The following is a 57,116-nucleotide window of genomic DNA, read 5'->3' as shown; positions in this document are numbered from 1 at the left end:
GAAGTTCCTCGACTTAACGACCGAACTCGGCGTCGGCGTGTCGATGTCGCCGGGCTACGCCTATGAGCGCGCGCCGGACCAGGAGCACTTCCTCAACCGGACGAAGACCAAGAACCTGTTCCGCGACGTGTTTGCGCGCGGCAAGGGCAAGAAGTGGAATTTCATGCACTCCGGCCTGTTCCTCGACTTCCTGGCCGGCAACCAGAGCTACGAGTGCACCCCGTGGGGCATGCCCGCCCGCAACATCTTCGGTTGGCAGAAGCCCTGCTACCTGCTTGGTGAAGGCTATGCCAAGACCTTCAAGGAGTTGATGGACACGACGGATTGGGACAGCTACGGCACCGGCAAGTATGAGAAGTGCGCCAACTGCATGGCGCACTGCGGCTATGAGCCGACCGCGGCGAACGACGCGTTCAAGAACCCGTTGAAGGCGCTCAAGGTAGCGCTTGGCGGCGTCCGTACCACGGGGCCGATGGCGCCCGAAATCGATCTCAGCAAGCAGCGCCCGGCGCAGTACATCTTCTCGGAACAGGTCCAGAAGAAGCTGTCAGAGATCCGCCGTGACGAGGCCCTCGCTGCCCAGCAGAAAGCCTCGACAGCCGCGTAAGGAGCGCAGCGCGCGGTTGAAATCGATCCCGGTCGTGACCAGGTCACGCAGCGTCCGCGGGTTTCGCGCGACGCTGCGCAGCACCTTGCGCAGGTCGATATCTCCGTTCGGCTTGATGGCGCCCATGGCGAGCGGCGGCAGAGCCCGATGCGCCGGATCGCTGACGACGCGCAGGGCGGCGAATGGCAACCCAGCATTGGTCGCATATTCCGCGGCAATGTGGCTTTCCATGTCGACTGCAGCAGCCCCTGTCTCAAGGTGCAACGCCTCCTTGAGATGACGCTCGGCAACCAGTTCCTCAGTCCCTGCCAGACGCCCCCTGACGACTCGGCGGCGCCCGAGACCGAAGCCGGCGATCAGATGGTCTTTCAGCGCCAGGTCGGCCAGCCAGCGGGTGTCGCCAGCCAGCACTTCCGTCGCCACCACGATGTCGCCGGATTTCAAGGTAGGATCTAGGCCGCCGGCCACGCCGAAGCTGATCACGCCGCGGATCGTGGTGGGATCGAATACCGTCAGAAGCGAGCGCAATTGCTGCGGATCGCTACTGCTACAGATAACGGTCATTCCAGGGCCGGATGCGATCCGGGCCTCCTGCACAAGTCCAGTCACGATAAGCACCGGCCGCGGGTCCACCTTGCCCACGGACGCGCCAACCCCTGCCCCCAATCTCACATTCCGACCCCTACCACCCTGCTGTTGGTCTTTCGCAAATTCCGATACCGCGCCAATGCCCAGAGCGGAAAGAATTTCGAATAACCATGATAACGCAGATAAAATACCCGAGGAAAGCCCGTCGCCGTATAGCGTTGCTCATCCCACAAGCCCTTTTGGGTCTGTGTGGTCATGAGGTACGCCACCCCACGGGCAACGGCCGGATTTTCGACCTCGCCCGCCGCCATGAGGCCAAGCAAAGCCCATGCCGTTTGCGAGGCCGTTGATGGGCAGCCGTCAAACCCCTTCTTGAACTCCTTATAGTCGAGTCGGTAGCTGGTCGCATGCTCTCCCCAGCCGCCATCGGCGTTCTGCACCGATACCAGCCACCGCACGGCCTTCTGCACCATGGGGTCTTGATGATCAACCCCGGCAGCGTTGAGGGCGCAGAGCACCGACCAGGTACCGTAAATGTAGTTCAGGCCCCAGCGGCCATACCATGATCCTTCCGCGAGCTGGGTGCTCCGCAGGTAGGCCACCCCTGCTGCCACCGCGGAGCTCGTCTCGGCGTTTTCGCCGAGCTGGGCCAGCATGGAAATGCAGCGGGCCGTGACGTCCTCGGTCGGGGGGTCCAGCAAGGCGCCGTGATCGGAGAACGGGATGTTGTTGAGGTAATATTCGAGATTGTTGACGTCGAAAGCGCCCCAGCCGCCGTTCTTGCTCTGCATCCCCTCGATCCACTCGCGGCCGCGGGCAATCGCCGCGTCATAGGCCGGGTTCGGCATGCCCCGTCGCGCTCGGTCCATGGCCATCACGACGACGGCGGTGTCGTCGAGATCCGGATAGTGGGCATTGTTGTACTGAAAGGCCCAGCCGCCCGGCCTGGTCTGCGGAGCGCGGACGGCCCAGTCGCCTTTTACGTCGAGAACCTGTTTGGGCAGCAGCCAATCGAGCCCCTGCTTGGCCGGTGCCAGCGCATCCTCGCTTCCGGCTTCGAGCAAGGCGTGGCAGGTAAGCGCGGTGTCCCACACGGGCGAGACGCAGGGCTGGCAGTACGCTTCCTCCTCGCCGACCACCAGGAGCTTGGCGAGGCCGTTCCGCTGCGTGACGCGCGGCGGATAGTTCGCGTCCTTGCCGAGAGCGTCATACATCATGACGGCGTTGGCCATCGGCGGGAAAATCGCACCGACGCCGTCTTCGCCGTTGAGCCGCTCCTCGATAAAGGCGACCGCCGCATCGATCGCGCGGGCGCGCAGCTTTTTCGGAAACAGCGGTTCGATGAACCGCAGCATTTTGTCCAGTGCGCTGAACAAAAGATACCAGCCCCAGCTCTGGTGCGGCGCCTTCGACACCATCCCGATAGAGCGCGGGTCCTCCAGGAACAACTCGTCGATGCCTACGCCCTTGGGATTTTTAGCCCGCGGCTTCAGCGCACCAAGCACCAGAAGCGGCACCAGCGTGGTTCGGGCCCAATAGGAAATCTTGTTGAGATGAAACGGGAACCACAGCGGCAACAGGGTGATTTCAACCGGCAGGACCGGCACCGCACGCCACGTCGTAATGCCGAACAACGCGAACATGAAACGCGTGAAAACGTTGCTCTTGGCCGCACCTCCACGCGCATGGATCGCCTCTCGCGCGCGCACCATGTGCGGCGCGTCGATCGGATCGCCAACCATCTTCAGAGCGAAGTAGGCCTTGACGCTCGCGCTCATGTCGAAGTCGCCGGCATGGACCAGCGGCCAGCCGCCATGGTCGCCCTGGATGCGTCTCAGGTATCTGGCAATCTTGGCCTCGAGCGCCGTATCGGGCGACTCGCCGAGATAATGAGCGAGCAGCACATATTCGGCAGGGATCGTGCAATCCGCCTCAAGTTCGAACACCCAATGGCCGTCCGACTGCCGGTGCCCCAGCAGCGCCTGTGTCGCCGAACGGATGCTCGTCTCAATGTCGTTTGCCGCCTCAAGCTTGTTCGTTGCAGCCTGCATCAGATTCGAAATCTCCTGCTTTGCCCGCCCGCTTAGGAGGGATGCAAATGTTAGGAACCGGACTACTAGCCCTCAGAGAGGACAAGATCGGCCGCGCGGTCGCCCGACCGCACCGAACCTTCGATGGTTGCCGGCAACCCCGTATCAGTCCAATCGCCGGCAAGAAACAGGTTTTTGAAGGCTGTCACGGCGCCCGGCCGCAACGCATTCTGTTCCGGTGTCGCCGCAAATGTGGCACGGCGCTCGCGCACAATCTGCCAGGCCGGCATTTCAGCCGTAATCCCGCAGGCTCGGCAGATATCCTGCCAAATCGCCTGCGCGAGCTCCTCACGCGGCTTGTCGACCAGCCGGTCGGCACCGCTGATCGTGATCGACAGGCGCTGCGGGAACGCGAAAAGCCATTCCACGAGCCCTCCGATCACCCCCAAAATAGGCGGCTGGCCCTGCGGCGGCTCATAGCGGAAATGGGCGTTCACAATCGCGTGGAATTTGGTGGGCGTTTTCAGGCCGGGCAGCAGCGAAGCTGCGGCGCGGGGCGGCACGGCCAGCACGACAGCATCCGAAGGCGCAAGGGATATCGTCTCGTCGCCAAAGCTTAGCTTGCTGATGCGACCCGCGGCATTGTCGAAGCTGCGAAGCTCTCGCCCGTACTGGATCGCAGTCCCCTTGTCCTGCAACAGCTGGATCGCCGGGTCGACCAGGACCGCGCTCAACCCCTCGCGCGCGATCAACGGCCGGCAGGCCTGACCACCGGCGAGGAGCGTCTCCCGCACGATCGCCCCGGCAAGGCCCGCCGATCCCTCCGGCGGATCGATGTTGAGGGCCGCCAGAAGCAGCGGCTGCACCAGTCGCTGGTACAGCACGCCCTCGCATGGGATGGCATCGCCGACGAGTCTCTGAGGCGACGACCAGATCAACGGCGCGAGGGCCAGATAGTCTCGCAAGCTTGTACCCGGCACGCGCCGCGCGTCATCAAAGACCCACAGCGGCAGGCGGCTGTCGCCCAGATCGAGCTGCCAGCGCTTTCCGGTCTTCAGATCGACGAAAGGAAACTGGGCGCGCTTCGGGCCCACAAGGCCGGCCTCGGAACCGATCGATCTGGCATAAGCCAAGGCGTGGCGATTGCCCGAGAGCAGAAGATGATTGCCGTTATCGATCGTCAGATTGGTTGCCGCGTCGAAATAGGAACGGCAACGCCCGCCCGCCTGTTGCGTGGCCTCGTAAAGGTTGACCTTGTAATTCGCATTGGCGAGCCTGACGGCGGCCGACAAACCGGAAATTCCGGCGCCTATGATGTGGGCAACTTTTTGCATGTGACGGATGAATCGAAAAGCGTGGGCGTCAGAAAAAGCCGTAGCGGAGCAGAATCGAAAGCTTGGCGATCTTGGTCAGACGGACCGGCGCGCGGGGGTTAGCGAACCCGCGCGCAACAAGCAATTGCAGAATCGCGCCGTAGTACTTCGACATGATCCGTGGCGCACGTACCGCGTGGCGGGAATTGCGGGCCATGATGGCCTCGGATTTGGCAAAATGGTCCCTTGCCTGGTCCACCAGCGGGGCGCAGACCTTCGGCAGTGCCGGATCGGCCGCAACGGTACGCGGATCGGTCGAGGTGATCCCCGCCTGCGCCAGGCCTTCCTTGGGCAGATAAAGCCTTCCGAGCGCGGCATCTTCGTCGATGTCGCGCAAGATGTTGGTGAGTTGCAAGGCGCGGCCCAAATGATGCGCGAGCTGGATGCCGTCCTCTCTCGGCATGCCGAACACCCGCACCGAGAGCCGCCCGACGGCGCTTGCGACGCGATCGCAATAAAGGTCAAGCGTCGCCATGTCCGGCGCCCTGATGTCCTGCGGGACATCCATTTCCATGCCGTCGACGATGGCGAGAAAATCGTCGCGTTCCAGTCCAAACCGCTGCACCGAGGGGACGTAATCGCGCAGCCGCGCCGGCGGACGGCCCTGATAGAGGGCGTCGATATCTTCACGCCACTGTTGCAGCGCCGCCAGCCGTCGTTCGCGCGGACCGTCGGAATCGGCGATGTCGTCGACTTGGCGGCAAAAACTGTAGATCTGGAACATCGCCTCCCGCTGCTCCTGCGGAAGAAGGCGCATCGCGGCGTAGAATGAACTACCTGACGCCGTCGTCCCGTAATTCGGATTGGCTGCGGCTGCCTGTCCCGTCATGCGCCGGCCGCCGATTTTGAAACGGGGCGACGTCCGGTGAGGCGGCGGATGGATTCCCCCGCCATACCGCCGAGGCTGAACGCGAGCAGTTCGACCGGATTGAGGTGCACCCGCTCGGATAAGGGGTCCCGCACCTTGAGAAGCCGAACGATCCTGTCTGCAAAAGACTGGATGACGGAAATTTCCAGTCCCAGCCGGAAGTCCCTGACCTGTTCGGGAAGCGTTCTGCCTTGGTCGAGCAGGGCTTCATTACGCGCAGCCAGCGATTGCAGACATTGCAGCAGCGACGGCGCGGCGCGCGGTTCACCCAACTGTTCGACAGAAGCGCCCGCAGCGGCGAGCGCATCGCGCGGCAGGTAGACGCGGTTGAGAGTTCTGAAGTCCTTACCGCAGTCCTGAAGATGGTTGTTGATCTGCAAGCCAGCGCAGATTGCATCCGATGCTGTCCATGTGGATGCGCTTTCGCCATGCACGTCGAGCACGAACCGTCCGACCGGCATCGCCGAGTACCGGCAATAATGGATCACTTCGTCCCACGTCTCGTAACGAAGCTTGGTCACGTCCATGCGGAAGGCGGTCAAGAGGTCGAGCGCATGGCGCGGGGGCATTTCCCGCTCCGCCAGCGCCCGGCGCAGATTGACCGCCTCAGCCTGGCTCTCACCCTTGCCGAGCAGTTCGGCTTCCAGAAGGTCGAGAAGCGCGAGCTTTTCGTCGCCGCTCAAGGTCGCGTGATCGGCAATGTCGTCGGCGGTTCTGACGAAATTATAGAAGGCGAGAATCAGCGCCCGATGTCGCGGATGAATGATCCATGACGCGACCGGAAAATTCTCGTCGCGATGGCCTTTGCCGGATCGCCATTCGCTCGCGTTGGTCATGTTGAAGCTGGCTACGCTGATTCGGGGGTTTGCTGCGCGGGAGATCCCGGCATGCGTGGAACTCAAGCCCCATATAGGGGAATAAGTCCCCAAAACCAATGCCATCCAATGGAGGCCAGGCAAGCCAAAGCCGCCCCCGTCCGGGGGCGGCCTGCTTTCGAACGCAGCTTTTCAGGCCTCTACTGGCCGTGGTCGACCAGAACCCGGTCGCAAGCCTTGGTGAGCTTGGGGCGATTCTGCTGGAGACAGGACAGGACAATCAAATCAGGCTGATCCATCATCGAGCGACAGTATTTCTGGACGTCGTGAGCGCAGGCCTTCTGCTCCTCCGGCGTTCCGCTGTGTTGGTCGGCAATCGCCCCGCCGGAAACCGACAGCGACAGGAGAGCGGCTACCAAGAGAGATTTACGCATTGTGTTCCTTTATCCTTACGGCAGAGATTTCCAGCCCGAATAGCACGAGGCATCAGCGGGGTGCAGACCATCGAAGATTGCGAAGGCTGCCGGCAACCAGAAGCGCTGGCAAATACGGCCAAATTTGCGACGACCATCCTCCTAAATTGCGACCCTCGAACGTCGATTCCAAGGAGTGTGTAACAGACTGGTATGACAGGACATTCCTGCAAATCTGGCGCTGGACAATCGTCGCGCGGCGAGATGTTTACAATAACTGAAGTCCCGTGCGCTTCGCGAGCAAAAAACGCGATTGCCGCAATTTGTCTCAGCCATGCAGGATTTTCCAAGAGGTCACGGCGGGTTCGGCCGGATTTTTGAACCAAATCCCGAGCCGAAGCACCAAACCACATGCACGGCAGTCTGTCGTGTCCAGGAACGTCACGATCAAGGGGGTTCAGCATGAGACGCTTGGGTTCAGGCCTGTTCGCGCAGGCCGCCAAGGCAAGCGCCGCCGCCGCCATATTGATTCTGTCGACATCGGCAGGACACGCACAGGCGCGTCCGTTTGCGGGCTTTGATGGAGCCTGGTCCGGCAGCGGTACGATTGCGCTGTCGGACGGCTCGACCGAACGCCTGCGCTGTCGCGCAGACTACAAGGTCGACAATACCGGCCTCGCGCTGAAGCAAACCCTCCGCTGCGCCAGCGACAGCTACAAGTTCGAGCTCGCAAGCGACGTTACAAGCCAGAGCGGTCGCATTTCCGGCCAGTGGAGCGAGACGAGCCGCAACATTTTCGGCAGCCTGCAGGGAACCGCTGGCGGCGGCAGGATCGACGTGATGGTCGAGGCGCCCGGCTTCAGCGCGAGTCTGACATTGCGGGCCAACGGCAACAGGCAGACCGTGCAGATCAACTCCAAGGGAGACATCCGGGGCGTATCGATCACGATGGTGAAGAGCTAAGACGTTCTCAGCCGTTCCCGCCCGGTTGCTGCGCCGGTCCGTCGGAATGCGTGATTCCGCGGATCCGTTGCGACAGCGTGATCAGGAACATCGCCGTGGGCCGCAGGATGAAGAGGTCGGCGACCAGCGCCGCCACCATAGAAAAGGCGCTGAGCCAACCGAACAGGCGTAGCGACGGCAAAGCTGAAAATACGGTGACGACAAGACCACAGGCCAGCACCACGGTGGTCAGGATCAATGCGGGCCCCATCAGCACGGTCGCGCGCTCCACCGCGACATCAGGCGTGACGCCGGGCTTCGATTCCTGCCTCAGGCGGTTGAGGAAGTGAATGGTGGCGGAAAGCCCCAGTCCAAACGACACCGTGAGTGCGACTACGCTGGCAAATTGCAGCCCCTCGCCCAGCAGCCAGAGCAACGTGCCGGACAACACCACCGGGAAAATTCCCGGCAGGATGCAGGCGAACATCACAACCACCGAACGGAAAGCGAGCCCGATGAAGATGGCGACGAGCGCGAATTCAATGGTCAGACCGTGGTTGAGCTTTTCGATCATGTTGGCCGAATTGCGTGCGGCGATCGCCGAGAGGCCGGTGACGGCTATCTCGTAGCCCGGGTGCGCCTTGCGCACGGCGTCCAGGCTATGATCGAGCTTCTCGACTACGGGAAGGATCCGGCTGGAATCAAGATCTGGCACCCTGCCCGACACCACCACCGCGTCCTGATTGGCGTCGATAAAGCGCTGCACCAGATATTTCGGAATGACATCGACATATTGCTTCAAGGTAGCGACGTCGGACTTGCCGGTCTTCTCCGCGAGCCAGCGCCGCAGCGTTTCCAGCGACCAGACATTGCCGACACCGGCCTGTTTCTCGACAGCAGAATGAACCTCGGCGATCGTTTGCAGCGTCTCGGGAGCATAGAGCGAGGCGCCCTTCGGCAATTCGATCAGCACGTCGATCGCATTGGCGCCGGTCAATTTCTTGTCGAGAAGCCCGCTTGCGGCGACAGCCTGCTGCTTGTCCGGCACCTGATCGGCCAATCGATAGCGCGGCTCCAGATTGGCGTAGATGGTCGCCAGGCCGCCGACGAACAATACGGCGATCAGGCTGAACAGGCCGGGGCGACTGACCATCCGCACCGCAATCCAGTAACAGAAATTCCGCAGCATCTGCACGCCGAGGTCGGCACTCCGGAATTTGACGGCGAATATTCTTTCGTTCCGCACAAAAAGTACGCCGAACACCGGCACCAGCGACAACACCGCGACAAGTGCGATGATCGTCGCTGCAAGTCCGGCCTCGCCGAACTTGCGGATCAGGTCCGAATTCGAGAATTGCAGGGCAATGAACGAAATGCCGGCGGTGGCATGCGTCAACACGCAGGCGGGTCCAACGACCAGCACGGCGTTGCGGAACGCCGTGAACTTGTCCTGCCCCGCAATCAGGCGATCGCGAGCGGCAAAGGTCAGCTGCATTGAATCGGAAAAGCTGATCACCATGATGAGCGGCGTCATCACGTTGAGAAACATGTTGAGGCTGAAACCGGCCCACCCGAGACCGCCCAGCGCAAGCAGGATCGCGATGATCGGCGGAAACGCGGCCACCACCATGAACGATATCTTGCGGAAGAAGATGATGGCGATGACGCAGCCGGCCAGAATGCCAAGAATGTTGTAAGTGAGACCGTCTCGCTCGACCGCATTGCGGATTTCCAGCTGCATCACCGGAACGCCGGATAACTCGACTTTGAGGCCCGTATCGCCGAGATCGTCCGCCATGAGCTTCCGGATGTCGCCGACCGTCGGGCCAAGCTTGTTGCTTTGGACAACATCGGGCTCGAGCGACAGCACGATCAGCGCCAGCGTGCCGTCTTCGGACAGCAGTTTGCCGCGGATGAGTTCGTTCGACTTGACCGTCTCGATGAACCTGTCATAGGCGGCGCCTTCCGGCAGCTGGGCGGGAAACAATGCAGCCGGGAATTTGCCCGGCGCCGGCGCCTGGCGAGCAGAGAACAGCGAGATCAGACCGCGCGTGCCCTCGACCAGTTGCAGATCGGTGACGAAGTCGCGCAGTTTTTCCAGATTTTCACGCGCGAGCAGGTTCTTGCCTTCGACGACGACAAGCACGTCGAATTCGGTCGCCGGGAAGCGTTTGATTTCCGATTCATATTGCCGGTATTCCCTCGAATCCGACCGGAAGAGCTGGCTCAGGGAATCGTCGATCTTGATACGCTGGATTCCGAAAATCGCGCCGACGACGAGCGCGAACAGAATGATGCAGGATACGATCGGGGCTTTGACCGCAATGAGCCCTATCCGCTCCAGCCCGAAGGCGATGCTGGACGTCGGCCACTGTTCGATTTGCTCGACGTGAACTTCGCTGTCGCTGTTCTTTTCGAGCATGCCCTGTCCAGTTCTCACCTCCGCTCAAATAGCCGCAAGCCGGGTGACTAACAAGCTCCTGATAAGGGATGGAGCGCCGCAATGGTTGTTGAAAACATGCGGCGATTTCTCAGGCTCGGTTTAGCAGTTCTCGAAGGTTCCCGGCAAGGAGCGCCCCCGCGGCCAGCGCGGCCACCACCTACTCCTCCACGAAATTTTCACCTTCGCGTGAATCGGGGAAGGCGAAGCCCGTCTGAACACCGCTCTCGTCCTTCAGCGAGATACCCGTGAGGCCCCGAGCCAGGCCTTCGCGAATCAACCAGGCGATCTTTGCAGCCGCTTCATCGTAGCCGAGCCCTGCGCCGTGAATGTTGGAAACGCAGTTGCGCCTTTCATCCGTCGTCCCGACGCCCGGGGCAAAAGTCAGATAGACCCCGAGGCTGTCCGCCGCCGAAAGACCCGGCCGCTCCCCGATCAGCATGACGGTCATGCGCGAACCAAGCATCTCGCCGATCTCATCACCCAACGCCACGCGTGCGCCTGTTGCAACGACGGCGCGGGCGACGCCGATACCATCCACCGCTACTTGGGGGAGCAGCTTGCGCAAGAGGGCCATCGCGTGCGTATTGACTGCGCCCGGCGAAAGGCCGTCGCCGATGACGATCACGAGCCCACCGGGCCGACCGGGATGGCTTGTGAGCCTGGCTTTGGAATCGTCATCCAGCCTGCGTCCGAGGTCCGGGCGAGCGAGATAGTCCTTGCGTCCGGGCGCCCGGCTCGAAACACGTATAGGATTCAGACCGAGACCGGCGAGCCCCTCAATGAGGCCATCGGCGTTAAAGGCCGCATGGACCGCGTCCCGTGCCCTGGCATGGTCGAGGGCAAATTCAAGCAGCGCCTTGGTCGGCAAGCTCGCGCCGGCGAGGCCAAGCGCCACGCGCGCAGGCGTCAGGTGGCGCAAGCTCCCAAGGGACGGCAATTGCGGTGCCTCGGCCTTCATGAGACCCTACTCCGCAGGGACGGAAGCCTCGCGCAACCGCATCGAATAGTTCGACGCATTCTGCTGACCGCCGGAAGCTGCGCGCGCGAACATGATGAGGTGGTGACCGACTGTCAGCGCCTCGATCAGATGCTCGATCTCGCCGCGGGCGAGACGCCGCAAGGCGAACTTCCAGAATTCAAGCTTGTAGTCGCCGAGAACGCCAACTCTCCAGAAGATGTTTCGCAGCATGATGAGACCAAGCCTGATGTTAGGCCATGTCGATCGTTTGTCCGCCGGCGGCTTGATCCGTTTGCTATAGGTTTGGCGGATTTGAAATTCATAGCGCTGCAGCAGCTTGGCGGGTTCATAGGCTGCGCCCATGCACCTGCGCCAGGTGCCGACGACTTCGTCATACGGCATGCGGAAATCGACGTTGGACTCCCGTCCCTCATCGTCGATCAAACGATTTTCCCTGGCCAGGCGATCCCAGAGCGGAGTCTTCGGCAGTGCCTGGAGCAGGTTGATGGTGAGGAGCGGGATTTGCGACGCCTCGATGAACTGCATCAGGTGGTCTTCGGTCTCCGGCTTATCGGTATCAAGCCCGAGAATGATTCCCGAGACGACTTCCATGCCGTAGCTGTTGATGGTTCGGATGCCCTCCATGATGGGGACCATCATGTTGTGATCCTTGTGCATCGCTTTCAGCGCCGCCGGATCCGGCGTCTCGATGCCGCAGAAAATCGTGCAGAAATAAGCCTCGCGCATTCCAGCCAGGATTTCCGGCCGCTTGGCGATGTTCAATGTCGCTTCACAGGAAAAGCGCAGGACGAACCCGGTCTTCTTCTGCCATTCGATCAGGTGCGGCAGCAGCTCAAGCGTCGCCTTGCGGTTGCCGATGAAATTGTCGTCGACGAAATAGACCGACCCACGGATGCCGCATTCAAGGAGCTTGTCGAGTTCGGCCGTGATCTGCTCAGGCGTTTTCAGGCGCGGGTTGCGGCCATAGAGCCCGGGGATATCGCAAAACTCGCACTGATACGGACATCCGCTCGAAAACTGAATGCTGCCAAGAAAATAGTGCTTGAGATCGGCAAGCTCATACGCGGGGAGCGGAAAACTGGCCATGTCGAGACGGTCGGCGGTCTTGAGCACGACCTGTTGTGCGGGGCGCGAGCAATCGCGCGCAAGACGGGCGATCAGCTCATCGGTTGCATCACCCAGTTCCCCGACATGCAGATAGTCGAATGAGGGGTAGTAATCGGGACAGGCGCTGACCGACGGTCCGCCGATCGCGGTCGGCAGATCGAACGCATGCGCGCGCTGACAAATGTCGTTCATCTGGCGCCGCTGAATATGCATACCGCTGACAAAAACGGCTTCCGCCCACGCGAAGTCCTCGTCGGTCGCGCGACGCATGTTTTCGTCGATGAACCGGACCTGCCAGTTCTCAGGCAGATAGGCTGCTATCAGCAGCAGTCCCTGGGGCGGCATGAAGGCCCGCACACCATCGGTCAACGGGTAGGCGTGTTCAAACGAGCCAAAGGATGGCGTGTAACGCGGAAAGACACACAAGATACGGCGCACCGTGTCGACATTTGCAGCTCTCATCGCTCCCCTCTGCGCCGTTACTTTCACCTAAGTTAATCACGCAACCCGCAGGCTGAACCACCAATTTTTCAGGATTGTGGCTGCAGTCTAACCCAGCATCGAGGAGAGAGTTGCAAACGTCGCAGATAGGCTTGCGACAGTTCTCAGGCAATCATCCGGCGGGCAAATTCGGGCAACAAATCACTGTTACCGACCAGCCGATGATTCATATCCACAAGCCCCGTGCGGAACAGCCAGTCGTCGAATTCCGGTGCACGCTTCAGCTTGAACAGATCCCGGACATAGAGAGCATCGTGGAACGACGTCGATTGATAATTCAACATCACATCGTCGGCGCCCGGCACTCCCATGATGAAATTAACGCCGGCAGCCGCCAGCAGGGTCAGCAGGTTGTCCATGTCGTCCTGATCGGCTTCGGCATGATTGGTGTAGCAAACATCCACGCCGAGCGGCACTCCGAGCAGCTTGCCGCAAAAGTGGTCCTCCAGACCGGCGCGGATGATCTGCTTGCCATCGTAGAGGTATTCCGGGCCGATAAACCCTACGACACTGTTAACCAGCAGCGGGTCGAACGCACGCGCGACGGCATAAGCGCGTGCCTCACACGTCTGCTGATCGAGGCCATGATGGGCATTGGCGGACAGCGCCGATCCCTGCCCTGTTTCGAAATACATCACGTTGTTGCCGACTGTGCCGCGACCAAGCGAGCGGCCGGCATCGTGAGCTTCGCGCAGCAATGCGAGGTCGACGCCAAAGCTTCGATTGGCCGCTTCCGTGCCTGCGATCGACTGAAAGATGAGATCGACCGGTACCCGCTTGGCGATCAGCCGAAGCGTCGTCGTGATATGGGACAGCACGCAAGCCTGGGTAGGCATTTGCAGCCGGCCGATGATCTCGTCGAGCAGATGCAACAGCCTGCCGATGACGGCGGGATCATCGCTTGCCGGGTTGATGCCGATGCAGGCATCGCCCGCCCCCAGCAGGATGCCGTCCATTACAGACGCGGTGATTCCCTTTGCGTCATCGAAGGGGTGGTTGGGCTGCAGCCGAACGCTCATCCGCCCGCTCAAGCCGATCGTATCGCGAAAGGCGGTCACGACCTCGCATTTCTTGGCGGCCAGAATCAAATCCTGATTGCGCATCAGTTTCGAAACGGCCGCCGCCATTTCCGGCGTAATCCCCCGCGCAATGGCCTTGAGCGCATCCGGGCCGGCATTTCCCGAGAGCAGCCAGTCACGAAACGATCCAACCGTCAGCGTGGCGATGGGAGCAAAGGCCTGCGCATCGTGACTGTCGACGATCAGCCGGGTCACCTCGCAGACCTCGTATGGAATGACCGCCTCATTGAGGAATTGCTTGAGCGGAACATCCGCCAGCGCGATCCGGGCAGCGACCATCTGTTCGGCGCTTTCGGCGGCGAGCCCTGCAAGGCGATCGCCGGAGCGGGGTGGGCTCGCTTTAGCCAGGAGATCGCGAAGATCAGCGAAGACGTAGGCCGTGCCGCCGATGACGTGCCGATAGGTCATGCTCGCTCCGGACCGTCAGCGATGCCAGCAAAATCCTTCTACTAGGCTAACATGTTGCGATGCACCTCGCGACTATGACCGGAGCGCTCGGCGCTGCCAATTGCCTAACCTGTTGCTGCCAACCGGCAATTTAACTCATTGGAGTGTCAAGGATTTTTTAGTCCTCGGAATTGGCATGCAAAATGCCAAACTCAGGTTGAAACGGTGTCATGGTGCCTAAAACAGCATGAGATTTACAATTTCTAGAGGAAAATTTCACATAGTTTCGATCACGCCAGCACTTGGTGACTGGCCTCTGCGGGGCGGGGGAGCCCAATATCATGACGTCTATTGCGCCGTCGGGCTCCAAAGCATCGAGCGTTTCGCTCGCTTTCAAGCTTTATTCGGTTTTTGCCCTGTTCGCGGTTCTGACCGCTGCGATCACGGTGCTCTCCGTCTACAATACCCGGCGCGGCGCCGCGCTGACCGAGGCCATTGAAACCGCGAGCCAGGCCGCGCTCAATGTCGAGCGCGTCAACTCGCTGGTCTATGCGGTGGTGATGGAATCCCGCGGCATTTACATGTCGACAGACCTGCCGGTCGTGAAAAAATACGGCGACGGCCTGCACAAGTTCAGTAGCCAGCTGCTTGAGGTCGTCAACAAGTGGCAATCCATCGTCCAGGAAGACGACCGCGAGCAATTCGCCGCCTTCAAGAAGCGCATCGATACTTTTGTCGAATTCCGCAACGAACTCGTCCGCCGCGCCATCGAAGTCAGTCACGAGGCCGGCCGGGAATGGGGCGACAACGAAGCCAATCGAAACGTGCGCAAGGCACTGAACAAGGATCTGGAAGCGCTCTCGAAGGTCTATGCCGAACGCAGCAAGACGATTGCCGAGCAGACCGAGGTCAATCGTCAGCTGGCTTTCCTCCTGACTTGTCTTGGCGGGCTGGAGCTGGTTCTGGTCGCTGTCGGCATCTTCATCATCGCCCGGATGGTGGCGCGGCCGCTTTCGGTAATTACCACCACCATCAAGCAGGTTGCCGAGGGTGCCGAGGGCATTGAGGTCCCGCACACGGAACGGCAGGACGAAATCGGCGCATTGGCCCGGGCGATCGGTATTTTCCAGCAAGCCATGGATCGCAACCGCAATCTCAATTCGCAGGTGATCCTGGATTCCAAGGCGCGTGATGAGCGCACGCGCCAAATTGAAACTTCGGTTGAATCGTTCCGCGACGCCATCGGCAGCGTGCTGGGCGCTGTGAACGACAATGCCTCGGCGATGCGCGATACGGCGCAGTCGATCTCCAGCGTTGCATCCGACGCCAGCGGGCGGGCGACTGCCGCCGCACGAGCGACCGAACAAGCGTCCAGCAATGTCTTTGCCGTTGCGAGCGCCGCCGAGCAGTTGTCGGCTTCGATCGAGGAGATCGGCCGCCAGGTGCGGCAGTCCGCCGAGGTCGTTGAACAGGCCGGCCAGCGCACCGAAAAATCGGTTGCCGAAATTGAGAGCCTGGCCGCTGCGACCCAGCGCATTGATGGCGTGCTCAACCTCATTCAGGCGATCGCCGAGCAGACCAATCTTCTGGCGCTGAACGCCACCATCGAAGCCGCCCGCGCCGGCGAGGCTGGGCGCGGCTTTGCCGTCGTAGCCCATGAGGTCAAGGCGCTGGCCGGCCAGACCGCCAAGGCCACGTCGGAAATCGGCCAGAACATCAGCATGATCCAGGCTTCGACGCGCAATGCGGTCGAAGCGGTGCGCGAGATCGGCACTGCCGTACGAGAGATCAACGACGTCACGAGCAATATTGCCGGGGCGGTCGGACAACAAGACGCTGCCACCCGCGAAATCTCGCAGAACGCCCAGCTCGCGGCGGATGGCAATTCGACGCTCGTCGCCAACATTGGATCGCTCAACGATGCGATCGCGAACACCAACAAGGGCGCCTCGTCGGTGCTCTCTGCCTCGACCGACCTGGCGTCAACCGCCGAACGGCTGTCGCGCGAAGTCGAAAAGTTCTTCCAGGATCTGCGGGCCGCGAGCGGCAATTCCGCGCGGACGATAGCCGGCCACTAACCAAGGCAAGCCAGTCCTCGCTCATCTTATCGGACGGCGCGCCACGCAAGGCCCGTCGATAAGGCGAGGATAACGAATGCGGCAGGCTCGCGCCGGCCGTGGCCCGCACCACCATTCGCTTTCCTACATCGTCGCGCCGAGCACCCAAGGTGCGAATTCGGCGCCGCCAAAATCGAAACTCTCGCTCTTGGTCGGCCGGCCGGAGGCAGTCTTGAGCATCAGGTCGAAAATGCGCTCGCCGCATTGCTGTACCGTCTCCTCGCCGTCGAGGATGGTGCCGCAATTGACGTCCATGTCGTCTTCCATGCGCTTGTACATGGGGGTGTTGGTCGCAAGCTTGATCGACGGCGCCGGCTTGCAGCCGAAAACGCTGCCGCGGCCGGTGGTGAAGCACACGAGATTGGCGCCGCCTGCCACCTGTCCCGTCGCCGCGACCGGGTCGTAGCCGGGCGTATCCATGAAGACAAAGCCCTTCTTGGTGACGGCTTCCGCATAGTTCAGTACGTCGACCAAATTGGTGCTGCCCGCCTTCGCCATCGCGCCGAGCGATTTTTCCAGGATGGTCGTCAGGCCGCCGGCTTTGTTGCCGGGGCTCGGATTGGCGTTCATCTCGGCGCCTTCGCGCGCGGTGTATTCTTCCCACCAGCGCATCAGCTTCACGAGCTTTTCGCCGACCTCGCGGCTGACCGCGCGCCGGGTCAAGAGATGCTCGGCGCCATAGGTCTCCGGCGTCTCCGACAGAATGACCGTGCCGCCGTGGCTAACGAGAAGATCGCTTGCTGCCCCGAGCGCCGGATTGGCCGACACACCGGAGTAGCCGTCAGAGCCGCCGCATTGCAGGGCAACCGTCAATTCGCTCGCCGGGACCGCCTCGCGCTTGACCCTGTTGGCGTCGGCGAGCGCCTCACGCACGAACGCCACGCCGGCCTCGACCGTCTTGCGCGTGCCGCCGATCTGTTGAATTTCCAGTTCACGCAACCGGCCGGCGAGCTTCTGCTCCTGCATCATCCCGCCGATCTGGTTGACCTCGCAGCCAAGACCCAGCACGACGACCGCGGCGAAATTCGCATGCCGCGCATAGCCGCCGAGCGTCCGGCGGAGAAGCGCGAGCGGCTCGTCCTGGGTCATGCCGCAACCGGTCTTGTGGGTGAGCGCGACCACGCCGTCGACATTGGGAAAGTCGGCCAGCGGATCATCCCCGGTGAACGGGTTCTTCCGAAACACATCCGCGACCAGACCGGCGACATGCGCACTGCAATTCACCGATGTGAGGATGCCGATATAATTGCGGGTCGCGACCCGTCCGTCGGGACGGCGGATGCCCTCGAACGTCGCCGGCAGATCGAAATTCGGCACGGGTTTCACATCGACGCCGAATGCGTAATCCTTGGCGAAGTCGCCCATCCCGCAATTCTGCGTATGCACATGCTGGCCCGGCGAAATCGGTGCAGTGGCAAAGCCGATGATCTGTCCATAGCGGCGAACGGGCTCGCCGACCGCGATCGGCTTGACCGCGACTTTATGACCGGCCGGAATGCGTTCGACCGTAGTGACGCCGTCCGCCACCCCAAGGCCGGGCGGCAGGCTCGACCGGGCGATCAAGACGCCATCATCAGGGTGCAGACGAATGACGGGTGACGGGGCCATGATTAATCTCCTCTGCAACGGCGAACGAAGGTGCGAATACGGAGCGACGGATAGCGAACAGCAAGGATCTGTTCGCTAGTCCTTGTTCGTGACTGGCCTTCAGGCTTTGCCTCCCGACTCCTTCCTGGTCTGCGCGGTCTGCATCCGCGCATAGGTCGCCATCAGGCCGACCTCGTTGAACAGCGTTACGAGGCGGAAGCCCATATTGATCGCCCTCAGCGCGCCATCGGCGCCCGAGCAATGGATGCCCGGGTGGAGGCCGCGCTTGCCGCATTCCTTCACGATCTTCTCGTAGATCTTCAGAATTTCCGGCTCCTCGCGATCGAGCTTGGGCACCAGTCCATAGGAGAAGCCGAGGTCGGAGGGCCCGATATAAACGCCGTCGATGCCTTCAACGTCGAGGATTGCCTCCATGTTCTCGATCGCTGTCTTCGTCTCCATCATCGGGAGCACCACGGTGTCCTGATTGGCGGTCTTCTGATAGCTGCCGGCCGTCCCGTAGAGGCCCGCGCGGATCGGGCCGTTCGAACGCGTGCCAAGAGGCGGATATTTGCTGTAGGCAACGAGGCTTCTGGCCTCGTCCGGCGTATTGATCATCGGGCAGATCACGCCATAGGCGCCGCCATCGAGAACCTTGCCAATGATGCCAGGCTCATTCCACGGCACCCGCACCATCGGCGTCACCGGATGGCCGTGCATGGCCTGAAAACACTGGACCATCGACTGATAGTCCTGCACGCCATGCTGCATATCGACGGTGACGCTGTCGAAACCGCATTGCGCGATCACCTCGGCCGAAAAGCCGGAGGGAATCGCAAGCCAGGCGTTCAAAACCACCTTGCCCGACGCCCAGATTTCCTTGACCTTGTTTGCCATTGTTCTTCCCCTGAGTTGCAATTCTGTTTCGGCATCGCGAACGGAAACGCTGAGGCTGAGCGTCCCGGTTACGCGCCAATTCGGTGTCCGCTTGTAGCGTTGAACAAAGCCGCCGGCTCGGCAAATTCACGCATTACTGGTACGGCGAATTTGAAGTTCCTGACGGCGTCCCGGCAAATTCGTCGTAGGACTTCAATTTCAAAGCCGTACCAGGATCGATATATCGGAGAGCTCGTTCGATTTCGGAGTTCACATCATGGGTCGCTGCAATCATTTGCGAACTCCGGAATCGGAGCTCTGGGTTGCCATTTGAATGCTCGCCTCGCCGACGCCGACCTCGCGGGCGGCGTTGACGATTGCAGCCCAGGTGTCATCCGGCAGCGGAATGCCGTTCTGCGTGCGCTCGGCTCGGGTCTTGCGCTCGACGTCACCCGGAATCATGACCGGGTCGCCGCCTGCAATCGGCTTGGTCCCGCGGATGAAATCGACGTAACGGGAAATTTCGCCATCGAAGAAATGCGCGGGGTCGACGACGCTGGGGTCGATGTAGAAGGCGAGCATGCCGTTGGCAAAGCGCCGGTTCGGCGCGGTAGCGCCCGTGCCGGTCAAAGCACCGCCGAGCAGCTCGCACATGAACGCAAGCCCCGAGCCCTTATGCTCGCCGAAAGCGCGAATTGCACCGGTGCCCCTCGTGTGATCGCGCGGGCCATCCGCCGTGTAGGGGCCGTAGAGCACGTGCGGATCCTCGCTCAAGGTACCATCGCCATCGATCAACGCGCCCTTGGGAAGCTTTTTGCCACCGCGGCTTGCGACCAGGCACTTGCCTTCGGCGACGATGGACGTGGCGAAATCCAGCACGATCGGGTCCTGGCCCTGGCGCGGAACGCCGACGCAATAAGGCGCGGTTGACAGCCGCTTCTCGACGCCGCCGAACGGCGCAACCAGAAGCGAGCCCGCCGCATTGACGAAATGCACCGAGACGAGGCCTTCGGCTGCTGCCATCTCGGCCCAATCGCCGACCCGGCCGATATGTCCGGCATTGCGCAAGGCAATCGCGGCTAGCCCCGCCTTCTTGCATTTTTCGATACCGATCTTCACTGCAACCGGCGCCACGGTCTGTCCATAGCCGAACTTTCCGTCCACCACGGCCAGTGACGGCGTATCGACCACGACCTCGGCGCTCTGGTTTGGAACGACCGAGCCCATCTTCTTCCAGCGCAAATAGACCGGGACGCGGATCACCCCGTGGCTGTCATGCCCGGTGAGGTTGGCGGTCGTCAGATAAGTCGCAATGCGCCGCGCCTCTTCCGGAGAGGACTCCGCGTGAGCGAAAATGTCCGCAACAAAATTGATGAGATTTGGAACCTGGATCGTGACCATGGCAGTCGTGGCTCTTTCGGTTTGGCGCTCGTGTTTTCGTGGTGCTTATGCCACCGCCGCGGCGGACCAGCGATAATCCCATGCGCGCGTTTTGCGCGGTGAGCAAGACCATGGCGGTAACAAGGGTATGCCGAAATTGCTCGGCAGCGGTCGTGAGATTTGCGGCTGGAGCATATCCGGTTTTGACTGAAACCAAATTGAGCTCCAGCTTCTCGTTTTGCGCGCTTTCTTCATGCGAACCGGTTTCCACTTCGCTCGAAAACGCTTATCATTTACCTTCTGAAGGTGCGGCATCAGCCAGTTCGAGCGTCCCCAGACCATCTTCCAACGCGACCAGCATGTCCTGGAGCTTAGCCAGCCTTTGGGTGCCGTAGCGCTGTGTAATGGCGGCGTAGATGGCTTCCGAGGTCGGAGCCACGACCTCGATCAGCTTCAAACCTTTCTGGGAAATTGAAACGACGCCGCGGCGCAGGTCGGCCTTCCGCGTTCGGCGCTCGATCAACTGGCGGCCTTCCAGGTCGCGCAGGATCCGCGACAGGCTCGGGCCTAGCAGGAAGGCGACGCGGGCCAATTCCGTCACCTCAATCGCATCGACCGCAGCCAGTGCCCGCAGAATCCGCCACTGCTGCTCGGTCAATCCATGAACACGCAGCGACGGGCGAAACTGCTTCATCACCGCTTCCCGCGCGCGCAACAGCGACATCGGCAGCGATTTCGAGAAGTCGCGCATCGGAATCCGGCGGTCAACCACGTGCAGACCAGCAGTGCCGGTCGATCTCTTAGACGTCATTGCCGCGTCCGTTGATCCAGGATCGTGTGCGCCGCACAAAATCAATGCGATTTGCCGGGCTTAACTTAACATGTTAATCATCTTTCGACATCGGGATTTTGCGTTGTTCTGAGCGGCCGCCACACCGATGATGGTCCCTCTTCTGTGGAACTGCCGCCGCCCGACCGAGCGGACCTCCATGGAGTAACCCCGCCATGCCCCATTTCACGATCGAGTATTCAGCCAATCTCGACAGCCATATCGACATGTCAGAGCTGGTCGAAATCGTTCGCAAGGCCGCGGTAGAGACCGGGATTTTCCCGCTCGGCGGCATCCGTGTCCGCGCGGTGCGGTGCGGGCATTATGCAATCGGCGACGGCAATCCTGATTTTGGTTTCCTCGACATGCTGCTGCGGCTCGGCGAGGGGCGCGACCTCAAAACGCGCAAAGAAGCCGGCGAACGCATTTTTCGCGCCTTGTCGGCGTACCTCGATCCGGTTTTCGCTAAACGCAAATTCGCGCTGTCGTTTGACATGCAGATCAATGACAAGGAAACCAGCTGGAAGCGTAACAACATCCACGAAGCCTTGAAAGCGGAGGCTGCACATGGATAACGGGCTGGAACGTTAGGCCGAAGGACTTGCGATGCCGATCCCGCAACACGTGTTCGATCCGCCATTCAACATCATCAGAAGCAGCCATGTCGTGCTCGACGTGGTGGACTTGGGCGCGAGTTCCGCATTCTACGAAAATGCCGTGGGTCTGCATGTCGAGGAGCGCGGCAACACCGCAGTCTTTCTGCGCGGCAGCGAGGAACATCAGCATCACTCGCTGGTGCTGCGAAAGGCGCCCAAGGCTGGCTGCCGCCGATTGGGCTTCAAGGTCGGCAATGAAGAGGATCTCGATAAGGCCACTGCATTCTTTGCGCAGAACGGCATCGCTCATGCCTTTTCGGAGCAGCCGTTTCAGGGTCGTACGCTGCACTTTACCGATCCCTTCGGTTTTCGGATCGAACTCTACGCGGCGATGGACAAGCGCCCGCACCTGCTCCGCCGCTACGATCTCTACAAGGGCTGCCATCCGCAGCGGCTCGATCACTTCAATGTTTTCGCCGCCGAGGTGCAGGATACGGTCGACTTCTATGCCCGCCTTGGCTTCCGTTTGACCGAGTATGCCGAGGAAGACGGACCCCAGGGGCGGATCGCGGCGGCGTGGTTGCATCGCAAGGGCAACGTTCACGATTTCGCTATCACCAACGGCAGCGGTCCTCGTCTGCACCATTTTGCCTATTGGGTGCCGACGGCGATGAACATTCTGCACCTCTGCGACGTGCTGGCCTCGACCGGATACCTCAAGAATATCGAGCGCGGTCCCGGCCGACATGGTATCTCGAACGCGTTCTTCCTTTACATCCGCGATCCTGATGGCCATCGCCTTGAACTCTACACCAGCGATTACTTCACCGGCGATCACGACCATGAACCGATGCGCTGGTCGCTGAACGATCCGCGCCGGCAGACGCTGTGGGGTGCGCCCGCCCCGCGCTCGTGGTTCGAGCAGGGATCGCCCTTCTCCGAACAGGCCGTGCGCGAGCCGCAATTTGTCGCCGACGTCACCGTGGCCGATTAGCGCGGGGGATCGACGAGCCCGCCGCCATTGCGGACTTCTGAACGGCCACACTAGATTTTTTGATTTGCTCGTGTCCCTTTGGCTCTGACATTCGTAAACGAACCATCCAAAAGGTAATGACACCGGGATGCCAGTAGACGGAGACCTCATGAAAATGTCGCTGATTGTGGCAGCCGCCTCGGTACTCGGCCTGGCGCCGGTTTTGTCGCCGACATCCGGCGCACAAGCCGACGAACTGCGAGTTCTGGCGGGCGGATCGCTGAGAAGTATCTTGACGGAGCTCGGCCCGAAATTCGAACAGGCCTCCGGCCACAAGCTCGCCATCCATTTCGATACGACCCCAAACCTGATCAAGGCGGTGACGGCCGGCGAGCCATTCGACGTCGGTGTCGTTCCAATCGACGTTTTCTATGACCCGGTCGCCAAGACGCATTTCGCGCCGCCGGTCGAATTTGCGCGTGTCGGCTTCGGTGTCGCTGTCAAGGCCGGCGCGCGAAAGCCCGATATCAGCACCCCGGAGGCTTTCAAGGAGACGCTGCTGGCGGCCAAATCCATCACATTCCTGCCGGCCAGCGCCGCCGGCTCCTACATCCTGAGGCTGTTCGAAAGGCTTGGCATCGAAGATGCGATGAGGGCCAAGACCGTCGCACAGGACCAGCCGACCGGCATCGTCCCGGCGGTCGCCAACGGCGAAGCGGAGCTGGCGATCTTCGTCAATAACGTTTTGATCGCGCCGGGTGTCGACATCGTCGGTCCGCTCCCCGCCAAATACCAACAGGAGCTGGTCTTCCCGGCGGCGCTTGCGGTCGATTCCAAGCAAAAGGACGCGGCCAAAGCGTTCGTCGACTTCATCACATCGCCGACGGCCACCGTCGTGGTCAAGGCCAAGGGCATGACACCCGGCAAGAGCTAGAGGATTTACCTGGGACTTGACGAGATTCATTCCAACACCGCCACTTTCGCCGCTGCTGGTTCCACGGCAAGTTTCTACTGATCGGATCGTTCAATGCCCTTAAGTACCGGCGGCGAAGCCATTGTCAGCGGTCTGGTCGCGCACGGCATCACCACCGTGTTTGGCCTGCCCGGCGCACAGATCTACGGCCTGTTCGATGCGTTCCATCAGGCGCAGCTCAGGGTGATCGGCGCTCGGCACGAGCAGGCATGCGGCTACATGGCCTTTGGCTACGCGCGCGCCAGCGGCAAGCCGGGCGTCTTCAGCGTGGTGCCCGGCCCCGGCGTGCTCAATGCAGGCGCCGCGCTATTGACGGCCTTTGGCGCCAATGAACCGGTGCTCTGTCTGACCGGACAGGTGCCATCCGCCTTTCTCGGCAAGGGTCGCGGCCATCTGCACGAAATGCCGGACCAGCTTGCAACCCTCCGCACTTTTGTGAAGTGGGCCGAGCGTATCGAATATCCGGCCAATGCCCCTGCCCTGGTGGCGCGCGCATTCCAGGAGATGCTGTCCGGGCGGCGCGGCCCAGCCTCTCTGGAAATGCCTTGGGACGTTTTTACCCAGAGGGTCGAGGTCGGTGCGGCCGAGGTATTCGAACGCTTTCCATCGCCCGAGGCCGATCCCGACCGGATCAAGTCGGCGGCAAACCTGATCGCGGCAAGCAAGACGCCGATGATCTTTGTCGGCTCAGGCGCGATCGAAGCCGGCGACGAAATCCTTGAACTCGCCGAACTGATCGAGGCGCCGGTGGTCGCTTTTCGCAGCGGCCGCGGCATCGTCTCCAATGCTCACGAGCTCGGGCTGACCATGGCGGCAGCCTATCGCTTGTGGCCGCAAACCGATCTCATGATCGGCATCGGCACGCGGCTGGAATTGCCGACGATGACACGCTGGCCATTCCTCCCGCAAGGCTTGAAATCCATCCGGATCGATATCGATGCTTCGGAAATGCGGCGATACGCGCCGGATGCCGCTGTTGTAGCCGACGCCAAGGCTGGCACGTCTGAGCTATTAGCCGCAGTTCGGAAACTCGGTTACACCAAAACGGCCGGGCGGCGGACTGCGATCCGCGATGCCTCGGCGGCGACGCTGAAGGACATTCAGAAGATCCAGCCGCAGATGGCGTACCTGAACATTTTGCGCGAGGTTCTGCCGCCGAACGCGATCGTCACCGACGAGCTGTCGCAGGTCGGGTTTGCCTCCTGGTACGGCTTTCCGGTCTATGAGCCGCGGACGTTCATCACTTCGGGTTATCAGGGCACGCTCGGTTCAGGCTTTCCCACCGCGCTCGGCGCCAAGGTCGCCCATCCCGACCGGCCGGTCGTGGCGATTACCGGGGACGGCGGTTTCATGTTCGGCATGCAGGAACTCTCAACCGCCGTGCAATTCAAGATTGGCGTAGTCGTGCTGGTGTTCAACAACAACTCCTACGGCAATGTCCGGCGCGACCAGCGCCAGCACTTCGAGGGCCGCGTCGTGGCTTCCGACCTTGTCAACCCGGATTTCGTCAAACTTGCCGAGTCCTTTGGTGTCGGCGCCGCGCGGGTCACCTCGCCCGATCATTTCCGCAACGAGTTGGAGAAGGCGCTGGCGAGTGGCGGTCCTTATTTGATCGACATCGAAGTGCCGCGGGATTCCGAAGTCAGTCCCTGGGCGTTCATTCATCCGGCCAAGCCGTAGCGCCCATTGCCCACGAGCAAGCGTTTATCGGCGGCTCTCGATGGCCGTCATGCGATTGTCGCTTGCGGCTGGTAATCGAATTTACCGAACAAAACGGCCATCTGTTTGCAAATGTCGATCACCTCCGCCTGTCGCGGCGGCAGGGTGCGGCTATGGAAAATCCAACGATGCTGCAATTGCGCGATGTTGCGATGACCTATCCGAGCGGCATGCGGGCCGTCTTGCCGACGACCATCTTCGTACCGAAGGGCCAATTTCTCGTGCTGCTCGGACCATCCGGCGCCGGCAAGTCGACCCTGCTGCGATGCATGAATGGGCTGGTGAGCCCGACGCAGGGCGACATTATCGTCGATGGTCTGGGCTCAATCTTCAGGGATAGCCGCACGCTCCGCGAACACCGGAAGCGAACAGGCATGATCTTTCAGCAGCATCACCTGATTGGTCGGCTGACTGCCCTGCAGAATGTTCTGCTCGGCCGCATCAGCGCACACGAGTTTCCGAGAACGCTGTTTCCGTTGCCGCGCGCAGACCGCCTGCTTGCGCTGCAGGCGCTCGATCGGGTCGGATTGATCGACCGAGCCCTTGATCGCGCGGATCAGCTCTCCGGTGGACAGCAACAACGTATCGGAATCGCCCGGGCCATGGCGCAGCGGCCACAGATCGTTCTGGCTGACGAGCCCATTGCAAGCCTCGATCCGGCGACGGGCGAGAAGGTGCTCGCAGATCTTCATCGCATTTGCCGAGAAGATGGCATCACGGCAATCGTCAGCCTGCACCAGGTCGAACTCGCCCGGCGGTTCGCCGATCGCGTGATCGGACTAGCGGGCGGTCGCGTCGTATTCGAGGGACCAGCATTGCATCTCGGGCAGACAGCCCTCGACCAGATTTACCTCACCGCATCCTCCCGGATGGCCGCAGCGTAACGCCGCCAAAGCAACAAGATTGGAAATGTCATGGAACGCAGAACTTTTCTGTTTGCCTGCACGATCGGAAGCCTGGGTATGGTGCTCGGCAAGGCCGACGCCCAGCAGCCATCCAGTCCAGCCAAGTTGCGCGTGGCGCTCCTTCCGGACGAAAACGCCTCCACGATCATCCAGAACGCGGCACCGCTGAAAGCCTATCTCGAACAGACGCTCGGAAAAGGCGTCGAACTCGTCGTCACCACCGACTACTCCTCGATGATCGAGGCGATGCGCTTTGGCCGGATCGAGGTCGCGTATTTTGGTCCCCTCTCTTATGTGCTGGCGAAGTCAAAGGCTCCGGGCATCGAGGCATTCGCCGTCGGCGTTTCGAAAGGCTCACCTACCTATAAGAGCGTCATTATCGCGCGAGCAGATGGCCCCGTGAAGACACTGGCCGATATCAAGGGAAAGATGGTCGGATTCGGCGACTTCGCCTCGACCTCCAGTCATCTGATACCGCGCGCGCTCCTTGCCCGTAACGGTCTCGTCGGCGATACCGATTACAAGTACGTGCTTCTGGGCGCGCATGATGCGGTCGCGCGTGCCGTCCAATCCGGCCAGGTTCAGGCGGGCGGCCTCAGCCAGGAGATTTTCAGATCGCTCGTTGCCAAGGGCTCGATTGACGGCAGCAAGATCGTCGTGTTGGCGGAGAGCGATCCGATTCCGAACTATCCCCTCACCATGCAGGGATATCTGGCACCCGAGCTCAAGGCCTCGATCAGAAAGGCCTTCCTCAACCTTCACGACAAGGAAATACTGAAGACGTTCCGCGCGGAAGGCTTTGTGGCGACGGACGATCATGCCTACGACATTTTGCGCGAGACAGCGAAGTTGCTCGATCTCGATCTGGCAAAGCTCAAGGGATGAGTATTGCCACTCCCCCAGCCGCATACGAAGCAATCCTCGCCCGCGAGGGAACCCTACGGTTCAGACGCAGCGCCGTGATGCTGATGATTGTCGTTCTGATCGTCATCGCCATGGCGCTGACCGGTCTGCTCGATCCAAAGCGGTTCTCGGAGGCGTGGCCGGCGATCAAGCAGCTTTCCAGCGAAATGTTCCCACCCGATTTCAGGCGTTTTCATGCCTGGATCAGACCGCTGGCGGATACGCTCGCCATGTCGGTGGCGGGAACGGCCCTCGCGGTCACGATTTCGCTGCCGCTGGCTTTGTTTGCAGCGCGCAACACCACGCCCAATCAAATCGTGTACCGCGCATCGCGGGCGTCATTGAACTTGCTGAGGTCGATCCCCGAGCTGATCATGGGAATCATCTTCGTTGCGATGGTGGGATTCGGCGCTCTGCCCGGCGTGCTTGCGGTCGGATTGCACTCCGTCGGAATGGTCGGAAAATTCTTCGCCGAGAGCATCGAGCATGTCGATCCGAAGCCGATCGAAGCCGCGCGGGCCACCGGGGCTTCGCCGCTCCAGGTCGTATTCCATGCGATATTGCCACAAGTCTTGCCGCAACTCGCCGACACCACGATCTATCGCTGGGAGTATAATTTCCGCGCTTCCACCGTGCTCGGCGCGGTCGGGGCTGGCGGCATCGGCTTCGAGTTGATCGCCGCGCTCCGCGTTCTCGAATACGCGCAGGTATCCGCCATTCTGATCTGCATCCTGATTTGCGTGACCATGGTCGATGGGATCGGAGCTGTCCTCCGAAATCACCTCAAATAAGCCGATGACGTTGCCATGCCCGTGAAACCGAAGATCCTCGCCACCAATCCCGTTTTCCCGGAGACACAAGCGCTGCTCGAGGCGTACGCGACTGTCGAGGTTAATCCATCGGTCGAGCCGTGGGATTATCACGAAGTGCGGCGACGCTGCCGGGATGCCGTCGGGCTGCTTGCATTCATGACCGACAGGATCGATGCAGATTTTCTGGCGGCCTGTCCCGATCTTCGCGTCATTGGAGCCGCGCTCAAGGGCTTCGATAACATCGATCTCCACGCCGCGACCGGTGCAGGAGTGTGGGTGACGATCGTGCCCGATCTGTTGACAGTGCCGACCGCCGAACTGGCGATCGGGCTGATGCTCTCTCTCGGGCGAAACATCGTCACCGGCGATCGGAATATCAGGGCGAACGGCTTTCACGGCTGGCGCGCTCAGCTTTACGGCGCGGGCCTTGCGGGAGCTACAGTCGGCATCGTCGGCTTCGGCCTCGTCGGACGTGCGATTGCCGAACGGCTCGCCGGATTTCAATGCCGGCTGCTTGCATGTGACCAGTCGGTGTCCGCGACGACGGCAGAAGCCTGGCCGTATGTCACCATGACGAGTTTTGAAAACGTGATCGCGAGCTCGGATTACGTCGTGCTGGCGCTGCCCTTGATCGCCAGCACCATGCACATCGTCAACGCCGAAACCCTCGCTGCCATGAAGCGGGGTGCGAGGCTGGTGAATCCGGCGCGCGGATCGCTTGTGGACGAAAGCGCGGTGGCGGACGCCATCAGCCGGGGACAACTTGCTGGCTATGCCGCCGACGCGTTCGAATGCGAGGATTGGGCGCTGGAGAACCGGCCATCCGGCATCGACCGGCGTTTGTTGGATTTGTCGGCACCCACGGTATTCACGCCTCATATCGGATCGGCCGTCACCGACGTGAGGCGCGAAATCGAACTGTCGGCGGCGCGGAGCATTCTCGATGTTCTTGCCGGACGCGTTCCATTTGGCGCAGTCAACGATCCTGGCAAGCGAATGGCTCATGCTCAATCTGCTGCACGCTAGAACATTTCTCTCCGTTCTCGGCGAACGAGGCTTTCGTGCGGCGGCGCGCGACCTGAAGCTGTCGCCGTCGACGGTGGTCGAACATATCAAGCAGCTGGAGGAAGATCTTGCTGCGCCACTGCTGGTGCGGCGGCACGGTCTCGTCGAACCGACCTCTCAAGGAGCTGCCTTTGCCCCGCTGGCCCGCGCCATGCTGGACACGGCCGCGCGCAGCCGAGCCGTCATTGCACGGCCGGCCCTGCACATCGCGGCATCCAGCAACATCGGCACCTATTTGTTGCAGTCGATGCTCGTGGCCTTCCAGGCCAGCGACCGGCTTGCGGTCGATCTCTGGATCGGACCCAACCCCGATGTTGCAGAGCGCCTGACGAACGGCCGCGCTGACGTCGCTTTGATGGAATGGTGGAGCGACCGTCCGGGCTTTTGCCATCGTAGCTGGCGCAGGGAGCCGCTCGTCGTCATTGTAGCGCCCGACCATCCCTGGGCAAGCCGCAGCATGATCGACGCAAGCGAGCTTACGGGTCAGACCTTGTTGGGCGGCGAGCCGGGCACCGGCACGAACACGGTCCTGAGACAACAGCTTGGGCCGCTTGCCGACCGGCTGACCGCCGTAAGAGGGCTCGGAAGCACGGAGGCCGTCAAACGCGCCGTCCGCGCCGGTCGAGGCATCTCGCTGGTGATCGAGGCAGCGGTGATCGATGAGGTTCTGGCGGGACAGCTTGTCGTCCTGCCGCTAAACGGTATCGAACTTGCAAAAGAACTGAAGATCATTGCACCGAGCGGGCTGCCCGAAGCGGCGCCTGCCATGCGCTTCATTTCCTATATTCTTGAAGAGGGCCGTCTCCACTCGATCCGCGGTGACGGACAAGCCCTTGACATCATCCTATCTTGCGAAACGTCAGATTAAGACGCTGCGGACCCATCACCGGGTGATCGCCTTCGGCGAGCGGCGCCACACCATGAAAGAACAGCCGCGACGGCCCGCCCCACACCGCGACGTCGCCGTGCTCCAGGCGAAACCGCCGCGGCTTGTCGCTTCGCTTCAGGCCGCCGAACATGAAAATCGCGGATAGCCCAAGCGAGACGGAGACGATCGGCGCGCCAAAATCGAGTTCATCCTTGTCCTGGTGCAGCGACATCTTCGCACCGGGCACGTAGCGGTTGATCAAACAGACATCGGGCGCAAATCCGGGAAAGCCGGCGCGATCGGCCGCGCGCACCGCCACTTCGCAAAGCACCGGCGGCATCGCAGGCCACGGCTTGCCGGTTACGGGATCGGCGGAAGCATAGCGATAACCGGTGCGATCGGTGACCCAGCCGGAGCTGCCGCAATTGGTCATCGCAACCGACATCTGATGACCACCCGGCGTGAACATCCGGCGGAATGGCGCTTGCGCCACAACAGTGCGCAAAGCGGCAATCAGCTCCGTCTCGAAGTCTCTGGCGAATCCGCGCAGCAGCACGGCGCCTTCGGCCATTTCCTCCCGCGAGGCGCGCGCTTGCGGAAAACGGGCAAATAAATCCGTCGTCAACGTGAAACCTTACCTGGCGTCGTGGAAGATGAGGCCCACCGTGTGACGGCGACCGGAACGAAGCCGGCTCACGCCATGGCGCATATTGACACGATAGACGCCGCGCGTCCCCTGCACTGGGCGGACATGCACGGCAAAGGCCACGCCGTCACCTTGGCGAAGCGGCACCACTTCGGCCCGCGACTGCATACGCGGGCGCTGCTCGGTCAGCACGAACTCGCCCCCTTCGAAGTCGCGCGTGGGTTCCGACAGCAGGATCGCGACCTGCAACGGAAAGACATGCTCCCCGTAGATATCCTGATGCAGGCAATTGTAGTCGCCCTGTTCATATTGGAGCAACAGCGGCGTCGGCCGAAGCTGACCCGCCTGATGGCATCGGACCAGAAACGCCTCGTGGTTTTCCGGATAGCGGATATCGATCCCCATCGCTTCGTTCCAACGGTCGGCGATCGGCTGAAGACCTGCATAAAGCAGCGGACGCAACTCGGCGATCGGCCGCGGAAGCGGATAGGAAAAGTATTTGTATTCGCCGCGGCCGAAGCCGTGGCGGCCCATTACGATACGGCTGCGAAAGATCGTCTCTTGCGGGTAGAGCGCAGCCAGTGCGCGGCACTCGTCCGCCGCGAGCAAACCCTTGAGCACGGCGCAACCCTGCGCATCGAGATCACGCGCGGCCCCTCCCCAATCGATCCCCGCCACGCGTGCGGCGATATCGGTTTCGACCGGCGATCGTCTATCCTGTGCGGCTATCGTCATGCCTGCCACCGTCGCAGGTCGGGAAGCCTCTCGCCACCCGGTTTCCGGCTAACCCAGGACCGGTAGTTCGATCACATCATACGCATGGCGGATCGTGCGTTTAAGCACGGGATCCTCAAGCTCGTATTCAAAGCGGCTGGCCGGCCGGATGCCGCCTTTGGCCGCAAACGTTCCGCCGAACATCGCGCAGCCGTCAGGCAGCCTTCCGTCCGCGAAACCGCGCGCAAGCAGTTCGGAGACCGGCAGCATCGCGTCCAGCGTCCCTTCCTGGTACAGCTCACGCCTGCCGCCAATCCAGGCATACGAACGCAGAATCAGCCGATCCCAATGATCAATGACCTCATCGAGTTCCCACAGCGTGGAGGCCATCGGCTTGTCGCACATCTGTTTGGAAACCGTCACGCTGTAGCTCTCGACCTTGCGGTCGGTATGGTCCGAGCCGAGGCCCACAAACGTACGTCCCTCCCAGCCGATCAGCACGAATTCGACCTCGCCGCTGGAACTCTCGCCGCAGACCTCGATGCGGTCTTGTTGGGTCAGCCGCCGTGCCGAGCAGCGGTAGTAAATCGGCGTCGTCGCCGGGCGCGCGATGCCGATCGATTCCAGCTCGGCGATGTGCTTGTCCCGCGCGACCGGGTCGCGGCCGGTCCAGCCCGCGATAACGGCCTGATCGATTGCGAGCGTCAGCGGGGTCGTGCCGCCTTTGGTTTCGACGGTGAAGGTCAGATCAAACATCGAGGGCGGCCTCCACACCCGCGGCCAGTTCGAAAATACGGCGGTCCGAACCGCCCACTGCGCTCAGCATGAAACCAACCGGCGCCTCGCCGGCGCGATGGCAAGGCAATGAAATCGCGCAGCCGTCCATCATGTTGGTGAGGGTGCAATTTCGCAAGGAAAGCAGGTTGGCTTTCGTGAACGCGGCATCGTCGCTGAGATCCGATATCCGTGGCGGCGCGATTGCGGAGGTCGGCATCACCACGGCATCGTACGGCGCGAGCCGGACGGTTGCACGCGCGATGAACGACTTCCTCGCTTCAAGAAGTTCGATATATTCCGCGGCTGTGAGTGATTGCCCGCGCAAAATGCGCGAGGACACGCGCGGGTCATAGACGTCGCCGTGGCTCTCGATCAGATAACGGTGCCAGGCGTAGCTTTCCGCGGCAGCAAATCCGCCCTTGGCATTCATGACGGCCACGTCGAGATACTCCGGCACTTCGATACGCTCGATCGCCGCACCTTTGCGCGAGAGGGTTTCGAGCGTGCGTTCGAACGTTCGCGATACGTCACCGTCAAGGTCGTCAAGTGCGACCGTCGTCGGTACCGCCAGCCGCATTCCCTTGACGGGACGCGGATCCAGCGGCCGAACCGGCTCGTTCGCAAGGATGGAATCCAGAACGGCACAGCACCCAACGGTGCGCGCCAGCGGCCCAAAACTGTCGAGCGTGAAGGATAGCGGCACGCCGCCATCGCGCGGGATGCGCTGCTGCGTCGGCTTGAAGCCGACGATGCCGTTATACGCCGCCGGAATCCGGCACGATCCGCCGGTGTCCGAGCCGAGCGCACCATACGCCATGCCGTCGGCGACCGACACCGCCGCTCCGGATGACGATCCGCCGGGGACGTACCCGACGCGCCGCTGCCAGACGCTCTTCGGCGTGCCGTAATGCGGATTGATGCCGATGCCTGAATAGGCAAACTCGGTCATGTTGGTGCGGCCGATCAGGATGAACCCTGCCCGCCGCAGCCGCGATACGACCGGCGCGTCCGCCTCGGCCGGCGGGGAATCGTCAAGGGCACGCGAGCCGGCGCGGGTGACCTGGCCCTTGATATCGAACAGGTCCTTGATCGAGATCGGAATGCCAGCAAAGGGGGACGGCGCCGCCCTGACCTCACGGAGCCGATCCATGGCTTTCGCCGCCTCGATCGCAGCCTCGACATCCACGTGAACGAATGCGCGAGCTCCCTCGCCCGCTTTGTCGGCGATCTTGTCCAGGCATTCGTCCACGAGTTTGCGCGCATTGGTGCGGCCACTTTCGAGATCGGCTGCCAGGGAAACAAGCGTGGGGGCATTGCTCATGGTTGGTGTCGCCTCACTAGATTGTACGGGGCATGTCTTCGATCTCCAGGTCGAGCAAGGCAGAGCTGAGCGATTTGCCGTGCGCGTCCAGCGCCAGAGATCGCGTGACCCCGCCTCCCAGCGCACGGTCCATCACGAAATTGAGCGCACAGATCCTGGGCAGCTCATAGCGGACCACTTCGCCTTCGACAACGCCCGCGAAATGCGCCTTGACGCGCGCAGGCGTTACCTGAGCCAAAAGGACGGGATAATGCTTCGGGTCATAGGCGATGACTGAGATATTGGAGATATTTCCCTTGTCGCCGGTGCGGGAATGAGCGATCTCGCGCAGCTTCATGACGGTCAGCCTCCGACGAATTGAACGCGCGGCCGTGCCAACTCGCGCGGCAGCAACACGGAAGCGACCGCGACGACATCCCGGGCGGACTTGTAGGCCCCGCCCCCACCCGCCGGACCATTCGTATAGAGCGTTTCGACCTCGTTGCCGATCCGGACAGCCTCGCGCAGATTTTCGGTACGGCCGGTGACGCGCACGCGCGCCTCATAGGGCTCATTGGCATGCGCCGCGAGCTGTGGTCCATGCAGGGAATCGACGCCGATCAGGTCGAACCGCAGTTCACTTGCCGCGACGCCGGTAAGCTTCAGCCGCTCGCGAACAATGTCGAGCGCAAGTCGGCCGCGCGCCAGGGCGCCGGGACCGGCGTAGGAAATCTGGCCCTCGCCGATAAAGCCGTCGACGTAGCCGACCGATACTTTGAGCGTCGGCGGACGTTCGCTGCCGCGACCGCCGTTGATCCGCACGCGATCCTTACCCACTTCCTCGATTTCAACTTGCGAGAAATCGGCAATCACGTCCGGTTGAATGTAACGACTGGGATCATGCACCTCGTAGAGCAGTTGCTCTTTGCAGGTCCGCGCCGTCACGGCGCCGCCGGAGCCTTCCACCTTGGTCATGACGAGGCTGCCATCCTCGCCGACTTCACCGATCGGAAAGCCAAGGCGCGCCAGCCCGGCGATGTCTTTGTACGGCGGATCGGCAAAATAGCCGCCGGTCACCTGGCCGGCGCATTCCAGCAAGTGTCCGGCTATGATGCCCTTGCCAAGGCGGGTCCAGTCATCGAGCGGCCAACCGAAGGCATGGATCAGCGGCGCCAGGAACAGCGCCGGATCCGAGGCGCGACCGGTGATGACAATATCGGCACCGTCAGCCAAGGCCTCCGCCATCGGGGCTGCGCCAAGATAGGCGTTGGCGGAGATCAGGCGATTGCCGAGTTGGCCGATGGTGCCATCGAACTCCATGATTGGCAGATCGCGCTGCTTGCAGGCCTCCAGAACGTCGTCACCAATGACAGCGGCGACCTTCAACCCCGAAAGGCCTATCAACCTGGCAATTTCGGCAGTCTTGCGCGCTGCAGCGAGTGGGTTGGCCGCGCCCATATTGGTGACGATCTTGATTCCCTTCGCGGCACACAGCGGCAGAACGGCGCGCATCCGCTCCTCGATCAGCGGGTCAAAGCCGCTTTCCGGATTCTTCAAGCGCGCCTGCTGGGCCAGCGCCACGGTCCGCTCGCCAAGGCATTCAAACACCAGGTACTCAATGTCGCCCTTTTCAGCGAGTTCCACCGCGGGCTCGATGCGATCGCCCGAGTAGCCCGCGCCCGACCCGATGCGGATGGTTCGCATTACTTCAGTCCGAAATACGCCTGCCGCAGCGCATCATTGTCGGTCATTTCCGCGACCGTTCCGGAAAAGCGGATTCGGCCGCCCTCGAGCACGAATACGCGGCTGGCCACCTCAAGAAAGGCGATATTCTGCTCGGCGATCAGCAAAGCCAAGCCCCTTCCACGCAGGTCACTCAGGATGCGAATGACCTCCTTGACGAACAATGGCGATAGTCCCGCCGAGGGCTCATCCATCACCAGAAGGCGAGGTTCGGCCGCCAACGCCTTGGCAATACCGAGCATTTTTCGCTGGCCGCCGGAGAGGCTCGAGGCGGGCGCGCGGCGCTTTTCGCGGAGCACCGGAAAGATCTCATAAAGATCGTTAAGTTTCGGATTGGGGTGACCCAGCGCCTGGGCGCCAATGCGGATATTTTCCTCGATCGACAGATCGGGAAAAACCGCCAGTTCCGACATGTAGGTCATGCCGAGCCGCATCCGCTCGCTGGAGCGCATCCGCGTCACATCGGCCTCGCCCAACCGGATGCTGCCATGCCGCGCCTCGATCAGCCCCACCAGCGATTTAAGAAAGGTGGTCTTGCCGGCTCCGTTGGTGCCGAGCAGCAGCACGGTCTCACCGGCGCGGACGTCAAGGTCGACCCCCCACAGCACCTGCATGGTGCCATAACCGGCGTTGACCGCTTCGGCCGTCAACAGCGATGTGGCCTCAGGCGGCATGCTCGCCTCCAAGAAACACCTCGATCACCTGCGGAACCTTGACGGCGACCGCAAGCTTGCCCTCAAAAATCTCCTTGCCGGCATTCAGAACGATAACGCGGTCGGTAATGTGTTCGATAAAGCCCATGAGGTGTTCGACGACAATGATCGCCATCCCGCTTTGAGCGAGCGCCTTGATCCGCCCGGCGATCCAGTCGAGTTCAGCCGGGTTGAGGCCGGCGGCGAGCTCGTCGAGCAGCAACAGCCGCGGGCGGGTGGTGAGCGCGCGCACGAGGTCGAGCATCTTCTGCTGGGCGTTGTTGAGATCGGCCGCCGGGCGGTTGGCTACTTCCGCCAGGCGGTACTCCTCCAGCAAATCCGCCATTGCGGGCGCGGACGCGGCTCCGCCATAGGCCAGGGCCACCTCGACATTCTGACGGACGGTCAGCGACAGGAAGGGTTTTGGTACCTGGAATGTACGGTTGATACCCCGGTGAACGAGCTTGTGCGAGGCAACGCCGCCGATCGACGCGCCCTCTAGCACGACTTCGCCACCATCGGGCGCATAAAGACCGGAGATCACATTGATGGCCGTCGTCTTGCCCGAGCCATTGGGGCCGACGAGTCCCAGGATCTCGCCTGACGAGACATGAAAGCTCAGACCGTCCAGCGCGTAAAAGCCGCCGAAGCGTTTGACGAGCTTGGAGACGCTCAAGATGGGCGCGCGCTCAGGGGACATGCCAGCCCCTCCGGGTCGCCAGCGACACGAGCCCCGCCGGCAGGAACAGCACGAGGCCGATGATCAGCAGGCCGTAGATCAGCTGGAAATATTGCGGCGTGGTGAAGCCGATCAGGTTGTAGATGCCGTAGAGGATGACGACACCGACGATCGGCCCGGTGATGGAGGCGACACCGCCAAACAGTGCGAATACGATGGCAAAGATGCTGAATTCGCCGCTGAACACGTTATCGGGGTAGAAAACCGAGACGTACCACGCATAGACGCCGCCGGCGAGGCCCGCGACGAGCGCGGAAGCAAGCCAAGCAATGACGCGCATGCGTACGACGTTGACGCCGGCCATCGATGCGCTAACCGCATCTTCCCGCACCGCCTGCAATGCAAGGCCGGAACGCGAGTTCTTCAGGAACACGACCGAGCCGAGCGTCAGCGCCAGCACGACCAGCGCTGCCGCATAGGCATAAGTCGGGTTGAACGTCGCCGAGAGCGAGACGCCGTAAGGACCGCGCGTAATCTGCTCAAGCGCCGGATTGGCAATCAAGTGCAGCACCGCCAATGACGCCGCCAGATTGGCGATCGCAAAATAGGCACCCGAGAGACGCAACAAGGGCGTCAGCAACAATCCAAGCACGACGCCGACCAGTCCGGCCGCCAAAACGGCAGGGATCGCGGGGGCGTGGAGATGCATCACCAGCACCGCAAAGCCGTAGGCACCGGCACCGAAGAAACCGACATAACCAAAGGGCAGATAACCGGTGAAGCCATAGATGATGTTCACGCCCTGCGCGAGGATCAGGAAGATGACGAAGTTGAACAGCAGCAAATGATTTTGATAGACGCCCGGCAGCGCCGCAAAGATCACGAGCACCGGCAGCGCAATGAACAGCGTATGTTTGAGAGCGCTAGGCAACGCGCACCCGCCTTCCGAGCAAACCGCTCGGGCGAAGCAGAAGAATGAAGATCAGGAGCACATAGGGCAACAAGTCGGCCCATGAACTCAAGTAGGTCTGCACCACCATGTAGCAGATGCCGTAGATGACCCCGCCGAGCGCCGTCCCAAGCGGGTTGCCGAGCGACCCCAGCACCACAATGGCAAACGAGGTGACGGTAGCATCGGCGCCAAAGGCCGGCGTCACCGAGCCGAACATGAAAGGCGCAAAGATGCCGGCAACGGCTGCCAGGCCGAGGCCGATGCCAAACGCGGCTGCCGAGACGCGGTCGACGTCGATTCCGGTCGCAAACGCCTCGTCGCGCCGTGACATCACGGCGCGCGTCAGCGTCCCCAGCCGAGTCTGATAGAGGTAGACATAGACGAGCCCGATCGCGACCAGGCTGGTAATTGCGGCGATCACCCAGGACGCCGGGAATCCCTGCCCCAGAATCTCGATCGGTCCGCCGCCACTGTCGGGCGACCCACCGAATAGTTTGACCTTGACCGTGGAGAACACCGTGCCGAGCGCGCGGCTTGGAATCGAGCGCTCGCTGGTGCCAAGAAAGATCGTGGTCACGGCTTCGAGCACCTGCGACAGGCCGAAGAACAGGATGATCGACAGCATCTCCGGATTGGCCGAGCCCTGTAGCCGCGGCACCAGGATCCAGTACAGCAGGAGCCCCACGATCAGGAAGATTACGAAGGCGAGCGGCGCGGCGAACAGGGGGTCGATCCCGATCAGCGTCACGACGCCAATCGCCACGAACGCGCCGAGCATCAGGAAGTCGCCATGCGCCAGATTGACGATGCGCATGACGCCGAACACCAGGTTGAGACCGATTCCGACCAGGCTGAAATACAATCCAAAAAGGACGCCCGCGACCAGCGCATAAACTAGCATCGAGGCGTCACTCCCCCCGGCAGCTCAGCAGATGCCGCCTCATGGACGCGGATAGACGGGCTTGCCGGTCGCTGTTTCGTGCGGATAGATCGACACGAACTTGAGGTGGCCGTGGCCGTCGGGTTCGAGCTGGCCAAGTGGAGTCAATTCGCCGATCTGACCACCGGTTTCGTCCAGCGCGAAGGGCCCGCACAGGGTCTTCAGGTTTCCGGACAGGCTGAACACGGCGCGGCGCAGCTCCATCTGGTCGAGGCTGGTCGCGACCGACAGCGCTTTCTCGATGACGAGCCCGGTGGTGTATCCGGCTACGGCGTTGAGGCCGAATTCAAGTTTGCCATCGGAATACTTCTTGTCCCAGGCAGCCTTGTAGGTCGGGAGATTCATGCCGAAATTGACCGGATATTCCATGTCCGAGGGCGGCACATAGGTAAATACGTGCTCGAGTCCCTTATCGCCGACATTCTTCTCAAGAAGCTCCTTCTCGAGGCCCGCATAGATCACGAACAGCATCTTGAACTTGACGCCGACATCCGCGACGTTGCGCAGGAAAGCAATGTCGTTCGGCGCGTAGCCGAAGGTAAACACCGCATCGGGATGCGTATTGTTGATGTTGTTGATGATGACCGTGTAATTGGTCGTCTCGGTCGGCACGCCCTGGTCGTAGACGATCTCGACCGGCACCCCGGAGTCCTTGATGAACTTGCGGAAGGCGTTGGCCTGGGTGCCCGTGAATTCGTTGGTCGAATAGAGGATTGCGATCTTCTTGATTCCAAGCGCGGGACCGTCATGGATGACGAAATCTGCCGCCGGTTTGGGCCAGATTGTCGAGACCGGGTCGGCCATCAGCGCGATGTAGGGGTTGTCCTTGGAGAAAAAACTGGCGCCCGTGCCGGTCTGGTCGAACAGGAACATCTTGTGATCGCGCGCAATCGTCACGGCAGGCGCAGTCAGCACCGAGCCGGAATCGGCCACCAACAGGTCGACCTTATCCTGGGTGATGAGCTGATTATAAAGCGTCGCCGCGGTCGCCGTATTGCTCTGGTCGTCATAGGCGACGACCTTCACGGGCAGCTTCTTGTCGAAAGCCTTTACATAGACCCCGCCATCGGCGTTTTTCAGGTCCGCCCAAAGCTTGAGGCTGGAATAGACCGGCATTGAAATCGAGGCGAACCGCCCGGAAGACGCGTAAAGGGTGCCGATCTTGATTTCCGTCGGCACATCCGCGGCATAGGCCTGGGCCGTCAACGTCAACCCGGCAAGCGCCGCAACCACCACCCTCAACATCACTTCCTCCCAGCTCTTCTCATGGTTCCACCGAACCATAGCCCGGCCGCTTGTTAGTATACAAGCACCCCGGGCTAGGCAAAAAATATTAGAAAAAGGAAGCCCATGGGCCTGCTGACTGGACCGTTGACGGCGCGCGGTTCATTGTCGCATCAACGATCAAAACAGCCGGGGCCAAGGCGGCCTTTCAAGGGGAGAACGATATGGCCGAGCCGGCCCGCGCGCGACCGAAGGCGACACCCGAGACGCAGCATTTCTGGGACGGCGCGCGAGCCGGAGAGCTCCGGCTCCAACGCTGCGACGCCTGCGCCAAGGCGTACTTCCCGCCCCGCCCGTTCTGTCCCGCCTGCGGCTCGCGCAAGGTCAGCATCTTCAAGGCGAGCGGCAAGGCCACGCTTTACAGCTACGTTATTCATCATCGGCCGGTCCCCGGGTTCACCCCGCCTTATGCGATCGCGGTGGTGGAGCTGGAGGAAGGTCCGCGCATGATGACCAACATCGTCGACTGCCCGCAAACGCCGGAGGCGCTCGATCTCGACATGAAACTGGAGGTTACCTTTGAAAAGCTCGACGAGGTGACGACCCTGCCCTTGTTTCGGCCAGCGAAGGATTAAGCAAGATGCGCAGGAACCAGGTTGCGGTCGTCGGCGCCGCGGAGACGACCGAGCTCGGCGTGATCCCGCACATGTCGCAAATCCAGCTCCATGCCGATGCAGCGCTGAATGCGATCGCGGACGCCGGTCTCAAACTCTCCAACATTGACGGCTTTGCAACTGCCGTCGAAACCCCACAGCAGATCGCCCATTACCTCGGAATCACGCCGACCTGGGTCGACGGCACGTCGGTGGGCGGCTGTTCGTTTATGCTGCACGTGCGCCATGCGGCTGCCGCGATCGAGGCCGGTCTCTGCAAGACCGTCCTGATCACGCATGCCGAAAGCGGCAAGTCCAACGTCGGACGCACGCCGCGCATGATCGGCGCGGACAGCCTGAACGGCCAGTTCGAACTCCCCTACGGCGTTTCGACCCCGGCGAGCCTCTTCCCGATCCCGGTGCTGCGTTACATGAAGACCCACGGCATCACCCACGAGCAGCTCGCGATGGTCGCCGTGGTGCAGCGTGAATGGGCGGCCAAAAATCCACGCGCTACCATGAAAGCGCCTATCACGGTCGAGGACGTCCTGAATTCGCGGATGATCGCCTATCCGCTCCGCATCCTGCAATGCTGCCTGGTCACCGATGGCGGAGGCGCATTGATCCTGACCTCAGCGGAGCGAGCAAAGGATTTCCCGCAAAAGCCGGTCTATATTCTCGGCACCGGCGAAAGCGTGGAGACGCCGATGGTCAGCCAGATGCAGACTTTCGACAGCTCTCGTGCTTTCAAGGTGGCAGGTCCCCTCGCCTTCAAGGAAGCCGGCATCACCCACAAGGACGTCGATCATCTCATGATCTACGACGCATTTGCGCATTTGCCACTCTACGGGCTCGGCGATCTCGGCTTCATGCCCCACGAAGAGACCGGAAAATTTATCGCCGACGGTCACACCCGGCCCGGCGGCAAGCTGCCGCTCAACACCAATGGCGGCGGCCTCAGCTATATGCACTCCGGCATGTACGGCATGTATGCGCTGCAGGAGAGCGTGCGGCAGATGCGCGGCATCGCCCCGGCACAGGTTCAGGGAGCCAAGATCTCGGTCTGCCACGGCGTCGGCGGCATGTTCGCCGCATCGGGCACCATCATTTTCACCAACGAGAGATGATTCCTTTTTGTCATTGCCGGGCTCGCCCCGGCAATCCATCTCCTGAAAAATAGGCGGCTGCGCAGGTCACAAGCCCGCGCATGACGCGTGGAATTCCTGAGAACAGCACGGAAGGGCAGCATGACAAAATCACTCGAGGGCAAATCCATCATTGTCACCGGCGCGGGACGAGGCATCGGCCGGGAAATCGCCCTGCTGTGCGCGTCGGAAGGCGCCAAGGTCGTCGTGAATGACCCCGGCGGCGCAGCAGATGGTTCCGGCTCGAGCGCGGCGCCGGCCGAAGAAGTCGTCGAGGAAATCAAAAAACGCGGCGGCACGGCAGTCGCCAATTTCGAAACCGTCGCAGAAGCCGTTCCGGCGAGCCGCATCGTCAAGGCCGCGGTCGATCATTTCGGCAAGCTCGATGGCGTCGTCAACAACGCCGGTATCCTGCGTGATGCCATCTTCCACCGCATGAGCATCGATGCGTTCGAGTCCGTCATCAAGGTGCATCTGATGGGCTCCTTCTATGTCTCCCATGCTGCAGCGCGGCTGTTTCGGGAGCAGGAGAGCGGATCGTTCGTCCACTTCACCTCGACGTCGGGCCTCGTCGGTAATTTCGGCCAGGCAAACTATGCCGCTGCGAAACTCGGCATCGTCGGTCTCTCCAAGTCGATCGCGCTCGATATGAACCGCTTCAACGTGCGCTCGAATTGCGTATCGCCATTCGCCTGGAGCCGCTTGATCGGCACGATTCCCACCGAAACCGAGGCGGAGAAGGCCCGCGTGGCGAAGATCCAGCAGATGGGTCCCGAAAAGATCGCACCGATCGTCGCCTACCTGCTCGGCGACGGCGCCAGGGATGTCACCGGCCAGATCTTTGCCGTACGCATGAACGAGATTTTCCTCATGAGCCAGTCGCGCCCGCTCCGCTCAGTTCATCGCGGCGAAGGCTGGACAGTGGAAAGCCTCGCCGAACACGGCATGCCGGCGCTGAAATCCTCATTCTATAAACTCGACCGGTCGGCAGACATTTTTAGCTGGGACGCGATCTGACGGGAACATAAGGCATCCCCGCGAGTTGGAAACTGATTCAGCTTCGCCCTTTTCCCATCCTCGGTTGTTTTACAAGGAACCGCCCGCTTTATGCCGAAATGTCGGCGGATGGTCTCCTCCCAACAAAAAATCAAGGGAGGCGACCATGACGAATACCCTGCGTGGAGAACGTTCAGTTGATGACGCCCTTCGTGGCTTAGATCGGCGCAAGCTGATGAAGGGAGCCGCGGCTCTCGCCGCAACGGCCGTAACCGTGACTACGGCCTCTGCAGAGACCGAGCGGCCGTTGGGCGAAACGGGAGTTCGGCTCCGGGACACCCAACCTTTGCCTTTGGGGCCACTGCCCGGCACGCGCTACCCCGATGCGCACATCGAATCGCTGGACAAGAGTTTCAAGGGCAGCGCCGGGACCGGCGCGGTCGAACGCGTGGCGACCGGCTTCCGCTGGGCCGAGGGGCCGGTCTACTTTCCTGCCGGCCGCTACCTGCTGTTCAGCGACATTCCCAACAATCGCATCATGCGCTACAGCGAAGATGATGGTCACTTGAGCGTTTACCGACAGCCGTCAATGAACTCCAACGGCAACACCATCGATCGGGAGGGGCGCCTTCTCACTTGCGAACACAGCGGTCGACGCGTCACGCGGACCGAGCTTGACGGCTCGATCACCGTTATCGCCGACAAGTACCAGGGCAAGAAGCTCAACGCGCCGAACGACATCGCGGTCGCTTCCAACGGAACGATCTGGTTCACGGATCCGGGCTACGGCATCAAGGGCGACTATGAGGGGCTCAAGGAGCCGTTCGAACAGGCCAAGCGAAACGTCTTCCGGGTCGATCCAAAATCCGGCGACATCAGGGTCGTTGCCGACGATTTCGTGATGCCCAATGGTATTGCGTTCTCGCCCGACGAGAAGAAGCTCTATGTGATCGACACCGGCCTCACCGAGGGTGAGGGCAATCCGGCATGGATCCGTGTGTTCGACGTCGATATCGAGGCCGGCAAATTGTCGAACAGCAAGGTCTTCGCCAAAGACTTCGCGCCTGGCTTCACCGACGGGATGCGCTGCGACACCGATGGGAATGTCTGGTGCTCCATGGGTTGGGGGGACCCCAAGGAGGATGGCGTTCGCTGCTACAATCCCGAAGGTCACCTGATCGGCAAGATTCATATACCGGAGACCGTGGCCAATTTGACCTTCGGCGGCCAGCAGCGAAACAGGCTCTACATCTGCGGCTCGACATCGCTCTATGCGCTGTACACCAGCGCAAAAGGCGCCATGAAGCCGTGATTGGTGCTTCATCCACCAAGAGCGGCCGCGCGTCTCTCGCGTGGTGTGCGCTCCTTGCGGAAACGCCAAGCGCCCAAATTTGCTGAGGAGCGCTCTTGGCGATAGCCTCCGGACGTTCGGGACGCCGCACCGCGTCCCGAACGCTATGTAGCGACCGCGTCAAGAACCGTCCGGAGGAAATATGACAAACGGGTTGCGGCTCCCTCATCAGGACGAGGGGACCCACGGGGTAATTCGTCGCGGCACTCACAGGCCCGCACGTGACTTCGGTCCCGACGCCCCGCCCCAGCGCTATCCCGATCCGGACATCATCGTCATCGATCCCAAGCGCTTCAGGGCGAAGGTTGGCAACACTGCCATCAAGCGGCTCTATACCGGCTGCCTCTGGGCCGAGGGACCGGCCTGGAATGCGCAGGGCCAGTATCTCGTCTGGAGCGATATTCCGAATAACCGGCAGCTCCGCTATCTTGAAGATGGCGCTGGATACATCTCCGAGGATTTCCGGAAGCCCACCAACGAAGCCAATGGCAACACATTCGATTTTCAGGGACGGCAGATCACCTGCGAACGAACCCGCGTGGTTCGTTTCGAGCACAACGGCACCGCCACGGTGCTGGCCGACCAGGCTAATGGCAAGCCGCTGAATGGACCCAACGATGTCGTCGTCCATCCCAATGATGGATCGATCTGGTTCACCGATCCCGGCTATGGCGCGATCGTGCTCTACGAAGGACAGCGCTCCCCCAACGGCTCGGTCCAACCCTATCAGAAGGAATCGGTCTACCGGGTCGATGCGCGGACCGGCGAGATCAGGAAAGTCGCCGACGAGCCGTTCAAGCCGAACGGCATCGCCTTTAGTCCCGATTACAGCAAGGTCTATATCTGCGACAGCGGGATCACCCATTACCCGCAAGCAAGGAACGTCGTCTGGCAGTACGATCTCGACGGCGACAAGCTCTCAAATCCGCGCCCATTGATCGATATGGCGATGGGCGACCGGTCGGGCTTCCCGGACGGCCTGCGGGTGGATACCGAAGGCAATATCTGGGTCGGCGCCGGCTGGGTCGGCGAAGGCTATGACGGCGTGCAGGTCTTCGCGCCCGACGACGGCCAACGAATCGGTCAAATCTGCTTGCCGGAATGCTGCGCCAATCTCTGCTTTGGCGGCAAGAAGCGAAACCGTCTTTTCATGACCGCTAGCCAGTCGCTTTATGCGGTCTACGTCGAAACCCAGGGCGCGCATAATTGCTGAGGACTATCTAGCCGCTGTTGCGCAGGCCGGCGGAAATTCCGTTGATGGTGATCTGAATCCCGCGCAGCACCTGCTCGTCGATGTTCTGCGCGCGGTGTTCCTTCAAGAGTTCGACCTGAACGTGGTTCAACGGATCGACATAGGGAAAGCGGTGGCGGATGGAGCGTTCGAGCAGCGGGTTGCTTTCGAGCAGCCGGGTCTGCCCCATGATCTCCAGCAATGCGTCGATCGAACTTTTCCATTCGCGCCGGATGCGCTCGAAAATCTTTTCGCGAAGCACAACGTCGGGCACCAGTTCCGCATAGCGTGAGGCGATCGCGATCGAGCTTTTGGCCAGCACCATGTCCATGTTGGACAACAGCATACGGAAGAACGGCCACTCGCGGTAAAGCTCTTTCAGGAAGGCCATGCCGGTATCGGGATTTTCCTTCACCCAGGCCTCTACCGCGCTGCCAAACCCATACCATCCCGGAAGCATCAGCCGACACTGCGCCCAGCTGAACACCCAGGGGATGGCACGAAGATCCTCGATGGCCCGGGTCTTCTTGCGGGACGCCGGCCGGCTGCCGATGTTCAGGGTCGCGATCTCGGTGATGACGGTGGACGCCCAGAAATAATCGGCAAAACCCTCGGTCTCGTAGACCAGTCCGCGATAGGCTTTGAAGGCATGGGCCGACAACCGTTCCATGGCTTCCAGATACTCAGCGCGCGGCGCGCTTTGCCTCGGATGCAACAGGCTCGCCTCCAGCGTCGCCGCGGCCAGGATTTCGAGATTATCGAGCCCGACCTCGGCGTTGGCGTATTTGCTGAAGATGATTTCTCCCTGCTCGGTGATCCGGATCTGACCATTCACAGCGCCGCCCGGCTGCGCGATGATCGCATCATAGCTCGGCCCTCCACCCCGCCCGACCGATCCGCCGCGGCCATGGAACAGGCGGAGCCGCACATGGTGCCGATCGAACACGTCGACGAGACCGATCTCGGCCTTGTAAAGTTCCCAGCCCGAGGTGACGAAGCCGCCGTCCTTGTTGCTGTCGGAATAACCGAGCATCACTTCCTGCACCGAGCCACGGCTGTCCACCAGCTTCCGGTAGTCGTGCATCGAGAGGATGCGATCCATGATCCGGGCCGAGTTTTGCAAGTCCTCGATGGTCTCGAACAACGGCACGATATTGATCGCGCTGCGGCCGGAAGGGCCGACCAGGCCGACTTCCTTCAGCAGCACTGCGACTTCCAGGAGGTCGGAAACTCCCTTGCACATCGAGATGATGCATTGGGGGATTGCTTGCGCGCCATATTTGGCATGAACTTCGGCGGCCGCTCGGAACACCGCGAGTTCGCCCATCGTCTCTTCGCTGTATTTGACGAATGCCGAGGTCAGCGGCCGGGCATTGCGCAGTTCGCCGGTCAGGAGAGCGATTCGCGCCTCTTCGCTCATGGCGAGATAAGACTTCCCGGGCATCGCCGCATCGATCAATTCGGCGATCGTTCGTTCGTGAACGGCCGAGTTCTGCCGTATGTCGAGGCTGGCGAGATGAAAGCCGAAGCAGTCAACGGCACGCCGCAAGTGCCGCAGCCGGCCGCGCGCGATCACGCGCGAATTGTTCATCGTCAGCGAGCGATCGAGAATATCGAGGTCGGCCTTGAATTCGGCGGCGTTGGCGTAAGCCGCGGCTTCGCCGACCGCCGCGCGGGTCGTCTCGACCTCGAGTCGCGCCGCCGTCGCGGTGAGCCTCGCAAAGATGCCGGAGACCGCAAGGCGGTAAGGCTCGCCGCTTCGATGCGGCGACCTGTCGGGCGAACGCTCGGCCAGCGCCCGCAGGTCCTTTGAAATGTCAGCGAGATGCGCGGCCAGCGACAGTTCGGAACCAAGCACATGCAACTCATCGAGGTAGAAGCGAAGCACACGGCTCGATTGCATCTTCAGCGTGCCGCGCATCACATCGGCCGTCACGTAAGGATTGCCGTCACGGTCGCCGCCGATCCAGCTTCCCATCTTGAGGAAAGATGCAAGTTCGCCTTGCGTGCCACCGCCCTCGTTGAGACGGTCTTCGAGCCGGGAATGCAGCCGCGGCACTTCGTTCAGGAAAGTGTAATCGTAAAACGACAGGCCGTTGGCGACTTCGTCGAGCACGGTCAGCCGGGTCCGGCGTAACAGGTTGGTTTGCCATAACGTCAATACCGCGCGGCGCAACTGCTCGTCGCTGGCGACCAGTTCCTCCGGCGTCAACTGCACCCGCTCCCGCCGGTCCAGCACGGCGGCAATCTCCATTTCGCGATCGATGGTGCTCTTCCGGCGGACTTCGGTGGGATGCGCCGTCAGCACCGGACTGACGAGCGCCGAGGCAAAGAACTCGCGCAGGCTCGCCGCGCTGAAGCCGGCGGCCCGGGCATGCAGCAAGGTCCGCGCCAGCGTTTCCGGCCGCGGCGCCTCGCCAGCCTTGGAACTCGCGCGCATCCGGCGGATGTTGTTCTGATCTTCGGCAATGTTGGCAAGATGCGAGAAATAGCTGAAGGCGCGCACGATAAGCAGCGTCTGGCTGATCGACATGCTGTCGAGGATGAGTTCGAGTTCCCGCCGCGCCGCCTTGTCGTCGCCGCGGTGAAACCGGATCGAGGTCTGCCTGATACGTTCGACCAAGTCGAAAACGTCAGCGCCCTCCTGATCGCGGACGGTGTCGCCCAGGATGCGCCCGAGCAGACGAATATCATTCCGCAACCGGACGTCCTCTTCGAGCGCGGCGGCTTCCTCGCCGTAAACGGATTCCAGCCCCGGTTCAGAAAGCATGGTCTGGGATGACATCGCGAAAATGCTCCAGAGTGGCCGGCAATCCTTGAGTCGCAATTTTTGCACCGCAGCGCAAGGTCAAGAAACGAGCGGGCTGCCTTTGCAAAAGTTGCCGCTGATTGTGCGTCGAGAGCCCGGTGAGCCTCAGGAATCGACAAAATGCGGGGCACGCTTGTCGATATTGGCGCGCACGGCCTCGAGCTGGTTGGGACTGCCGAGCAGCTTCTGCTGTTCGACGGATTCTGCCAGAAGCGCGGGCGCCGGATCGACCGACAGCTTGTTGAGCATCCGCTTGGCAGCCCGGATTGCATCGGGGCTCTTGGCAGCGATCTCGCGCGCAAACTCCAATGCGGCTGCGCGAGGATCGTCGCATATTCTGGTCGCCAGGCCATAAGTTAAGGCCTCCTGCGCGGAAAAAATCCGGCCCGTGTACGTCAGCTCGCGCAGAATGTCGTCGCGCACGAGACTTGCGAGGATCGGCGTTCCCGCCATATCCGGCACCAGGCCCCATTTGATCTCCATGATCGACATGCGCGCATCAAGGCTCACAAATCGCATGTCGGCCCCGAGCGCGAGTTGAAAACCGCCGCCGAATGCGACCCCATGAATCGCGGCGATCACGGGCACCGGGAGCTGCCGCCAGCCCCAAACCGCCATTTGCGGGAAATTGGCGATACCGTGCGTGCGCCTGGTGAGATCGCGCGCTTCGCCACCGGCAATGCCGTTGCCGCCCTTCTCTTTCATCGCGGCGAAACGGCCCATATCGAGGCCGGCGCAGAATGCGCGGCCTTCGCCGGACAATACTACCGCGCGGAGGCGCTTCTCGCTGGCGAGCCTTGTTGCGGTTGCGACAAGCGCCTCGAACATCGCGGCATCCAGCGCATTCATCTTATCCGGGCGAACCAGGCGGACGTCCGCAACGCCTTCCGTTATCGTCACCTGCACGCGATCGTCCATGTTCATTCCCTCCTACATCTAACGAACTGCTTTACACGAAAGCGTCACCCGGTTTTAGTCGCTTGCTCCTCACGGGCAAGAACGAGGACCACTCATGTTCACTGAAAAGCTGCTTGCAGGCCGGCGAATTCTTGTCACGGGCGGCGGCACCGGCCTAGGTAAAGCCATGGCTACGCGCTTTCTCGAACTCGGCGCCGAAATCCACATCTGCGGGCGCCGCAAGAGCGTGTGCGACGAGACCGCAACCGAATTGATGGATATCCATGGCGGCCGCGTCACCAGCCACGGCATCGACATCCGCAATGCGCAGGCCGTTGACGAGATGATCGAGGCGATCTTCAAAGACGGGCCGCTGACCGATCTCGTCAACAATGCCGCAGGCAATTTCATCTCGCGCACCGAGGACCTCTCGCCGCGCGGCTTCGATGCCGTCGCCAATATCGTCATGCACGGCACGTTTTACGTCACTCACGCCGTCGGGCGGCGCTGGATTGCCAACAAGCTACCCGGCAATGTGGTATCGATTACCGTGACCTGGGTCCGCAACGGCAGCCCCTACGTGGTGCCGTCCGCGATGAGCAAATCGGCCGTTCATGCCATGACCATGTCATTGGCCGCCGAATGGGGGCGCTATGGCATCCGCCTCAACACGATCGCGCCGGGCGAGATTCCAACCGAAGGCATGAGCAAGCGGATCAAGCCGGGCGACGAGGCCGGCGCGCGTACCAAGGCGATGAATCCGATGGGCCGGGTCGGGACGATGGAAGAACTGCAGAACCTGGCGGTGTTCTTGATCTCCGGCGGCTGCGACTGGATCAACGGCGAGACAATCGCGATGGACGGCGGCCAGGCGCTTGCGATGGGCGGCAATTTCTATCAGCTGCGTGACTGGACCGACGGCGACTGGGAAAAGGCGCGCGACCAGATCAAGGCGCAGAATGAAAAGGACCGCGCTGCAAGGCAATAAACGCCTTCGCGCCGGCCGAAAGCGGGGCGTGCAGCGCACTTGTCTTTGCTATCGGATGCCGCCAAACTCCTCCTCAAAACAAAATACATCGGGAGGAGAACATGGCCGTTTCGGAGCAGCCGGCGCATCTTGCCGACGTGGTGCGCGCGCTGTCGAGGTCGCGCGGTAGCGCGATCGCCCTCGAATTCGAGGGCCGCCGGACGAGCTTCGCCGAATTTGATGTCCTGACCAATCGCGTCGCCAACGCCTTGATTGCACTCGGCGTTCGGCCGCACGAGCGGATCGCTTACCTGGGCAAGAACAGCGACATCTATTTCGAGCTCTTGCTCGGCGCCATGAAGGCCAACGTGGTGATGACGCCGGTCAACTGGCGGCTGGCTGCACCCGAGGTCGCCTTCATCGTTGCGGATAGCAAGGCACCCGTTCTCTTCGTCGGTCCCGAATGCATGGCGCAGATTCCAAGCATCCGGGCGCAAGTGCCGGACCTGCGCGTGGTCATCGCAACCGAAGGCAATGCGGCTGAATGGCAAAACTACTCGGCCTGGCGCGACGCGCAGAGCCCGGACGATCCAGAAGTCGCCATCAGCCGGCAGGACGTCGCGATCCAGCTTTACACGTCAGGCACCACCGGCAAGCCGAAAGGCGCCATGCTGTCGCATGCCAATCTTCTTAATCTGCTCGGGAACGGCGACGGCGCAGTCGCCGACTGGAACCGCTGGACCGAAGACGATGTCTCTCTGGTGGCGATGCCCGTCTTTCATATCGGTGGCTCTGGCTGGGGGTTGCTCGGCCTTTATCATGGCGCCAAGGGCGTGGTTGCTCGGGAGTTCGATCCCACCAAGGTGCTCGACTTCATCGAGCAGGACAAAATCACCAAGATCTTCATGGTTCCGGCTGCAATGCAGTTCGTGGTGCGGCAGCCGCGGGCGCGCAGTGTCGATTTTTCGCGCCTGAAACACATCCTCTATGGCGCTTCGCCCATACCGGCGGCGTTGTTGAGAGAGTGCATTGAAGTGTTCGGGTGCGGCTTCGTGCAGCTCTATGGCATGACGGAAACGACCGGCACCATTGTCGCCTTGCCGCCTGAGGATCACGTCGAGGGACTCGACCGAATGCGGTCGGCGGGCAAGGCACTGCCCGGTGTCGAGCTTGCGATCCTTGACGTCAACGGCAAGCAATTGCCGTCCGGCGAGGTCGGCGAAATCGCGACAAGATCCGGCTCCAACATGCTGGGATACTGGAATCTGCCGGAAGCCACCGCCAAAACCATCGGGCCCGACGGCTGGCTGCGCACTGGAGACGCCGGCTACATGGACAAGGACGGCTATCTCTACATTCAGGACCGCATCAAGGACATGATCATCTCGGGCGGCGAGAATATCTATCCGGCGGAGGTCGAGAGCGCGGTCTGCGACCACCCCGACGTCGCGGAAGCCGCCGTGATCGGCGTGCCGGACGACACCTGGGGCGAGTCGGTCAAAGCGATCGTCGTGTTGAAGCCCGGCAAGCAGACGAGCGCCTCCGATATCATCAACTTTACACGGGCGCACATCGCAGCGTTCAAGACACCGAAGACGGTGGATTTCATTGATGCCTTGCCCCGCAACGCCTCCGGCAAGATCCTGCGCCGTCATCTGCGCGATCCCTATTGGGCAGGCCGGGGGCGCCAGGTGAACTGAAAGAGCGGACGACCTGCGAAATCGTTTTACCTTCCATTGAATTTCGCCGGTCGCTTTTCGAGGAACGCGGTGACGCCCTCCTTGAAATCCTCGGTCGCCCCGGCGCGGCGCTGTGACTCGAATTCGAGGTTGAGCTGATCTTCGAACGAGTTCTGCTCGCTCGCCCAGTAGAGTTGGCGGATCAGCGACAGCGCGATCGTCGGGCCATCGGCTATATCGCGGGCGAGCTTCAGGGTCTCGTCCCAGAGTGCGGAATCGTCATAAACCCGATTGACGAGTCCCCACTCCAGCGCCTTCTCGGCCGGCAGCCGCTCGCCCATCAGCGACAATTCGACTGCGCGGGCCTTGCCGATCAGCCGCGGCAGGAGCCAGGTCGATCCGCAATCCGGCACCAGGCCGATGCGGCGAAAGGCTTGCAGGAAATAGGCCGAGCGCGCGCACAGGATCATGTCACCCATCAGCGCGAAGCTCATGCCCGCCCCGGCGGCCGGCCCGTTGACCGACGTTACGAGCGGACAATGCAGGTTGCGCAGCCGGCGCAGGAAAGGATGAAACGCGGTTTCGAGCGCGGCGCCCGCGGCGCTCTTGCCCGGCTTCTGAACGTTGCGGCCCTGAAGATTGGCGCCCGTACAGAAGGCGCGCCCGGCTCCCGTCAATACCAGGCAACGGACCACGTCGCGCTTGTCTTCAACCGCATCAAGGGCCTCCACCAGTCCCCCCAGCATGTCGAGCGAGACTGCGTTCATCACCTCCTGATGATCGAGCCGCAGGATTGCGACTGGCCCGTTGAAATCGAGCGTTGAATGAGCGAACTGCATGGGTTTCTCCCTCTTGCTTGGCCCCGGGGGTCCACCCGGTCTTGCGGGCTCATAATGCCCCGGCTTCGTGCCGCCCATCCACGTCTGTGGTCATCGTCGGCAAGGCAGCCATCGGCAAGCGGACGGCTATGCCCGGCCATAACGTCACCTCAAGACATCGCGACAGCCTGCGCCGCTTGTCGTGCCCTCATCGTAAATCCTTCATAGCCCTTTGCCGCAACGTCGTTGCAGATGCGCCGGTAGACGCCGACCCCGCCGATATAAGGCATGAAAATGCGCGGCTTGCCCGGGATATTGGCGCCCATGTACCAGGAATTGGCCTGTGGATAGAGCGTCATCTCCGCCACCTCGTTGACATGAGCAACCCACCGCTCTTCCGCATCCGGACTGGCTTCGATCGAGGCGAGTGCGCTGCGGCGCATAAAGGAGAGGCAGTCGGAGATCCAGTCGACGTGCTGCTCGATCGAAACGATCATGTTGGAAAGCACTGACGGACTGCCAGGCCCCGTGATGAGGAAGAGATTAGGAAAGCCCTCGCTCATGAGGCCGAGATAGGTTTTCGGTCCTTCCGCCCATTTTTGATTCAGCGTTTTGCCGCCGCGGCCGCGGATATCAATTTTTGCCACCGAACCGGTCATCGCATCGAACCCGGTTGCCAGCACCAGTGCGTCGATCCCATAATTTTCACTCCCCGCGCGCACGGCGTGCGGCAGGATCTCGTCGATGCCGCGGCCGTGGATATCGACCAGCGTCACGTTGGGACGGTTGAAGGTTGCGTAGTAATCAGTATCGACGCAGATGCGCTTTGTGCCAATCGGGTGATTGTCCGGCTGCAGGCGTCTTGCGGTCATGGGATCGCTGACGATCTCGGCGATCTTTTCGCGAACGAAATCGGCAGCCGTATCGTTGGCGGCCTTGTCCAGAATGAGATTATTGTAGGCCAGCATGAAGGTCAGCCCGCCGCTCGCCCAGCGCTGCTCGTATCTGGCCCGCCGCGCGTTCTCGCCGTCTTCCAACGCGCCGCGCTCGGGCAGCTCGGCATAGATGCCGTTGCGTGCGTCCTCGCGGGCAAAGCGCCGGATCTCCGCATAGTTTTTGCGGAAGGCCTCGCGTTCTTCCGCCGTCAGCGGCGCGTTGCGTGCAGGAATTGAAAAATTGGGAGTGCGCTGGAAGACGAACAAATGGCTCGCCTGCCGGGCAATCACCGGGACAGACTGGATCGCCGAAGAGCCTGTGCCGATCACGCCGACGCGCTGGCCGGTAAAATCGACGCCTTCATGCGGCCAATGGCCGGTGTGAAAGACCCTTCCCGCGAATCCGGCGAGACCTTTGATGTCCGGCATCCTGGCATTGGACAGACAGCCGGTCGCCAGTACGACAAATTGGGCCCGCACGAGCTTCCCGTCAGACGTCATAACGCCCCAGCTCTTGCGATCCTCATCGAATGCGGCACATTCGACGCGGGTGTTGAACACGATGTCGGATCGCAGGCCGAAGCGATCGGCGACGTGCCGGGCGTATTTAAGGATTTCCGGCTGTGGCGCGTAGCGCTCGCTCCAGTTCCACTCCTGCTGCAATTCCTCGGAAAAGGAATAGGAATACTGCATGCTTTCGACATCGCAGCGCGCGCCGGGATAGCGGTTCCAGTACCACGTGCCGCCGACATCTGAGCCCTGCTCATAGACACGAACGGAAAACCCGAGCCCCCGCAGCCGGTGGAGCATGTACATTCCGGCAAAACCGGCCCCGACCACGACGACGTCTAAGGTCAGTTCGCGGCCGCTTTCCGCAACTGATGGCGCGGCAGACATCAAGGCGCTCCCTTGGCAATCCTATTCGTTGGTGCAGCATTCTCCGGGCTGCGCCAAAGCGCAAGGCCCAAAACAAATCCGATGCTCCGAGCAGGATATTCTATGGCGCGGAAAGCTTTCATGTCCGCACGACGTGATTTATCGTCCGGGACAATGAAATCAGCCGGGAGCAAAACAACGATGAAAGCGCCGGCCCGCGCGGTGCTGGGCATCGAGCTTCCGCTGTTGGATGAGCCAATGGATCACGCGAATTACGCCCGCTGACAGGCTCGCGACGAAGCAATCCGATCCGTCCTTGCACCAATAGAGCCCTCTCCTACACGAAGCAGAAGATGAACTCCCACACCCCTCTCTCCCCCGACCGCGTCCCCGTCATTGTCGGCATAGGTGAAATCACCGATCGGCCGAAAGAAATCATCGACGGCCTCGAACCGCTCGCCTTGCTGGTCGAAGCACTCAAGCGCGCCGAAGCCGACAGCTGCACCAAGCTGCTCGACGCGATCGATTCGCTCGACGTCGTCAATTTCCTGAGCTGGCGCTATCGCGATCCGGAGAAGCTGCTCTCGTCCCGCCTCGGGATCCGGCCGAAGCACGCCTATTATGGGCCCGTCGGTGGCGAGAGCCCGATCCGCTACCTGCACGAGGCGGCAAAGCGAATCGCGCGCGGCGAATGCAGCGTAGCCGCCGTCTGCGGCGCAGAGGCGCAAAGCACGGCGACGCGCGCCGAACGCGCCGGCATCAGCTTGCCCTGGACGCCGTTCGCGCATGATGTCGAAGAACCGAAGCGCGGCGCCGCGTTTCAGAAGCCTGCCGCCGTGAAGCTCGGCGTATTCCGTCCCGTCACCGTCTATCCGTTCTACGAGGCTGCCACCTCGGCGCATTGGAGCCAGACGCCGCGCGAGGCGATGGCCGAGTCCGGCGCGCTATGGTCGCGCTACTCGCAAGTGGCAAGCGAAAATCCGAACGCCTGGCTGAAGCGCCACTTCACGCCTGAGGAAATCACGACGCCGTCGGCCGACAACCGGCTGATCGCGTGGCCCTATACCAAGCTCATGGTGGCCAATCCGACCGTCAACATGGGCGGCGCACTCGTGATGACGAGCCTCGCCAAGGCGCACGCCGCCGGCATCCCGGACCACAAGCTGATCCACATCCTCGGCGGCGCATCGGCAGAAGAGCCGCGCGATTATCTCGAACGCGATCAGTTCACGGAAAGTCACGCGCAGAATGCGGTGCTGAGGACCACGATGGATCTGGTCGGTGGGAAAGCCGAGGCTTTCGACGCCCTGGAACTCTATAGCTGCTTTCCCTGCGTCCCAAAGATGGCGCGGCGAACCCTGGCGCTTGGCCCTGACGTCAAGCCCACTGTCGCGGGCGGCCTTACATTCTTCGGCGCGCCGCTGAACACCTATATGACGCATGCGGCCTGCGCGATGGTCCGGAGGTTGCGTTCGGGCGCTTCGCTCGGCCTGCTCTATGGGCAAGGCGGCTTTGTCACCAAGCATCATGCGTTGGTGCTGTCGCGGCATGCGCCGCCGGAGCCGCTCGCCCAGGAGACGAGCGTCCAGAACGAGGCCGACCGTCGCCGTGGCCCGGTGCCGGCGTTCGTGACAGAGGCCAGCGGTCCAGCAACTGTCGAAAGCTTCACCGCGATTTACAGTCGCGACAACGCGGTCGAACAGGGTGTGGTCATGCTGCGAACGTCGGACAATGCGCGCGCGCTGGCAAGGGTGCCTGCCACCGACCGAAGAACGTTGGCACATCTGTTGAACATGGAGCGCAGTCCCGTCGGCTCCCCCGGCGCGGTTATCCGCGCCGATGATGGGATCCTCGAGTGGCGGGTCGAATAAGCCTTCGCGGAGAAGCAAAAAGCGAGCGGAAACGCCGTTCCTTTAGCTGCTTTTGCTGCGTATCACTCCTCGAAGAGGCCCTCGCGGAAGAGAAGGGTTGCCGGTCAAGCCCGGCAACGGTGGCTGCAGATATTAGCTGCTCTAACCCTTCTCACCATGCTTGGTCGAAACCGAGGACGGCCGGCCCTTGGTGCTGACGACACGCACAGCGTCGCCATCGGCCATGCCGTCGGGTGGCGTGCTGATGACACGATCATCCAGCGAAATGCCGCCGGCTAGCTCGATATCGCGCCCAAGATCGCGGGCAATCTTCACTGGCTTGAACAAAATCTTATTGTCCGGCGTCACCGTCGCCACCCGCAAACCCTTCTGGTCGAAAACCAGCGCGCTGGAAGGAATGTGCAGCGGCACGCTCTCGCGCTGCAGGACCAGTCTGACATTGGCAAACCCGCCAGGCATCAATTCGCCGGCTGAATTATCAAGCCCGAGTTGCATCTGCGTCGTGCCTGAGGTGACGTCCACCGCTTGAGCCGAGGCTTCCACCGTCGCCTCAAAAGTCCGGGTCGGATATTCCGGTACCGAGATCATCCCCTTGGCGCCGATCTTAACCGACGGCACATAGGTCTGCGGGACATTGACGTAGACGCGCAGCTTCTTGATGTCGGAGATGATGAACATCGGCGGGCTGCTGCCGCCGCCAGCGTTGATCAGAGCGCCGACGTCGGTGTTGCGCGCGGTCACGATGCCATCGAAGGGCGCGGTAATCTTCTTGTATCCGGCCAAGGCCTCGAGCCGTTCGACATTCGCCTGGCTGGCATTGACTGCGGCGTTCTTGTTGGCGAGATCGGCCGTGCGCTCGTCGATCTCCTGCATGGACACGAAATTTGACGCGATCAGCGTCTTGCGGCGGGCCAGCGTGACTTCGGAAAGCTTCGCGCTCGCCTGCTGATTGGCCAGGTCGGCGCGCGCCTGGAGTAGTTGCTGATCAAGGTCCGGCGCATCGATTTCGGCGATCACTTCGCCAGCTTTGACCCGTGCGCCAATATCCTTGCTCCAACTCTTCAGGTATCCGTTGACGCGGGCGAAAATCGGGGCGCGGTAGTAGGCTTCCAGCCTGCCCGGCAGATCGATGGTAGCAGTCAACGGGCCGGCATCTGGATAGATCACAGCAACCGCCGGTACAGCCTGCTCGTCCGTCCATTCCTTTAGCTTGACGCTCGAGTCTTCGCGGGCGCGGATGCCGCTGACCACGAGCGTCAGCGCACCGGCCACGGCGACGACGCCGAAAATGCCCAGCTTCCGGCGAGATACCGTCGGGCGTTTCTCAGTGGGCATTTTCTTTCTCCGATTGGACGGCGACTTTGGCGTCCTGCTTTTTGTGAAGCATACTAAAAACCACCGGAACGAACATCAACGTCGCGACGGTCGAGAACATCAGCCCGCCGATGACTGCCCGCCCCAGCGGCGCGTTGGCCTCGCCGCCGTC

Annotated in this window: 51 protein-coding genes (1 of these 51 running past the window's edge); 21 read left to right on the top strand and 30 right to left on the bottom strand. The window is 61.6% G+C overall.

Translation table 11 applies throughout. The annotated features are described in order from the left end of the window. Positions 1-607 carry the 3' portion of an adenosyl-hopene transferase HpnH gene (gene hpnH, locus NEZ08_RS03770; RefSeq protein ID WP_298103687.1) on the top strand. 542 nt of this gene lie to the left of the window's left edge, so only the last 607 of its 1,149 coding nucleotides appear in the window; its start codon lies beyond the left edge, outside the window; its stop codon occupies positions 605-607. Here hpnH and NEZ08_RS03765 read toward each other — a convergent pair. From NEZ08_RS03765 to NEZ08_RS03740, 6 genes are all read right to left on the bottom strand, one after another. Then, the gene (locus tag NEZ08_RS03765) at positions 548-1,273 is read right to left on the bottom strand and encodes a phosphorylase (protein WP_298103684.1); all 726 of its coding nucleotides are present in this window, start codon (positions 1,271-1,273) and stop codon (positions 548-550) included. The genes hpnH and NEZ08_RS03765 overlap by 60 nt on opposite strands. 2 nt (positions 1,274-1,275) lie before the next feature. Further along, positions 1,276-3,246, bottom strand: a complete 1,971-nt coding sequence (gene shc / locus NEZ08_RS03760) for a squalene--hopene cyclase (protein ID WP_298103681.1) — start codon at positions 3,244-3,246, stop codon at positions 1,276-1,278. Positions 3,247-3,311: 65 nt separating this feature from the next. Further along, on the bottom strand, positions 3,312-4,559 hold the full coding sequence (hpnE, locus tag NEZ08_RS03755) for a hydroxysqualene dehydroxylase HpnE (RefSeq protein WP_298103679.1): 1,248 nt from the start codon (positions 4,557-4,559) through the stop codon (positions 3,312-3,314). A gap of 28 nt (positions 4,560-4,587) precedes the next feature. Next, positions 4,588-5,427, bottom strand: coding sequence for a presqualene diphosphate synthase HpnD (gene hpnD / locus NEZ08_RS03750; protein WP_298103678.1), 840 nt, complete (start codon positions 5,425-5,427; stop codon positions 4,588-4,590). Continuing rightward, on the bottom strand, positions 5,424-6,302 hold the full coding sequence (gene hpnC / locus NEZ08_RS03745; protein ID WP_298103676.1) for a squalene synthase HpnC: 879 nt from the start codon (positions 6,300-6,302) through the stop codon (positions 5,424-5,426). Before hpnC ends, hpnD begins: the two co-directional genes overlap by 4 nt. Positions 6,303-6,481: 179 nt before the next feature. After that, positions 6,482-6,715 carry a hypothetical protein gene (locus tag NEZ08_RS03740; RefSeq protein ID WP_298103674.1) on the bottom strand — a complete coding sequence of 78 codons (234 nt, stop codon included), beginning with the start codon at positions 6,713-6,715 and terminating at the stop codon, positions 6,482-6,484. A 441-nt stretch (positions 6,716-7,156) separates the two neighbouring features. Here NEZ08_RS03740 and NEZ08_RS03735 point away from each other — a divergent pair, with 441 nt between their 5' ends. Then, the gene (locus NEZ08_RS03735) at positions 7,157-7,657 is read left to right on the top strand and encodes a hypothetical protein (RefSeq protein WP_298103672.1); all 501 of its coding nucleotides are present in this window, start codon (positions 7,157-7,159) and stop codon (positions 7,655-7,657) included. Positions 7,658-7,664: 7 nt separating this feature from the next. Here the strand turns inward: NEZ08_RS03735 and NEZ08_RS03730 are convergent, their stop codons facing one another. The 4 genes from NEZ08_RS03730 to NEZ08_RS03715 form a co-directional block, all read right to left on the bottom strand. Continuing rightward, positions 7,665-10,058 (bottom strand): MMPL family transporter, encoded by a 2,394-nt coding sequence (locus NEZ08_RS03730; RefSeq protein ID WP_298103670.1) that lies wholly within the window; start codon positions 10,056-10,058, stop codon positions 7,665-7,667. 178 nt (positions 10,059-10,236) lie between these two features. Further along, positions 10,237-11,037: an ethanolamine ammonia-lyase subunit EutC gene (gene eutC / locus NEZ08_RS03725; protein WP_298103667.1), complete on the bottom strand. Its 801-nt coding sequence runs from the start codon at positions 11,035-11,037 to the stop codon at positions 10,237-10,239. 6 nt (positions 11,038-11,043) lie between these two features. Then, a complete protein-coding gene (locus NEZ08_RS03720; protein WP_298103664.1) occupies positions 11,044-12,627 on the bottom strand; it encodes a B12-binding domain-containing radical SAM protein in 1,584 nt (527 codons plus the stop codon). Positions 12,628-12,770: 143 nt separating this feature from the next. Next, positions 12,771-14,153: an ethanolamine ammonia-lyase subunit EutB gene (locus tag NEZ08_RS03715; RefSeq protein ID WP_298103661.1), complete on the bottom strand. Its 1,383-nt coding sequence runs from the start codon at positions 14,151-14,153 to the stop codon at positions 12,771-12,773. 320 nt (positions 14,154-14,473) lie between these two features. On the opposite strand from NEZ08_RS03715, the gene NEZ08_RS03710 reads away from it, so the two are divergent. Then, positions 14,474-16,210: a methyl-accepting chemotaxis protein gene (locus NEZ08_RS03710; RefSeq protein ID WP_298103659.1), complete on the top strand. Its 1,737-nt coding sequence runs from the start codon at positions 14,474-14,476 to the stop codon at positions 16,208-16,210. 123 nt (positions 16,211-16,333) lie between these two features. Here NEZ08_RS03710 and NEZ08_RS03705 read toward each other — a convergent pair whose 3' ends face one another. From NEZ08_RS03705 to hpaR, 4 genes are all read right to left on the bottom strand, one after another. Next, positions 16,334-17,857, bottom strand: coding sequence for a UxaA family hydrolase (locus NEZ08_RS03705; protein WP_298103656.1), 1,524 nt, complete (start codon positions 17,855-17,857; stop codon positions 16,334-16,336). A 99-nt stretch (positions 17,858-17,956) separates the two neighbouring features. Then, complete coding sequence (locus NEZ08_RS03700; RefSeq protein ID WP_298103654.1) at positions 17,957-18,733, bottom strand: aldolase/citrate lyase family protein; 777 nt, start codon at positions 18,731-18,733, stop codon at positions 17,957-17,959. A gap of 270 nt (positions 18,734-19,003) precedes the next feature. Further along, positions 19,004-20,113, bottom strand: a complete 1,110-nt coding sequence (locus tag NEZ08_RS03695) for a malate/lactate/ureidoglycolate dehydrogenase (RefSeq protein WP_298103652.1) — start codon at positions 20,111-20,113, stop codon at positions 19,004-19,006. A 268-nt stretch (positions 20,114-20,381) separates the two neighbouring features. Then, positions 20,382-20,903, bottom strand: coding sequence for a homoprotocatechuate degradation operon regulator HpaR (gene hpaR / locus NEZ08_RS03690; RefSeq protein WP_298103727.1), 522 nt, complete (start codon positions 20,901-20,903; stop codon positions 20,382-20,384). Between the two features lie 194 nt (positions 20,904-21,097). Between hpaR and NEZ08_RS03685 the strand changes: the two genes are divergently transcribed. The 9 genes from NEZ08_RS03685 to NEZ08_RS03645 all read left to right on the top strand — a co-directional run bounded on the left by NEZ08_RS03685 (position 21,098) and on the right by NEZ08_RS03645 (position 29,735). Then, the gene (locus NEZ08_RS03685; protein WP_298103650.1) at positions 21,098-21,496 is read left to right on the top strand and encodes a 5-carboxymethyl-2-hydroxymuconate Delta-isomerase; all 399 of its coding nucleotides are present in this window, start codon (positions 21,098-21,100) and stop codon (positions 21,494-21,496) included. A gap of 31 nt (positions 21,497-21,527) precedes the next feature. Beyond that, complete coding sequence (gene hpaD, locus NEZ08_RS03680) at positions 21,528-22,511, top strand: 3,4-dihydroxyphenylacetate 2,3-dioxygenase (protein ID WP_298103646.1); 984 nt, start codon at positions 21,528-21,530, stop codon at positions 22,509-22,511. Positions 22,512-22,659: 148 nt separating this feature from the next. After that, a complete protein-coding gene (locus NEZ08_RS03675; RefSeq protein WP_298103643.1) occupies positions 22,660-23,424 on the top strand; it encodes a substrate-binding domain-containing protein in 765 nt (254 codons plus the stop codon). 93 nt (positions 23,425-23,517) lie between these two features. Next, positions 23,518-25,143: a thiamine pyrophosphate-dependent enzyme gene (locus tag NEZ08_RS03670; RefSeq protein ID WP_298103641.1), complete on the top strand. Its 1,626-nt coding sequence runs from the start codon at positions 23,518-23,520 to the stop codon at positions 25,141-25,143. Positions 25,144-25,310: 167 nt separating this feature from the next. After that, positions 25,311-26,066 carry a phosphonate ABC transporter ATP-binding protein gene (gene phnC / locus NEZ08_RS03665; protein WP_298103725.1) on the top strand — a complete coding sequence of 252 codons (756 nt, stop codon included), beginning with the start codon at positions 25,311-25,313 and terminating at the stop codon, positions 26,064-26,066. 30 nt (positions 26,067-26,096) lie between these two features. Beyond that, complete coding sequence (phnD, locus tag NEZ08_RS03660; RefSeq protein WP_298103640.1) at positions 26,097-26,972, top strand: phosphate/phosphite/phosphonate ABC transporter substrate-binding protein; 876 nt, start codon at positions 26,097-26,099, stop codon at positions 26,970-26,972. Then, the gene (gene phnE / locus NEZ08_RS03655) at positions 26,969-27,781 is read left to right on the top strand and encodes a phosphonate ABC transporter, permease protein PhnE (protein ID WP_367278367.1); all 813 of its coding nucleotides are present in this window, start codon (positions 26,969-26,971) and stop codon (positions 27,779-27,781) included. Before phnD ends, phnE begins: the two co-directional genes overlap by 4 nt. A 15-nt stretch (positions 27,782-27,796) precedes the next feature. Then, entirely contained in the window at positions 27,797-28,828 is a 1,032-nt protein-coding gene (locus NEZ08_RS03650) for a phosphonate dehydrogenase (RefSeq protein WP_298103638.1), read from the top strand. Further along, positions 28,806-29,735 carry a LysR family transcriptional regulator gene (locus NEZ08_RS03645; RefSeq protein WP_298103635.1) on the top strand — a complete coding sequence of 310 codons (930 nt, stop codon included), beginning with the start codon at positions 28,806-28,808 and terminating at the stop codon, positions 29,733-29,735. The genes NEZ08_RS03650 and NEZ08_RS03645 overlap by 23 nt, the downstream gene beginning before the upstream one ends. On the opposite strand, the gene alkB is transcribed toward NEZ08_RS03645, so the two are convergent. The 11 genes from alkB to NEZ08_RS03590 all read right to left on the bottom strand — a co-directional run bounded on the left by alkB (position 29,707) and on the right by NEZ08_RS03590 (position 39,423). Then, positions 29,707-30,306, bottom strand: a complete 600-nt coding sequence (gene alkB / locus NEZ08_RS03640) for a DNA oxidative demethylase AlkB (protein ID WP_298103632.1) — start codon at positions 30,304-30,306, stop codon at positions 29,707-29,709. The two genes, NEZ08_RS03645 and alkB, sit on opposite strands and share 29 nt — an antisense overlap. Before the next feature lie 63 nt (positions 30,307-30,369). Beyond that, positions 30,370-31,116 carry a 2OG-Fe(II) oxygenase gene (locus tag NEZ08_RS03635; protein WP_298103630.1) on the bottom strand — a complete coding sequence of 249 codons (747 nt, stop codon included), beginning with the start codon at positions 31,114-31,116 and terminating at the stop codon, positions 30,370-30,372. Positions 31,117-31,164: 48 nt separating this feature from the next. Next, a complete protein-coding gene (locus tag NEZ08_RS03630) occupies positions 31,165-31,851 on the bottom strand; it encodes a DUF2848 domain-containing protein (protein WP_298103628.1) in 687 nt (228 codons plus the stop codon). Further along, positions 31,844-33,193: an amidase gene (locus NEZ08_RS03625; protein WP_298103626.1), complete on the bottom strand. Its 1,350-nt coding sequence runs from the start codon at positions 33,191-33,193 to the stop codon at positions 31,844-31,846. Before NEZ08_RS03625 ends, NEZ08_RS03630 begins: the two co-directional genes overlap by 8 nt. A gap of 16 nt (positions 33,194-33,209) precedes the next feature. Beyond that, a complete protein-coding gene (locus NEZ08_RS03620) occupies positions 33,210-33,530 on the bottom strand; it encodes a hypothetical protein (protein ID WP_298103623.1) in 321 nt (106 codons plus the stop codon). Between the two features lie 5 nt (positions 33,531-33,535). After that, positions 33,536-34,876: an acyclic terpene utilization AtuA family protein gene (locus NEZ08_RS03615; protein WP_298103621.1), complete on the bottom strand. Its 1,341-nt coding sequence runs from the start codon at positions 34,874-34,876 to the stop codon at positions 33,536-33,538. Beyond that, positions 34,876-35,589, bottom strand: coding sequence for an ABC transporter ATP-binding protein (locus tag NEZ08_RS03610; RefSeq protein WP_298103618.1), 714 nt, complete (start codon positions 35,587-35,589; stop codon positions 34,876-34,878). The genes NEZ08_RS03615 and NEZ08_RS03610 overlap by 1 nt, the downstream gene beginning before the upstream one ends. Continuing rightward, positions 35,579-36,307 carry an ABC transporter ATP-binding protein gene (locus NEZ08_RS03605; RefSeq protein WP_298103616.1) on the bottom strand — a complete coding sequence of 243 codons (729 nt, stop codon included), beginning with the start codon at positions 36,305-36,307 and terminating at the stop codon, positions 35,579-35,581. Before NEZ08_RS03605 ends, NEZ08_RS03610 begins: the two co-directional genes overlap by 11 nt. Beyond that, positions 36,297-37,217, bottom strand: coding sequence for a branched-chain amino acid ABC transporter permease (locus NEZ08_RS03600; RefSeq protein ID WP_298103612.1), 921 nt, complete (start codon positions 37,215-37,217; stop codon positions 36,297-36,299). Before NEZ08_RS03600 ends, NEZ08_RS03605 begins: the two co-directional genes overlap by 11 nt. Further along, positions 37,210-38,139, bottom strand: a complete 930-nt coding sequence (locus NEZ08_RS03595) for a branched-chain amino acid ABC transporter permease (RefSeq protein WP_298103611.1) — start codon at positions 38,137-38,139, stop codon at positions 37,210-37,212. The genes NEZ08_RS03600 and NEZ08_RS03595 overlap by 8 nt, the downstream gene beginning before the upstream one ends. Positions 38,140-38,178: 39 nt before the next feature. Beyond that, positions 38,179-39,423, bottom strand: coding sequence for an amino acid ABC transporter substrate-binding protein (locus tag NEZ08_RS03590; protein WP_298103609.1), 1,245 nt, complete (start codon positions 39,421-39,423; stop codon positions 38,179-38,181). A gap of 203 nt (positions 39,424-39,626) precedes the next feature. Between NEZ08_RS03590 and NEZ08_RS03585 the strand changes: the two genes are divergently transcribed. From NEZ08_RS03585 to NEZ08_RS03565, 5 genes are all read left to right on the top strand, one after another. After that, a complete protein-coding gene (locus NEZ08_RS03585; RefSeq protein WP_298103607.1) occupies positions 39,627-40,037 on the top strand; it encodes a Zn-ribbon domain-containing OB-fold protein in 411 nt (136 codons plus the stop codon). 5 nt (positions 40,038-40,042) lie between these two features. After that, a complete protein-coding gene (locus tag NEZ08_RS03580; protein ID WP_298103604.1) occupies positions 40,043-41,182 on the top strand; it encodes a thiolase in 1,140 nt (379 codons plus the stop codon). 120 nt (positions 41,183-41,302) lie between these two features. After that, complete coding sequence (locus tag NEZ08_RS03575; protein WP_298103601.1) at positions 41,303-42,217, top strand: SDR family NAD(P)-dependent oxidoreductase; 915 nt, start codon at positions 41,303-41,305, stop codon at positions 42,215-42,217. A gap of 145 nt (positions 42,218-42,362) precedes the next feature. Further along, entirely contained in the window at positions 42,363-43,508 is a 1,146-nt protein-coding gene (locus tag NEZ08_RS03570; protein WP_298103598.1) for an SMP-30/gluconolactonase/LRE family protein, read from the top strand. A 181-nt stretch (positions 43,509-43,689) separates the two neighbouring features. Further along, positions 43,690-44,760, top strand: a complete 1,071-nt coding sequence (locus tag NEZ08_RS03565; protein WP_298103595.1) for an SMP-30/gluconolactonase/LRE family protein — start codon at positions 43,690-43,692, stop codon at positions 44,758-44,760. A 7-nt stretch (positions 44,761-44,767) separates the two neighbouring features. Here NEZ08_RS03565 and ppc read toward each other — a convergent pair whose 3' ends face one another. Together ppc and NEZ08_RS03555 are read right to left on the bottom strand one after the other, a co-directional pair. Next, on the bottom strand, positions 44,768-47,563 hold the full coding sequence (gene ppc / locus NEZ08_RS03560) for a phosphoenolpyruvate carboxylase (protein WP_298103593.1): 2,796 nt from the start codon (positions 47,561-47,563) through the stop codon (positions 44,768-44,770). 129 nt (positions 47,564-47,692) lie between these two features. After that, positions 47,693-48,505, bottom strand: a complete 813-nt coding sequence (locus NEZ08_RS03555; RefSeq protein ID WP_298103720.1) for a crotonase/enoyl-CoA hydratase family protein — start codon at positions 48,503-48,505, stop codon at positions 47,693-47,695. A 94-nt stretch (positions 48,506-48,599) separates the two neighbouring features. Between NEZ08_RS03555 and NEZ08_RS03550 the strand changes: the two genes are divergently transcribed. Together NEZ08_RS03550 and NEZ08_RS03545 are read left to right on the top strand one after the other, a co-directional pair. Then, on the top strand, positions 48,600-49,472 hold the full coding sequence (locus NEZ08_RS03550) for an SDR family oxidoreductase (protein ID WP_298103590.1): 873 nt from the start codon (positions 48,600-48,602) through the stop codon (positions 49,470-49,472). A gap of 101 nt (positions 49,473-49,573) precedes the next feature. Then, positions 49,574-51,151: a fatty acid--CoA ligase gene (locus tag NEZ08_RS03545; RefSeq protein WP_298103586.1), complete on the top strand. Its 1,578-nt coding sequence runs from the start codon at positions 49,574-49,576 to the stop codon at positions 51,149-51,151. Between the two features lie 26 nt (positions 51,152-51,177). Here NEZ08_RS03545 and NEZ08_RS03540 read toward each other — a convergent pair whose 3' ends face one another. Both NEZ08_RS03540 and NEZ08_RS03535 read right to left on the bottom strand, forming a co-directional pair. Next, a complete protein-coding gene (locus tag NEZ08_RS03540; RefSeq protein WP_298103584.1) occupies positions 51,178-51,969 on the bottom strand; it encodes an enoyl-CoA hydratase/isomerase in 792 nt (263 codons plus the stop codon). Between the two features lie 149 nt (positions 51,970-52,118). Next, positions 52,119-53,780 carry an NAD(P)/FAD-dependent oxidoreductase gene (locus NEZ08_RS03535; protein ID WP_298103582.1) on the bottom strand — a complete coding sequence of 554 codons (1,662 nt, stop codon included), beginning with the start codon at positions 53,778-53,780 and terminating at the stop codon, positions 52,119-52,121. A gap of 120 nt (positions 53,781-53,900) precedes the next feature. On the opposite strand from NEZ08_RS03535, the gene NEZ08_RS03530 reads away from it, so the two are divergent. Both NEZ08_RS03530 and NEZ08_RS03525 read left to right on the top strand, forming a co-directional pair. Continuing rightward, positions 53,901-54,044, top strand: coding sequence for a hypothetical protein (locus tag NEZ08_RS03530; protein ID WP_298103579.1), 144 nt, complete (start codon positions 53,901-53,903; stop codon positions 54,042-54,044). A gap of 68 nt (positions 54,045-54,112) precedes the next feature. After that, positions 54,113-55,630, top strand: a complete 1,518-nt coding sequence (locus NEZ08_RS03525; protein WP_298103576.1) for an acetyl-CoA acetyltransferase — start codon at positions 54,113-54,115, stop codon at positions 55,628-55,630. Between the two features lie 141 nt (positions 55,631-55,771). Here NEZ08_RS03525 and NEZ08_RS03520 read toward each other — a convergent pair whose 3' ends face one another. After that, complete coding sequence (locus NEZ08_RS03520) at positions 55,772-56,965, bottom strand: efflux RND transporter periplasmic adaptor subunit (RefSeq protein WP_298103572.1); 1,194 nt, start codon at positions 56,963-56,965, stop codon at positions 55,772-55,774. Positions 56,966-57,116: the final 151 nt, after the last annotated feature.

It is taken from the genome of Bradyrhizobium sp. (assembly GCF_027451485.1).
In the GTDB taxonomy this organism is placed as follows: Bacteria; Pseudomonadota; Alphaproteobacteria; order Rhizobiales; family Xanthobacteraceae; genus Bradyrhizobium.
This window is presented reverse-complemented; position numbering and strand designations above follow the sequence as displayed.

Bases quoted from the DNA above. Each gene is read 5' to 3' on its own strand.
- NEZ08_RS03715 (WP_298103661.1), bottom strand. From the start codon at position 14,153: ATGACCTATCGGCACGTCATCGGCGGCACGGCCTACGTCTTCGCTGAT.
- phnD (WP_298103640.1), top strand. From the start codon at position 26,097: ATGGAACGCAGAACTTTTCTGTTTGCCTGCACGATCGGAAGCCTGGGT.
- phnE (WP_367278367.1), top strand. From the start codon at position 26,969: ATGAGTATTGCCACTCCCCCAGCCGCATACGAAGCAATCCTCGCCCGC.
- NEZ08_RS03575 (WP_298103601.1), top strand. From the start codon at position 41,303: ATGACAAAATCACTCGAGGGCAAATCCATCATTGTCACCGGCGCGGGA.
- hpnD (WP_298103678.1), bottom strand. From the start codon at position 5,427: ATGACGGGACAGGCAGCCGCAGCCAATCCGAATTACGGGACGACGGCG.
- NEZ08_RS03635 (WP_298103630.1), bottom strand. From the start codon at position 31,116: ATGACGATAGCCGCACAGGATAGACGATCGCCGGTCGAAACCGATATC.
- ppc (WP_298103593.1), bottom strand. From the start codon at position 47,563: ATGTCATCCCAGACCATGCTTTCTGAACCGGGGCTGGAATCCGTTTAC.
- hpaR (WP_298103727.1), bottom strand. From the start codon at position 20,903: ATGACGTCTAAGAGATCGACCGGCACTGCTGGTCTGCACGTGGTTGAC.
- NEZ08_RS03550 (WP_298103590.1), top strand. From the start codon at position 48,600: ATGTTCACTGAAAAGCTGCTTGCAGGCCGGCGAATTCTTGTCACGGGC.
- NEZ08_RS03675 (WP_298103643.1), top strand. From the start codon at position 22,660: ATGAAAATGTCGCTGATTGTGGCAGCCGCCTCGGTACTCGGCCTGGCG.
- alkB (WP_298103632.1), bottom strand. From the start codon at position 30,306: ATGGCCGAAGGCGCCGTGCTGCTGCGCGGATTCGCCAGAGACTTCGAG.
- NEZ08_RS03740 (WP_298103674.1), bottom strand. From the start codon at position 6,715: ATGCGTAAATCTCTCTTGGTAGCCGCTCTCCTGTCGCTGTCGGTTTCC.
- NEZ08_RS03540 (WP_298103584.1), bottom strand. From the start codon at position 51,969: ATGCAGTTCGCTCATTCAACGCTCGATTTCAACGGGCCAGTCGCAATC.
- NEZ08_RS03590 (WP_298103609.1), bottom strand. From the start codon at position 39,423: ATGTTGAGGGTGGTGGTTGCGGCGCTTGCCGGGTTGACGTTGACGGCC.
- NEZ08_RS03570 (WP_298103598.1), top strand. From the start codon at position 42,363: ATGACGAATACCCTGCGTGGAGAACGTTCAGTTGATGACGCCCTTCGT.
- NEZ08_RS03610 (WP_298103618.1), bottom strand. From the start codon at position 35,589: ATGCCGCCTGAGGCCACATCGCTGTTGACGGCCGAAGCGGTCAACGCC.
- NEZ08_RS03555 (WP_298103720.1), bottom strand. From the start codon at position 48,505: ATGGACGATCGCGTGCAGGTGACGATAACGGAAGGCGTTGCGGACGTC.
- shc (WP_298103681.1), bottom strand. From the start codon at position 3,246: ATGCAGGCTGCAACGAACAAGCTTGAGGCGGCAAACGACATTGAGACG.
- NEZ08_RS03580 (WP_298103604.1), top strand. From the start codon at position 40,043: ATGCGCAGGAACCAGGTTGCGGTCGTCGGCGCCGCGGAGACGACCGAG.
- hpnE (WP_298103679.1), bottom strand. From the start codon at position 4,559: ATGCAAAAAGTTGCCCACATCATAGGCGCCGGAATTTCCGGTTTGTCG.
- NEZ08_RS03625 (WP_298103626.1), bottom strand. From the start codon at position 33,193: ATGAGCAATGCCCCCACGCTTGTTTCCCTGGCAGCCGATCTCGAAAGT.
- NEZ08_RS03565 (WP_298103595.1), top strand. From the start codon at position 43,690: ATGACAAACGGGTTGCGGCTCCCTCATCAGGACGAGGGGACCCACGGG.
- NEZ08_RS03620 (WP_298103623.1), bottom strand. From the start codon at position 33,530: ATGAAGCTGCGCGAGATCGCTCATTCCCGCACCGGCGACAAGGGAAAT.
- NEZ08_RS03520 (WP_298103572.1), bottom strand. From the start codon at position 56,965: ATGCCCACTGAGAAACGCCCGACGGTATCTCGCCGGAAGCTGGGCATT.
- NEZ08_RS03615 (WP_298103621.1), bottom strand. From the start codon at position 34,876: ATGCGAACCATCCGCATCGGGTCGGGCGCGGGCTACTCGGGCGATCGC.
- NEZ08_RS03525 (WP_298103576.1), top strand. From the start codon at position 54,113: ATGAACTCCCACACCCCTCTCTCCCCCGACCGCGTCCCCGTCATTGTC.
- NEZ08_RS03645 (WP_298103635.1), top strand. From the start codon at position 28,806: ATGCTCAATCTGCTGCACGCTAGAACATTTCTCTCCGTTCTCGGCGAA.
- NEZ08_RS03730 (WP_298103670.1), bottom strand. From the start codon at position 10,058: ATGCTCGAAAAGAACAGCGACAGCGAAGTTCACGTCGAGCAAATCGAA.
- NEZ08_RS03585 (WP_298103607.1), top strand. From the start codon at position 39,627: ATGGCCGAGCCGGCCCGCGCGCGACCGAAGGCGACACCCGAGACGCAG.
- hpaD (WP_298103646.1), top strand. From the start codon at position 21,528: ATGCCGATCCCGCAACACGTGTTCGATCCGCCATTCAACATCATCAGA.
- phnC (WP_298103725.1), top strand. From the start codon at position 25,311: ATGCTGCAATTGCGCGATGTTGCGATGACCTATCCGAGCGGCATGCGG.
- NEZ08_RS03530 (WP_298103579.1), top strand. From the start codon at position 53,901: ATGTCCGCACGACGTGATTTATCGTCCGGGACAATGAAATCAGCCGGG.
- NEZ08_RS03630 (WP_298103628.1), bottom strand. From the start codon at position 31,851: ATGTTTGATCTGACCTTCACCGTCGAAACCAAAGGCGGCACGACCCCG.
- NEZ08_RS03735 (WP_298103672.1), top strand. From the start codon at position 7,157: ATGAGACGCTTGGGTTCAGGCCTGTTCGCGCAGGCCGCCAAGGCAAGC.
- NEZ08_RS03705 (WP_298103656.1), bottom strand. From the start codon at position 17,857: ATGGCCCCGTCACCCGTCATTCGTCTGCACCCTGATGATGGCGTCTTG.
- NEZ08_RS03700 (WP_298103654.1), bottom strand. From the start codon at position 18,733: ATGGCAAACAAGGTCAAGGAAATCTGGGCGTCGGGCAAGGTGGTTTTG.
- hpnC (WP_298103676.1), bottom strand. From the start codon at position 6,302: ATGACCAACGCGAGCGAATGGCGATCCGGCAAAGGCCATCGCGACGAG.
- eutC (WP_298103667.1), bottom strand. From the start codon at position 11,037: ATGAAGGCCGAGGCACCGCAATTGCCGTCCCTTGGGAGCTTGCGCCAC.
- NEZ08_RS03710 (WP_298103659.1), top strand. From the start codon at position 14,474: ATGACGTCTATTGCGCCGTCGGGCTCCAAAGCATCGAGCGTTTCGCTC.
- NEZ08_RS03685 (WP_298103650.1), top strand. From the start codon at position 21,098: ATGCCCCATTTCACGATCGAGTATTCAGCCAATCTCGACAGCCATATC.
- NEZ08_RS03595 (WP_298103611.1), bottom strand. From the start codon at position 38,139: ATGCTAGTTTATGCGCTGGTCGCGGGCGTCCTTTTTGGATTGTATTTC.
- NEZ08_RS03670 (WP_298103641.1), top strand. From the start codon at position 23,518: ATGCCCTTAAGTACCGGCGGCGAAGCCATTGTCAGCGGTCTGGTCGCG.
- NEZ08_RS03650 (WP_298103638.1), top strand. From the start codon at position 27,797: ATGCCCGTGAAACCGAAGATCCTCGCCACCAATCCCGTTTTCCCGGAG.
- NEZ08_RS03720 (WP_298103664.1), bottom strand. From the start codon at position 12,627: ATGAGAGCTGCAAATGTCGACACGGTGCGCCGTATCTTGTGTGTCTTT.
- NEZ08_RS03545 (WP_298103586.1), top strand. From the start codon at position 49,574: ATGGCCGTTTCGGAGCAGCCGGCGCATCTTGCCGACGTGGTGCGCGCG.
- NEZ08_RS03535 (WP_298103582.1), bottom strand. From the start codon at position 53,780: ATGTCTGCCGCGCCATCAGTTGCGGAAAGCGGCCGCGAACTGACCTTA.
- NEZ08_RS03605 (WP_298103616.1), bottom strand. From the start codon at position 36,307: ATGTCCCCTGAGCGCGCGCCCATCTTGAGCGTCTCCAAGCTCGTCAAA.
- NEZ08_RS03695 (WP_298103652.1), bottom strand. From the start codon at position 20,113: ATGGTCACGATCCAGGTTCCAAATCTCATCAATTTTGTTGCGGACATT.